This window comes from Streptomyces sp. NPDC022552, assembly GCF_055561875.1.
The window spans coordinates 1-57,671 of sequence record NZ_JBVHGJ010000018.1 but is presented as its reverse complement, the minus strand read 5'-3'; the positions used below and the strand labels follow the sequence as shown (position 1 = coordinate 57,671).

The window sequence follows — 57,671 nt, the reverse complement described above, 5'->3', positions numbered from 1 at the left end:
CCACTGGAACCGGGCGTGCGGGACCAGATGTCCACGAGCTACGGCCACGACTTCTCCCCGGTGCGGGTGCACGTGGGTCCCGAGGCGGAGCGGGCGACGGGCGAACTGGGTGCGCTCGCCTACACCGTGGGGAACGACGTCGTCTTCGCGCAGGGCGCGTACGATCCGCTGTCGCGCCGCGGCCGTTCCCTCATCGCCCACGAGCTGGCCCACGTCGCCCAGCACGGCGGCCACCCCTCGGCGCCGGGCTTTCTGCGCGCCCACCCGTCGGTGGCCCCGCCGGATGCCGACGCGCGCCTGGAACAGCAGGCGCACACGGCGTCCGCGTTCCATGCGCGTGGCGAGCCGTTGCCCGCCGCATGGCGGTGGGAGCGGCCCTCCGCGCCCTTCCTCGGCCGAGCCGACATGAGCTGGACCCCGCTGGAGGCCAAGGACCAGTACACCGTCGACTACGCGGACGGGCAGCGCACCGTCCGGGAGGAGCAGCGCTCTCCGGGGGACCCGGCCGGCATGATCCGCGTCAACCTGGGCACCTTCGTCGTCCCGGAGTCCAAGGGCCCGTGGAAGGAGGCGTACGACGCCGTCGCCAAGGCCCAGGGGCTCCAGGCCGTCGTCAAGATGTCCGGGAGCCGCCCGAGTTCGGGCCTCTGGGAGAAGCGGGCATCCACGAAGGAACTGCGCAGGCTGTGGCTGCTGCGGATGCAGTGGCCCAAGGACCAGGCCCCCGCATGGTGGCGGGAGGCCGGTGGAGACGCCCACGCGAAGGGCGCGGAGTTCGATCCGTACGTCAACTCCGTGCAGTCGCAGATCGACCACGTCGTCGAGCTCCAGCTCGGTGGCACCAACGTGCCCGAGAACCTGGCCCCGCACGACGGACCCGACAACGAGGACAGCGGCCGGACCATCGCCCGCCACGTGCAGCAGGCCGCCGGCTCCGTCTCGGACGCGCTGAGCGCCAAGGGACGCAAGCGGCCCGACTACGTCGTCCTGTGGTTCGGCAGCGCCGACCAGCCCAACAGGTACTCCAAGGCGGTACGGCCGCTCGATCCGCCCTTCGCGTCCCGCAAGGCCCTGTCGGCGCTCCAGGTGCACTTCACCGCCGAGGCCGACCTGAAGGCCGGGAGACGGCCCGACGCGGAGGACCTGAAGAAGTCCGCCGACGCCTGGGCGGCGTACAAGCGCTATCCCCTCGTCAGCGGACCGAGCCGGCAGGACCTGCGGGTACCGGACAAGCCGGCCGGCGACGGCCACGACGAGATCGAGACCAGTGCCGTCCCGGAGAACCGCGCCGCACGAGAACTGATCGCGGGCGTCACGCTGGAGAGACTCACGCGGCCGTCGTCGGGCAAGGGCGCGCACACCGTCACCGCGTGGATCGACTCCGACGCGCACCCGGTGCGAGGGGGCAGCCGACTGCCCATCCGCATCCCCAAGGCCGAGGACAAGCAACTCGCGCTGGACGTGAAGGACCCCTTCACGACCGGCACCCTGGCACTGCGCGGCGGGAAGCAGGAGATCCGCTTCCTCTACCCGTACCTGTCCACCGGCAGGCTCACCCTGTCCTCGACGGAGCAGGGCCTCGAAGGCCACGGGAACCTCACCCCGAGCGTTCCGCTGCTCTCCCGGGTCCCGATCACCGTGGACTGGGACCGCAGCGGCTTCCGCGGCTCGGCGCAGGCGCCCGCGGACAAGCTGTCCCTGCCGCCGTTCAAGGTCACCGAGGCCGCCCTCGCACTGAGCATCGCCCCGCAGCTCCAGGCGACCGGACATGTGGCGTTCGCCCTCGGCTCCTGGGTCACCGGACGGCTGGAGGCGGGCGTGGACCCGCAGGGGCTGTTCGCCAAGGGCCGGCTGGCCGGGCGCGTCCCCGGGCTCGACGAGGCGACCGGCGACGTGGAGTACCGCCCCGCGACCGGGCTCACCGGCTTCTTCGTCGCGCGGGCGTCGAAACCCTCCGGGCTCGTGCGCGGCGGTGAGGTGCGGCTCGACGTCGGCGGCGGCGCGTGGCGGGTCGGCGGCTGGGTCGACGTGATGCTCCCCGGCGAGAGCAACGCCCGGCTCACCGTCCGCAGGTCGGGGGACCGGATCCTCTACGGCGGAGAGGCCCTCCTGAAGGTCCCGGGCCTGCGCCCGGTGAACGTCGCGGTGACCTACGACGGCGAGCGTGTCACCGGAGGGGCCCGCACCACGTTCGCCCTGCTCGGCGCCGAGGGCGAGATCGCCCTGCGCTACCGGGAGGGACACTTCAGCGGCGACGGATCCGTCGAACTCAGACGCGGCCGTTTCGCCGGGCGGCTCGACGCGCACCTGGACGAGGACGGCCGGATCAGCGGCCGCGGCACAGGCAGCCTGACGATCCGCCCCGGTCTGGTCGGCACCGTCGGTGTCGAGTACGGCAGGGACCGGAAGCTCCGCGTCTCCGGCGAGCTGCGCTTCCCGCCGTACCGCTTCCTCGAACCGCGCGGCGCCCGCCATGAGTTGTTCCGCCACAGCCTGCCCGACATCCCGATCTTCGCGATCCCCCTCGGCATCGGGGCGGTCGGCCTGGTCGCCCGCATCGGCGGCGGTCTGGCCGTCTTCTACCGCTTCGGCCCGGGCGAGATCCGGGACATGGTCATCCGTGGCGCGTTCAACCCCCTCGAAGAGGACATGAACGCCGAACTCGCTGCGGAGGCACGCCTCGTGCTGCCCGCCGAAGCGGGACTCGAGATGTTCGTGCGCGCCGGCATCGGCGCGTCCGTGGCCATCGCCAGCGCCACCGGCGGCATCACCCTGACCGGTGGCGTTCTGCTGCGCGGAGGTCTCGACGCCAGTGCCCGGCTCGCCTACGCGAAGGGGGTCCTGAGCTTCGACACTCTGGCCCGCATCAGCGTGCAGCCGGTTCTGACTCTCCGCATCGAGGCCGACATCCTCATCGAGGCGGCCGTCGGCGGCACCTGGCGCTTCCCCTACCAGCTGGCGTCCTACTCCTACGCCACCGGCCTGGAGTTCGGTCTGATCGCCCCCTTCCACTACCAGTCCGACCAGCCACTGCGCCTCCCCGAGGCGCGGGACATCCAGTGGATCGTCCCCCAGATCGACGTGGGAGCCCTCGCGAACCGCGTGGCGAGCCAGGTCCGGTCGGGCCTCGGGTTCTAGGCCCCTGTCGTCTGCGCGGGCCCGGGCGCCGGCCTGGTCCGCCACCGACCGGGGCGCCTGCGACCGTCGTGGGGCGATGGCGCGCTCGCGAGACGTTCGAGCGAACCGGGTGACTCACTAGGCCTCGGGGCGGGTGAGCCGGTCTGGTGTATCCCCGGTCTTGGCGGCCGCCGCGTGCAGCGCCCGCAGGGCGACCAGGAGTACGCCGATGTCGTCCAGGTAGACCGGATCCGGAATCAGGTCGATGGGCGAGATCGTGTACACCACCGCCGCCCAGAACAGGGCCTTGTGCTGCAACGGGACGCCGGCGTCCTGCAGCAGTTTGCGAGCCCGGAAGACACGTACGAGCAGAACGGCCGCGAAACCCGCGACCGCGAACACGAGAACCACGGCCACGATGAGCCAGAGGGCGCTGTCCATACCTGCTCTCCTACCCCCGTGACGTCCCGCCGCGCCCATCCGTCCGCCGGGAATTGCGAGGCTTCGTGTGGCTGCCGGATGCGCTGCCTGATCTTTGTGTGTTCTGCCGGTGCGGGTGCGCTGTCGTATGCGGAGAGACTGCCGGATGTCCGGGACAGGGACACCCTACGGGAGGAGCCTGCGATGAGCGCGCAGGAGACGTACGACGAGATCGGTGAGGCGTTCGAGGGGTTCAAGGCCTTGCCGTTGGCCCGGTACGTGGAGGCGCCGAGCCTTCTCGGCATGGTCGGGGACGTCACCGGCAAGAAGGTCATCGATCTGGCCTGCGGTACCGGCTTCTACAGCCGTGAGCTGAAGCGGCGCGGCGCGGTGGACGTGTTCGGGATCGACGTTTCCGGCGAGATGATCCGCGCCGCGGAGGGCATCGAGTGGGCCGCGCCCCTGGGTGTGCGCTACGAGGTCGGCGATGTGGCCGACCTGTCGCCGGCACAGGAGGCGTTCGACGTGGCCACGGCGGTGATGTTCCTCAACTGCGCCGAGACGGTGCCCCAATTCGAGCACCTGTGCCGCAAGGTGCACGAAAACCTGAGGAGTGGCGGCGAGTTCTTCATGCTCCATCAGACCCCGGACTACGACTTCTCCGGGCCGTCGCCGCGCCCGTGCGGGTTCCTCACCGAGCTGACGGGCGAGGAGGTGGCACCGGGCCGCGGGTGAGGATCACCGCGTTGCTGGAGGGGGCGCCGATCCCCTTCACCGCCGGCCTGGCGCGCCGGGAGGTGTTCGAGACGTGTCTGACCGAGGCGGGGTTCAGCGAGATCACGTGGGTGCCGACGAAGGTGTCGCCCGCCGGCGTCGCCGCGCTTGGTGACGCGTTCTGGGCGGACTACCGCGCCAACCCGGCGTTCGAGATGCTGCGCTGCCGCGCCTGACGGCCCAGCTGCACCCGGCGCAGAGGGACCGGTGGCAAGGGGTCCGGCATCCGCAGCCGCTACGCGTGCTTCAATGCGCAGAAGCGGGACAACCTGTGGATCATCGAGAATGAACGGCTTTGAGGAGCAACGCACGATGTCCTTCGTCACCCGGCGCCTGGCCCCGGCCCTCCTCCTCCTGGAGGCGGCCTACCTGGTGCTGATGGAGGTCGCGTTCAGCGTGCTGCCCCCGGACACCGGGGAGCTGGACCACACCGAGAGCGCCGCCCTCGGCGGCGCCGCGGCGCTGCTCCTCGTCGCGGCCGTGACCGTGGCCCTGGTCGGAGCCGCGGCCCTGCTGGCCCTCCACTCCGTTCGGGAGCGCGCGCCCCGCTCCCTCGTGGTCGGCTGGACGGCCGTCGTCGCTCTGGGGCAGCTCGCCATCGCCGGGAAGGCCCTGGCCAACGCGGTCGCCCAGGACCCGGGACCGGACACCGTGATCGGGGCGCTCATGGCCGCGGTCGCGCTCTGCGTCGCCGCCGCTTGCGGCGCGGCGGCACGAACGGCGTTCCGCCCGGCGCCCCGGACGGCCGGAGCGGCCTGACCGACCCGCTGCCCCTGATACAAGGCCCCCGCTCCGCGACCGCGGAGCGGGGGCCTTGTGCCGTCGGCGCGGAGCTCGCCGAGCCGTCGAGCGTGGGCGTTCGGCGTGGTGTCGGGCGCGGAGACCGAGCTGGAGAGCTCGGTCGGCACAGCTCGGCGTGGGCCGATCCCAGAGGGGGGCGTGTGTCGTGGGTGAGAATCGGACAGAGCCACGAGCGGCGCCGTGTCCGGGGTGACCTACTGGCCAGTACTTTCGGCGTGGTCGAGCATCTGGGTGTGCTATGAATTCGCGCCCTTCATTGCCCGCGGTGTGTGGGACGCGGAGCCTTGCTTTTCGAATTGGCCGTCCTGTGGCAGCACTTCGGCCGGCGTGGAGCACGCTCCGGATCAGGGCAGCGGCGTTGACCCTTCAGTAACTTGCCGCTAGTTTCGCTGCGTCCACCGAACGGCCCGACTTCCCGTTGCGGGCCCGCGCGACCCCATGCCTTCGTTCGGCTCTTTTGTTTGACCGAAATTCATTCCCGGGCAATGCATCGCACATTCGGAGAATTATGACGTCGGCAGAGCACGTCCTGGACCTGGTCATCGGATTGACTCCTTTCGGTGAGCCCGACGCGCGGCTCGCGGCCGCCGTCACGCGCGGCGGGGGGCTCGGCGTGCTGGACCTGGGGACCGGGGACCGCGCGGCGCGGGAGGCGTGGGGCGACCTGCGCAGGTGGCTTCCCGCACGGCACGGGGTCCGCGTCGGGCCGTGGTGCCGATTACCCGTCGACAGCCTGGTGCGCGGCGGCGTGTTGCCGCACACCGTGGTCCTCGGCGCCGGAGCCGCCTGGAGGCCCGGCCATGTGCCCGACGGTGTGCGCGTACTGGCCGAGGTGACCGGTGCGGACGAGGCCCGGGCCGCCCTGGACGTGGGCGTCCACGGTCTGATCGCCCGCGGCAGCGAGTGCGGCGGGCGGATCGGCGAACTCGGCACCTTCGTCCTGCTCCAGCAGCTCCTCGACCTGGTCGGCCCCGACGGTCCGCCGGTGTGGGCCTGGGGCGGCATGGCGCCCGGCACGGCCGCCGCCGCCGTGGTGGGCGGGGCCGCAGGGGTGGTGCTCGACACCCAGCTCGCGCTCCTCGCCGAGTCGGCGGTTCCCCCGAACGTCGCGTCCGTGCTGCGCGGGACGGACGGCTCCGAGACCACCGTCCTGGCCGGCCACCGATTCCTGCGCCGCCGCGTTCCCGGGGGCCTGTCCGCGGATGACGTGTCCGGCGATCCGAAGCGAGTGGCGGCCCTCCTCGGCGGCCGGGACCCGGAGCGGCAACTGCTGCCGGTGGGCCAGGACGCTTTCCTCGCGGCCCGATTCGCCGACCGCTTCCGCGACGCCGCGGGCGCCGTCCGCGCCGTCACCGAGGCGGTGTCGGCCGCCGTCGAAGGGGACGGCGTCGCGGACCTCCTGCGTTCCGGGTCGCCCATGAGCCGCGCCCTGGGCACCCGCCTGCCGATCGCCCAGGGCCCCATGACCCGTGTCAGCGACGGCACCGACTTCGCCCGGGCGGTGTCCGACGGCGGGGGCCTGCCCTTCCTGGCCCTGGCCCTCGCCGGCCGTGACCGGTCCCACGCCCTGCTGGCCGAGGCGGGAGCCTCTCTGGCCGGCCGCCCCTGGGGCGTCGGCGTGCTCGGCTTCGCCCCCGAGGAGACCCGTACCGCCCAGCTGGAGGCCGTACGCGCCCACCGGCCCACACACGTGATCATCGCCGGAGGCCGGCCCTCGCAGGCGCGGGACCTGGAGGCCGACGGCATCAAGGCCTTCCTGCACGTACCCTCGCCCGGACTGCTGCGCCAATATCTGGAGCAGGGCGCCCGGCGGTTCGTCTTCGAGGGCGCCGAATGCGGTGGCCACGTCGGCCCCCGTAACAGCTTCCCGCTCTGGGAAGCCCAACTGGCCGTGATCGGCGACTGGATGGACCGAGCCGAAGGCGGGGCTCCGGACGGTGCCGGCGTCGAGGTGCTGTTCGCCGGCGGCGTCCACGACGCGCGCTCCGCGGCCATGGTCGCCGCCCTTGCCGCCCCTCTCTCCGCACGTGGCTGCGCGGTGGGCGTCCTGATGGGTACCGCCTATCTGTTCACCGAGGAAGCCGTCGCGTGCGGCGCCGTGCAGCCGCTCTTCCAACGGCAGGTCCTCGCCGCCGAGCGGACCGCGCTGCTGCGCACCGCCCCCGGGCACGCGACCCGCTGCGTGCCCAGCCCGTTCAGCGACGGTTTCCGCGACGCGGAGGCCGCCCTGCGCGCCGAGGGCCTCCCCGGCCGCGAGGTGTGGGAGCGGCTGGAACGCCTCAACGTCGGGAGGCTGCGCATCGCCAGCAAGGGCGTCGAACGCACCACGGCCGGAGTCCTGGCGCCCGTGGACGAGTCCCGCCAGTACGCCGAGGGGATGTTCATGGCGGGCGAGGTGGCGGTACTGCGCACCGCGACCACCACGATCGCCGCCCTGCACGCGTCCGTCACCGACGGCGCCGCCGACCTCGTCCGCCGGCGCTCGGCCCAGCTACGAGGCTGCCTCGCACCCGGTGCGGACACCGCCACGGCTCCGACGCCCGCACCCGCACCGCTCGACGTGGCGATCGTGGGCATGGCCTGCATGTTCCCGCAGGCACCGGACCTGGCCGCCTACTGGGCGCTCGTCCTCGACGGGCACGACGCCGTCACCGAAGTGCCGCCGGAGCGCTGGGACCCCGCCGTGCACCACTCCCCGGAGCCAGAGGCCGCGAGCGCCTCCAAGTGGGGCGGATTCCTGCCCCGTATCCCCTTCGACCCGCTGCGGTACGGGATCCCCCCGGCCTCGCTGGGCAGCATCGAGCCCGTACAGCTCCTCGCCCTCGAAACCGCCCGGCGCGCCCTGGAGGACGCCGGGTACGGGGAGGAGGGGCGGGCCTTCGACCGCACGCGGACCGGTGTCGTCTTCGGTGCCGAAGCGGGCAGCGACCTCGCCAACGCCGCCACCCTGCGGGCGGTGCTCCCCTCCTACTACGGTCACGTCCCCGCCGAGCTGGACGAGCAGTTGCCGCGGCTCACCGAGGACTCCTTCCCCGGCATGCTCGCCAACGTCATCTCCGGCCGGGTGGCCAACCGCCTCGACCTGCGCGGAGCCAACTACACCGTCGACGCCGCCTGCGCCTCCTCCCTGGCCGCCGTCGACGCCGCCTGCAAGGAACTGGTGGTCGGCACCAGTGACCTGATGCTGTGCGGCGGCGCCGACCTGCACAACGGCATCAACGACTACGCCCTGTTCACCTCCGTGCACGCGCTCTCGCCCACCGGCCGCTCCCGGCCCTTCGACGAGAAAGCCGACGGGATCGCCCTCGGCGAGGGCGTCGCCTGCGTCGTGCTGAAGCGCCTCGCGGACGCCGAACGCGACGGCGACCGCGTCTACGGCGTCATCAAAGGGGTCGGCAGCTCCAGCGACGGGCGCTCCCTCGGGCTGACCGCCCCGCGCCCCGAGGGCCAGCGCGCCGCTCTGGAACGCGCCTACCGCAACGCCGGAGTCTCGCCCTCGCAGGTCACCCTGGTGGAGGCGCACGGCACCGGCACCGTCGTGGGCGACCGTACGGAACTGGGCGTACTCACCGAGGTGTTCGACGAGGCGGGTGCCGAGCGCGGCGCGTGCGTCCTGGGGTCGGTGAAGTCGCAGATCGGGCACACCAAGTGCGCCGCGGGCCTGGCCGGGCTCATCAAGACCGCGCTCGCCCTGCACACCGGCGTACGACCTCCCACGCTGCATCTGGAGCGGCCGCTCTACGTAGGGAAGGAGGGCGAGTCTCCGTTCGTCTTCCACCGGGAGGCGCTGCCCTGGCCCGCCGCGCCGGAGCGGCGGTTCGCGGGCCTGAGCGCCTTCGGCTTCGGCGGGACCAACTTCCACGTCGTCCTCGCCGCGCACGGAGGCGAAGGGCCTCCGCCGGTCCACGGCAGGGATGTCTGGCCGGCGGAGCTGTTCACCTTCCGGGGCGCCACGCGCGCGGCCGCCCGCCGTGCGGTCGCCGAACTGCTCGACCTCGCCACCGCGGCCGAGGCCGGAACCGCTCCGTGGCGGCTGCGCGACCTGGCCGCCACCGCCTCGCACCGCGCGGGGCGGGCCAACGGACCCGTGCGCGCCGCGTTCGTCGCCCATGACGTGGCCGGCCTGTGCCTGCGGCTCGGGCACACGCTCGATGCCTTCGACGCCAAGGATGCCGGATCGTCCACGGCGACCGGGGCGTCCGACGGGGCCGGGGCGTCCGACGGGGCCGGGGCGGGAGATGCCCGCCTCTCCGCACGGAGTGGTGTCGCCGCGGGGGGCCGGTCGTCGACCACGCCGGGTGGCCCGCCTCTTGGCGTCCACCTCGCGGCGGAGGAGGCGGTCGACCCCGGCCTCACGGCGTTCCTGTTCCCGGGGCAGGGCAGCCAGCGCCCGGGGATGTCCGCGCATCTGTTCACGGCCTTCCCCGAGTTCGGACGCCTGCTCGACGCCGGCGGCCCCCGCGTCCCCCAGGCCCTCTATCCGCCCGCCGCCTTCGACGACGCGGCGCGGGAGCGCGCCCGGCAGGACCTGACCGACACCCGGGCGGCCCAACCTGCCCTGGGCATCGTCGAACTCGCCGCGTACGAGCTCCTGACCCGCGCCGGTGTCCACCCGGACCTGGCCGCCGGCCACAGCTACGGCGAGCTGGTCGCCCTGTGTGCGGCAGGTGTCCTCGACCCCGACGCCCTGCCCGGTCTCAGCGCCGCGCGCGCCGCGGCCGTCCTCGGTGCGGCCGGCGACGATCCCGGTGCCATGGCCGCCGTCGCCGCCACCCCCGTGGAGATCCAGGCCGCTCTCGGCAAGTCGCTGCCGGACGGCCTTGTCGTCGCCAACCACAACGCTCCCCGGCAGAGCGTCCTGTCCGGCCCGACGGCCGCCGTCGAGGCGGCGCTGGGGCGGCTGCGCGACGCCGGTCACGGCGCGAAGCGGCTGCCGGTCGCGTGCGCCTTCCACAGCCCGCTGCTCGCCGCCGCCGGTCCGGCCTTCCGCCGGGTCCTGGAGCAACAGCCGCTGAGATCACCGGAGTTCCCCGTTTGGGCGAACCGCACCGCCCGCCCCTACGGGCTCGATCCCGACGCCGTACGCGACGAACTCGCCGCCCAGATCGGCGCACCCGTTCGCTTCGTGCAGCAGATCGAGGCGATGTACGAGGCCGGCGCGCGCACCTTCGTCGAGGTGGGGCCCGGCAGCGTCCTGACCCGGCTCGTCGCCGACATCCTCGGCGGGCGCCCGCACCGTGTCGTGGCCTGCGAGCCACGAGCCGACAGCGGCCTTCCCGGCCTCCTGGAAGCTCTCGCCCGGCTCGCCGCCGCCGGGCTGCCGGTGGTGACGGACTGGATGTTCCGAGGCCGGGACGCAGTCGACATCGACATCGACCGGACATCCGCACCGCGCCGCGCAGGCTGGACGGTGGACGGACATCTCGTCCGCACCGCGTCCGGCGATCCGCTCCCCGGCGCCCTCGCGCCGGCCAGACGAGTCGTGGAGACCCCCGTGACAACGAACCCCGGTCAGCCGCCGGCCGGTGAGGCGGACGCCCTTGTCGCCGAGTTCCTCCGGACCAGCAGGGACATGATCTCGGCACAACGCGACGTCCTGCTCGCCTACTTCGGCACCGCCCCGCGGGAGAGACCCCTCGGGGGAGAGCCGACGGAACCTCACACGCCGGAAGGCCTCCCGTACGCCACGCTCGCGCCGCCCACCCCCGACTCACCACAGGCACTCACGCCTCCGGCAGCGGCCGAAAGCGCCACGGCCGAGGCTCTCACCGAGGAGGGGGTGCTGCGCACGGTCCTGGAACTGATCAGCGAGCGCACCGGCTACCCCCTGGACATGGTGGAACCCGACCTCGACCTGGAGGCCGACCTGAGCGTCGACTCCATCAAGCGCGCCGAGATCGCCGGTGAGCTGGCCAGACGGCTGGGCGGCTCCGGGGCTTCCGTCCCGGCCGCCCTGGACGACGCGGAGCTGGAGGAGCTGACCCGTGCCCGGACCGCCTCGGCGATCGCGCACTGGATGTTCGCCCGCGCCGCCGGTCTCTCCGGCGATGAAGCGACCCGCGCCGCCGATCTCTCCGGCGGAGGAACGGCCGACGCCGTCGCCGTTGCCGGTCCGGCCACCGGCCCTGCGCCGGGCGAGGCCCCGGCGCCCGACGGTGGTCCGGGAGACCGGCCCCGCATCGCCGCTCCCCGCCGCTTACGGATGCTGACGGTGCCCGCACCGGAGCCCGAGGCCGGGCCGGGGGCGGCCGGGCTCACCGGGTCGCGGTACGCGCTGCTGGGCGACGGCACCGGCGGCTTCCGCGGCATCGCGGCGGAACTGTCCGGCCGCCTGACCCGGCTCGGCGCCGAGGCGGTCGTCCTCGGGGCCGAGCAGGCTCCGGTCGAGGCGGACGGGCCCATGGACGGCGTCGTCGTCCTCTCGGCTCTCGGGGAGGACGGTGCTCCGTTCCTGCCGACCGGGTTCCCGCTCGTACGGGACGTCCTACGGCGCGGACCGAGGCGGCTGCTCCTCGCCCGCGCTGCGGCCGGGGTCAGGGCCGCCGGGGTGGACGGGCTCCTGCGGACCGCCGCTCGCGAGTACCCGGCCGTGGGTGTGCGCTGCGTCGTCCTGGACCCGGGGGCGCACGCGGCTGCCGCCGACGCGGCGGACGCCCTCCTGGCCGAACTCCTCGCGGACGATGCCCTCCCCGTCGTCCTGCGCACACAGGCCGGGCGGTTCGCTCCCGAACTGACCGCCGCGCCGCTCGGCGCGCTCGGTGCCACGGGCGCTGGTCCCTCCGGGGAGGGCGCCGCCGAGGCCCTGGCGCTGGGCCTGGACCGGGACAGCGTCGTGGTCGTCGTCGGAGGGGCCCGTGGCATCACCGCGCGGTGCGTGGGCGTCCTCGCGACCGCCTCCCGGTGCCGGATCGAGATCCTGGGGCGCACTCCGGCACCGAAGGGACCGGAGGACCCGGAGACCGCGGGGGCCCCCGACCGGGCCGCCCTGCGGGCCGTGCTCGCGGGGACCGGCCGTTACGACACCGCCGCAGCGATCGACCGCGCCGCCGACCTGATCCTCGCCCAGCGCGAGGTGACCGCGACGCTGGACGCGCTGGTCGCCGCGGGCAGCCGGGCCCGCTACCGCAGCGTGGACTGCCGGGACGCGGCCGCAGTGCTCCAGGCGGTCAAGGAGATCCATGTCGAGCACGGCCGCGTCGACGGCGTGATCCACGCCGCCGGGATCCTTGAGGACCGGCTGATGGAGGAGAAGACCCCCGAGTCGTTCGGGCGGGTCTACGGCACGAAGACCGAGAGCGCGACGGCGCTGCTCGCCGCCGTGGAACAGCTGCCCCGACCGCCGTCCTTCGCCGTGCTGTTCGGCAGCATCGCCGCCGTACTCGGCAACCGCGGCCAGGCCGACTACGCGGCCGCCAACGACGCTCTGGAAACACTCGGCGCGGCCTGGGCCGCGCGGACGGGGCAGCGTGCGCTGACGGTCCACTGGGGCCCGTGGGCGCCGTCCGAGGACCACGCGGGCATGGTCGGTCCCGAGCTGGTCCGCCACTACGCGCAGCGCGGGATCACGCTCATCGATCCGGAGGAGGGCGCCCTGGCCCTGCTGCGGGAACTCGCCTGGGGTGAGGAGACGTTCCGCTCGGTCGTCCACACCGCCGCGGAGTGGTGAGATGGGCCTCCCCGCTCACCGAGGGGCCGCGCACGCGGGCGCCGGCCACCAACCCCGCTCCCGCGAACCCTATGCGGGCGCCGCCCACGCGCCCGTCGCCATCACCGGCATGGCGGTGATGCTGCCGGGCGCCCCCGACCTGGCGACGTACTGGCACAACCTCACCGCCGGCGTCGACACGATCGGCGACGTGCCCCCAGGACGCTGGGACCGCGACTACTACCACCCGGGCAGCGCCTCCGAACCGGCCGCGGCCGACCGGGTGTACTGCCGGCGCGGCGGCTTCGTCGACGCCGTCGCGGAAGTCGACGTCACCCGGTTCGGCATCATGCCGCACTCGGTGCCCGGCACCGAGCCGGACCAGCTGATCGCCCTGCACGTCGCCGCGAACGCCCTCGCGGACGCGGGCGGCGCGGAACGGCTGCCCGACCGCGACCGGGTCGGCATCGTCCTCGGCCGAGGCGGCTACCTCACGCCCGGCCTGGTCCGCCTCGACCAGCGGGTCCGTACGGCACAGCAGCTCGTTCGCACACTCGGCGATCTCGTGCCCGGCCTGGGCGCGGATCAACTGGAGCGCGTACGGGAGGCGTTCACCGATCGCCTCGGTCCCGGCCGGCCGGAGGACGCCATCGGTCTGGTGCCCAACCTCGCCGCGTCCCGGGTCGCCAACCGTCTCGACCTGCGCGGCCCGGCGTACACGATCGACGCCGCGTGCGCCTCGTCGCTGCTCGCCGTGGACCAGGCGGTCGCCGCGCTCGTCTCCGGACGCTGTGACGTGATGCTGGCCGGGGGAGTGCACCACTGCCACGACATCACCTTGTGGAGCGTCTTCTCGCAGCTGCGCGCGCTCTCGCCCAGCGAGCGCATCCGGCCCTTCCACCGGAGCGCCGACGGCATCCTCATCGGCGAGGGCACCGGCGTGGTGGTCCTCAAGCGCCTCGCCGACGCCGAGCGCGACGGCGACCGCGTCTACGCCGTGATCCGGGGCACCGGCGTCAGCAGCGACGGCCGCACCTCGGGGCTGGTCAATCCCGACCCCGCCGGGCAGACCCGGGCGGTCCGCGCGGCGTGGCGGGCCGCCGGCCTCGATCCCGCCGAGCCGGGCTCCCTCGGCCTGCTGGAGGCCCACGGCACCGGCACGCCTGCCGGAGACGCCGCCGAACTGGCCACGCTCCGGGAGGTGTTCGGGACGCCCCCGCAGCCTTCCGGAACGGACCCGGCCGATCCTGCGGCCCCGGCGGAACCCGGGGACCGGGCGGTGATCGGCTCGGTGAAGTCCATGATCGGGCACGCGATGCCGGCGGCCGGCGTCGCGGGACTGGTCAAGGCCGCCCTCGCCGTCCACCACGGCACACTGCTGCCCACCCTGCATTGCGAGGAACCCCACCCGGCACTGGCCGCGACCCGCTTCCTCCCGCTCGCCCAGGCGGCCCCCTGGGTGAGTCCGCCCGGGCGCCCGCGCAGGGCCGCGGTGAACGCCTTCGGCTTCGGCGGCATCAACGCGCACGTCGTCCTCGAACAGGCACCCGCCGGCTCCGGCGGCCCTTCCGCCACGGCGGTACCCCACGTTGCCGCGGCCGGCCGTCCGGCCGTGGTCAGGGAGCGGGAACCCGTGCTGCTCCTGAGTGCGGCGACGCCCGAGGCGCTCGGTGCCCTGCTCGACGCCCCCGACCGGCAGACCCGGCCCGGCGACGGTGCCGCCGGTGTCGCGAGTACGGCCGGACCCGTACGGCTGGGCATCGTCGGTCCCACGCCCAAGCGGCTCGCTCTGGCCCGCCGCGTCATCGCCAAGGGCGAGGCGTGGCACGGTCGCAACGACGTCTGGTTCCGTCCCCGCCCGCTCCTCGGCGACGCCTTCCCGGGCAGGACCGCGTTCCTCTTCCCCGGCCTGGAAGGGGAGTTCGTGCCCCGCGTCGACGACATCGCCGACCACTTCGGGCTGCCCCGGCCACCGCTCGCCGCCCCGCTGCCGCACTCCGACGACCACGTCCGCGAGCCCGTCGGCGGCCTCGGCAGGCACGGGCTCGGTGTCGTCGCCGTCGGACGGCTGCTCGCCACCGCCCTGCGCCGCATCGGCGTCGTGCCCGACGCCGTCGCAGGACACAGCGTCGGCGAATGGACCGCCATGGCTGTCGGCGGACTGTACGAGGAGGCGGCCGTCGATGCCTTCATGGCCGCCCTCGACCCCGAGACGGTACGCGCCGCCGACCTCGCGTACGCCGCCGTCGGCGCCCACGCGGACCGGGTGACCCGAGTCCTGGCCGGCGGCGGGCACCCGTCCGTCGTCCTCTCCCACGACAACTCCCCGAACCAGTCGATGGTGTGCGGGCCGCCGGAGGCCGTGGAGACGTTCGCGGCCGGGTTACGCGCCGAGGGAGTCCTCGTGCGCGTCCTGCCGTTCCGCTCCGGGTTCCACACGCCGATGCTCGAACCGTGCCTGGGGCCCTTCAAGGAGGCCGCCGACGGGATGCGACTGCGGGCCCCGCACGTACCGGTCTGGTCGGGGACGACAGCGGCGCCCTTCCCCACGGAAGAGGCCGCCGTCCGCGCCCTGTTCGTCCGCCACCTCCTCGAACCGGTCCGCTTCCGCGCCCTGACCGAGGCCCTGTACGAGGAAGGCTTCCGCGTCTTCGTACAAGCAGGGCCGGGCCAGCTGGGCTCCCTCGTCGGTGACACCCTGGCCGCGCGCGACCACCTGGTCGTCGCCGCCAACTCCCCGCACCGCTCCGGGCTGGAGCAGCTCCGACGGGTGGCCACCGCGTTGTGGACGGCCGGCGCCGAGACCGACCCCCACGTTCTGGACGCACCCGGGCCCCCCGCCGTTGGCGCCCCGTCTACCGTGCGCTCCCGCGAGCCCGCTCGGGAGCGCATCCGCCTCGACCTCGGCGGCGCGCTGGTGAACCTGCCACCGGACCCCGCACTCTCGGCCGCGCTGACCCGCGATCCGGCCGCCGCCCTCGCGCCGGCCGCGTCGGTGTCACCGATGGCGGCCGAACTGACGGCCCTGCTGCGCGAGACCGCGCAGACGGCCGCGACCCTGATCTCCGCAGCGCGCGCGGCTCAGCCGTCCCCGGATTCGGTACGTCGCCCGCCACCGCAGGCCGCCGGGCCCATGGGGCCCGTGACCGCATCGCCCACCCCGTCCGTGAGGCCCGTGACCACAGCGCCCGCGCCCGCGTCGACCCCCGCGGACGCTTCCGGCGCCGTCCGGCACGAGCAGGTACGGGTCGACGTGGACCGGATGCCGTATCTGCTGGACCACTGCTTCTTCCCCCAGCGTGCCGACTGGCCCGACGTCGCCGACCGTTGGCCCGTGGCGCCCGCCACGACGATCGTGGCGCACGTGATGGAGGCGGCCGAGCGCTCCGTACCGGGCAGTGTGGCCGTGGCGGTGCACGACGCGTGTTTCGACCGGTGGCTCACGGCCGCCGACCCCGTGGACGTGCCCGTCACCGTGACGCCACGGGGGCCGGACCGGGTCGCGGTGTCGTTCGGCCCCCACGCCCGCGCGGTGGTGGAGCTGGCCGCCCGCCACCCCCAGGCGCCCCCCGCGCCGCAGGGTCCCGCCCCCGCCTCGGAGCGTGTGCCCCTGCACACCGCCGAGCAGGTCTACGACGAGCGGTGGATGTTCCACGGCCCGTCGTACCGGGGCATGACCCGGCTCTCCGCGATCGGCGACCGGCACGTCCGCGCCACGCTGACCACCCCGCCCGCACCGGGCGCCCTGCTGGACAACGTGGGGCAGGTGCTCGGCTACTGGATCATGGCGACGCACACCGAACGCACCGTGGTCTTCCCCGTGCGGATGCGGCACATGCGCTTCTTCGGCCCGCACCCGGCCCCCGGCACACCGGTGGAGTGCGTGATCCGGATCGTGTCGCTCACGGACACGGTGCTCGAAGCCGACGCGGTGCTCACCGTCTCCGGGCGGGTGTGGGCGCAGCTGACCGGCTGGCAGGACCGGCGCTTCGACAACGACCCCCACACCCGGCCCGTGGAGCGGTTCCCGGACCGCAACACCCTTTCCACGGCCCGCCCCGGCGGGTGGTCGCTGGTCTTCGAGCGCTGGCCGGACCTCGCCTCACGGGAGCTGATCATGCGCAACGCGCTGGGCGGCCCCGAACGTTCGGCGTACGCCGAGAGGCCGCCGCGGCGCCGCCGGCAGTGGCTGCTCGGCCGGATCGCGGCCAAGGACTCCGTACGCCGCCTGCTCTGGGCGGGCGGCGAGGGTCCCGTCTACCCCGCCGAACTCCTCGTCGGCAACGAGGAGTCGGGACGGCCGTACGTCACCGGACGCCACGGCCGGGAGCTCCCGCCGCTGGACGTGTCGATCGCCCACTGCGCCGAGGCCGGTGTCGCCATCGCCCGGCAGCGGCCACCGGACGCCAACGAGGGCCCGGGCGCCGCGCGGCGCGGCCTGGGCATCGACATCGAGGAGGTCGCCGACCCCGCCCTCGCGACCGTCGCCACCGTGCTCTCGCCGGCCGAACAGGAGCTGCTGGCGGCCCGGCAGACTGTCGACGGGGAAGCGGCGGCGCTGTGGTTCACCCGCTTCTGGGCGGCGAAGGAGGCCGTCGCCAAGGCCGAGGGCACCGGATTGGGCGGGCGGCCCCGCGACTTCGAGGTGACCCGCGCGGGAGCGTTCCGGCTGACCGTGACCGTGCGCACGCCGGACGCGCCGGCCCGTACGTACCGGGTGAGGTGCGAACGGGTCGCCAATCCCCCCGGGTTGCCGCCGCGCGCGTACGTCGTGGCCTGGACCACCGGCCCGGACCCGGAGCAGCCGGGGACGGGCACCATCCGTGACGAGAGGGACCAGACGTGACCACCACCCAGCCCTCCGGCTCAGAGCCCTCCCCGGCTACCGACGAGGCAGCGGTCCTCGCCGAACTGACGGGCATGATCGAACAGGTCCTGGAGGAGTACGAACTCGGCGACACCGAGGTCACGATGGAGACCAGGTTCGGCCGCGACCTCGAACTGGAGAGCATCGACCTCGTGACGCTCGCCGGACTGCTCCAGGAGCGCTACGGCAGTGCGGTCAACTTCGCCGAGTTCGTGGCCTCCATGGAGCTGGACGAGATCATCGAGCTCAGCGTGGGCCGGCTCGTCGAACACGTCTGCCTGTGCCTGAAGGCCGAGGGGCGTGACTGAGCCATGGCGATCGTCGACACCGGCGACGTCCGGCTGCACGTCCAGCGCCTGGCCGCCGCCCGCCTCTCCGCCTCCGACCAGCGCCTGGTCCGCCCCACCGCCTCCATCTTCGGAGCGGCCGCAGTCCCGGACACCACCGTCGTCCTGCTCCACGGGCTTCTCACCGACAGCCTCGCCAGCTACTACTTCACCGTCGCGCCGGCCTTCGCGGCGGCCGGCCTGGACGTGATCATGTACGACCACCGGGGCCACGGCCGCAGCGGGCGCCCGGAGCGGGGCTACACGCTCGGGGCGTTCGTCGACGACCTGGATACGCTCCTGGACCGGCTCCACGTCCGCACCCCCGTGCACCTGGTGGGCAACTCCTACGGCGGTACGGTCGCGTTCGGGTACGCGCTGCGCCGGCCCGAGCGGGTGGCCGGCATGGTGGTGATCGAGTCGGAGCCCGCCACACCGTCCTGGGCGGCCAAGCTCGCCGGGCTGCTGGAGAGGGTCCGCCACGAGATGAGCGTGAACGAAAGCGCCGCCCTCGACTGGATCGCCACCCACCACGGCGGCCACACCGCCCGGTTGGCGAAGTCGGCGGGACGGCTCGTCCGCGACACCACCCTCGCCCAGGACATCCCGGCGAGCGCGGTCCTCGACGACGACGACCTCCGCGCGATCCGCTGCCCGGTCCTCGCCCTCTACGGCGCCGACTCCGACCTCGCCGCGCAGGCACCCCGGATGCGATCACTGCTGCCGCACTGTGAGACGGAGTCGCTCCCCGGCCACCAGCACTCGGTTCTGGTGGAGGCGCCCGGCCGGGTACGCGATCTCGTCCTGGACTGGGTCGGCCGGCGCTCCCGGCCGGTCGCGGCCCGGACGGTGCGTGCCCGGTGAGCCGCTTCCTGTTCGTCGTACCGCCGCTGGTCGGACACATCAACCCGGCAGTGGGGGTCGCGGCCGCACTCACCTCCAGGGGCCACCAGGTGGCATGGGCGGGCGAGCCCGCCCTCGTGCGCCGCCTCGCGGGCCGGGACGCGGCCGTCCACCCGTGCCCGCCGGCCGGCGCCGCAGGCCCGGGATCGGAACCGGACACCGCCCGGCCGGCGGAGATACGCGGCCCGGAGGCGCTGCGCTTCCTGTGGGAGCGTTTCCTCGTCCCGCTCGCCGAGGCGATGGCCCCCGGCGTACGGCAGGCGGTCGACGACTTCCGGCCGGACGTGGTCGTCGCCGACCAACAGGCGCTTGCGGGGGCCCTCGTCGCCGAGGACCTCGGGCTGCCGTGGGCCACTTCGGCGACGACCTCGGCCGAGTTCACCGACGCGCTGGCGTCCATGCCCCATGTCGCCGCCTGGAACGCGGCCCTGCTGCGTGAGCTGCGCGCCCGGATCGGCGATCCGACGGGAAGCGGTGACCCGCGCTTCTCCCCGCACCTCGTGCTCGCCTTCAGCACACCGGAGCTGGCCGGACCCCCCGCACGGGGCGGCGGGCGGGTGCGCTGGGTCGGCCCGTCCCTGACCGCCCGGCCCTCCTCCGCCTTCCCCTGGGAGAGGCTCGATCCGGAGCGGTCGCTGGTCCTGGTCACCCTGGGCACCGCCAACCCCGACGCGGGGGCGCGTTTCCTGGACCGGGCGGCACAGGCGCTGCGGGCCCGCTCGGACCGGGTGCAGGCCGTCGTGGTCGACCCGGAAGGCACGCTCGCCACCGGACCCGAGGATCCCGAGGATGGGGGAGGGGATGTCATCGCCCTGCCCGTGGTCCCCCAGCTGGAGTTGCTCGCTCGCGCCGACGCCGTCGTCTGCCACGCGGGGCACAACACCGTGTGCGAGGCGCTGTGGCACGGCGTCCCCCTGGTGGTCGCGCCCATCCGCGACGACCAGCCGGTGGTCGCCGCGCAGGTGGCCGACGCCGGGGCAGGCGTACGGATCCGCTTCGGCCGGGCCTCCGCGGACACGATCGGCGCGGCCGTCGACACCGTCCTGCACGACCCACGCCCCAGGGCCGCGGCCCGCACGATCGCGCGGGCCTTCCGCGAAGCAGGCGGCGCCCCGGCAGCCGCCCGTCACCTGGAACGACTGGCCGACGGCCGCAAGGAGGACGCATGAGCTCCGCGTCACGCAAGGCCCGTACGCTCCAGGTGGCCGCGCTGCGCGCCGCGTACGAGAAGGAACTGGCCGACGGCACGGCCGCCTTCTTCGCACCGCGCGCCGACCTGTGCCCCTGGTGCGGCTCGACCCGGCTCGGCGAGCGCCTGCGCACCACGGACCTGCTCCAGCACAAGCCCGGCGTCTTCGTCCTCGACCGCTGCCACGACTGCGGGCACGTTTTCCAGAATCCCCGGCTGAACGAACGCGGACTCGCCTTCTACTACCGGGACTTCTACGACGGCCTCGGCGAGGAGCGCCTCGGCGGCCTGTTCGGCGGGCGCACGGCGGCCTACCACTCCCGGGCTGCCTCGGTACGGCCCTACCTCGCGGGAGCCGCCGAGTGGCTGGACGTCGGCACCGGGCACGGCCACTTCTGCGCAACCGCCCAAGTCGAGCTCCCGGCGGTGACATTCGACGGACTGGACCACTCCGAGGGTGCGGAGCTCGCCGAACGCGCAGGCCGTGTACGCGCGGGCTACCGGGGGGCGTTCCCCGCACTGGCCGGAGGCATGGCCGGCTCGTACGACGTGGTGAGCATGTTCCACTACCTGGAGCACTCCACAGACCCCCAGCGCGAGCTGGAAGCCGCACACACCGTGCTGCGGCCGGGGGGACTGCTGGTGATCGACGTACCTGATCCCGAGAGCCGGTTCGCGAGGCTGCTGGGCCGCTGGTGGCTGCCCTGGCTCCAGCCGCAGCACCTGCATCTCGCACCGGCGGCCAACCTGCGCCGCCGGCTGACCGAGACGGGCTTCACGGTCCTGGCGGAGGAACACACCGAGGCGCACGACGCGGTCGACCTGGTGGCCGCCACATGGGTCGCCCTGGACGCGTCGGCCCCTCGGGAGGACCTGCCGTGGCTGCCCAAACCGCCCAAAGCCTGGCGCCGGGCGGCGAGGACGGCCGTACTGCTCGCCGGGGTACCCCTGCTCCTGACGGCCACCACCCTGGACCGAACAGCGGCGCGCCCGCTCGCCGCCCGACTACGACTGACGAACGCCTACCGCCTGATCGCCATCCGCCAAGACGACTCGTCCGGCTGAAGACCAACCGGCGATGAGCCAGAGCCGGTCTCGCCCCGGGATCCGGCTTCACGGAGGCTCCGGAAGACGCGTAGGCGCGGGTGGGGCTACGACCGCGTCGCGGTTCCGCATCCCCCGGCCGGATCGGTGCGGTCGGCCATCGACGTGCTGCGATCGTAGGGGTCCACGACCGATCCGTTCGTCTCCGCGTCCGTGCTCGACCGGTCGAAGTCGGGGGAGAGGAAGCCGGTGACCGGGCCGCAGCCGCCGTTGGTCATGTCGACCTTGTACGAGACGAGGGAGAACGTCCCCGGCTCGGTGACGATCTTCGCGGGATCGTCCCAGCTGACGACCACCTCGCGCCGCACGATCGTCCGTACGACCTTCTCGCTGCCGGCCTCCGCACGGACGACGGGGTAGACGTACGTGACGTCCCCCGTGACCCGCACCGAGCCCCGAGGTCCTTCTTCGAAGGAGAGCCGGCCGCGGGTCTTCACCGTGTCACCGACGAGACGGGTGGTGGACGGGTCGAACCGGCTGAAGAGCAGGACGGGGTCGCTCTCCCGGTCGGGCTTGCGGAACGCGGAGCCCAGGAAGGTCCGGACGTCCTGCTGGTGAGGGTTGATCAGGGCGATCGCCCTCGCGGGATGCTTACCTTCGAGCACCTGCCGGTCCAGGTTCGACCAGGAGAGGAAGTCCCGCGTCCGCTCCAGCGCGCGCCCGACCTGGTCGCTGCTCATCCAGCCCGTCGCCTTGGGGCGCGGAATGCCGACACCCGCCGCGCCGTCCGCCCATCGCGCCGCCGGCGAGCCGAGGAACGGCTCGTCGAGCGTCGGACGGCGCGGGGTCTCCGGTGGGGGTGCCTGGTCGGGGTGCTCCGATTCCACGGCCAGCGGCTTGATGTCGCCCGCGCCGAACCAGTCGGTGAGGAGTCCGGGCGTCAGCGAGGCGGCCAGCACCGCCACCGCGGCGACCATACCGGCGACGTACCATCCCTTCCCCTTTCGGCGGGGCCGGGCCGGTGCGGACGCGCGCCACGCCGGTGGTCCGCCGACGGGCCGCCCGGGTGACTCCCGGGCACTGCTACGTTCCCGAGCCGACGGTTCCCTGGGCGCGTCCGCCGTTCCGGCCACGGAGTCCCGGAGGAACCGCTCCCACTCCTCATCGGGCACGGCAGAACCGCCCCGCCCCCCGCCCGCGCTCACTCCGCACTCCTCGCTCTTCGAGATCCGGATTCCCCATGATCGTGCACTAGATGATCGCACAGCCGTTCCCGTCGAGTGGCGTGCGACGGGGGCGGAGCGCACCCGCCGCTGTCGGTGCGGCGGGTGGTTCCCTCGTCAGCGACCGCGGTGGTGATGAACCGTCAGGTCGCCTGCACAGGAAGAGCGACGCCCCGCCCCACCCCGCTCCGAACCGGGCCTTCCTCCGCGTGCGGAGCGGTGACGCCTCGCCCGGTCCCCGCTGTTCGACAAGGTCACCGGGACTCCGCATCCAGCCAGGGCCTGCGCCCGGGGCCGGTCGGATGGGTGCCCGTGACGCCCATGACCACCGAGTAGAGGCTGGTCTCCGCAGCGATGAAGAGGCGGTTGCGTTTGGCGCCGCCCCAGGCGATGTTGGCGACTGTCTCCGGGACGATGAGCCGCCCGATCAGAGTGCCGTCGGGGTCGTAGCAGTGGACTCCGTCGTCCATGGCGGCCACCCAGAGCCGGCCGCCGTCGTCGAAGCGGAGGTTGTCGAAGCGGGCGGTCCCGCGGGCTCCGGCCTCGGCGAAGATCTCGCCGTGGGACAGTGTGCCGTCGTCGGCTACGTCGAAGACCCGTATGAAGCCCGCCCGTGTGTCGGAGACGAAGAGCTGCCGCTCGTCCGGCGAGAAGACGAGCCCGTTCGGGGCGCCGAAGCAGTCGGCGACCAGTCGTACTTCACCGGTGGCCGGGTCGATGCGGTAGACGTTGTTGGAGCCGATCTCGCTCTGCGCGCGATGGCCCTCGTAGTCGCTGGTGATGCCGAAGTCGGGGTCGGAGAACCAGATGGAGCCGTCGGACTTGACCGCAGCGTCGTTCGGGCTGTTCAGACGCTTGCCCTGCCAGCGGTCGGCCAGGACCGTGAGCGTGCCGTCGTGCTCGGTCCTTGTCACCCTGCGGTTGCCCTGCTCGCAGGTGACGAGTCGGCCCTGGCGGTCCAGGGTGTTGCCATTGGTGTGACCGGCGGAGCGACGGAAGACGCCGACTGCCCCGGTCTCCTCGTCCCAACGCAGCATCCGGTCGTTGGGGATGTCGCTCCAGACCAACTGCCGCCAGGCGGGCAGGTAGAGGGGTCCTTCGGCCCAGCGGCAGCCGGTGTACAGGACCTCCAGGCCTTCATCGCCGTTCATGCACCGGCCGGTGCGAAACCGGTCGTCGAACATTTCGTACAGCGCGGGACGCTCACTGGACATGCTGGTCCTCCCCATCCAGGCATACGCCGAACAGTCTTCGGCACATCAGGAAGAATGCGAGATGGGATATGGTCAGGGCAAGGTCGGTTCGAATGGAGAGTTGTGGATCACATCGATCGCTCCCTGCTGGCACACCTGCAGCAGGACGCCACCCGGTCCTACGCCGCGCTCGGCCAGGCCGTAGGCCTCTCGGCCGGTGCCGCCCATGAACGCGTACGGAAGCTGCGAGAGCGCGGCGTGATCCGACGCACCGCGGCCGAAGTGGATCCGGCGGCGGTCGGTGGCGCCGTCCTGGCCTACGTGACGGTCGACTCGACGTCCTGGATGGGAGATTCCGCCGAGAGTTTCGCTGCGCTCCCCGAGATCCTGGAGGCACACGTCATTGCGGGCAGCGCATCGGTCCTGGTGAAGGTCAGGACCGCGACCACCGAGCAGCTGCAGGACGTACTGCGCAGGATCTACGCGATCGATGGAGTCAGCGGGACTCGGGCCACGGTGGTGCTGGAGACCTTCTTCGAGCGCCCGGTCTCCCCCTTGACCGCCGATCAGGACTGATCTCGCGCACCGCGGCCTCGGCGCGAGCCGTCAAAGGCGCACGGCGATCAGCGCGATGTCGTCTCGCGCGCCGCCGGCCACGCCGAGTTGGGCCAGCGTGGCGTCGGCGAGGCGATCGGGGCTCATACGGGCGTGACGGGCGAGGGTGTCGGTGAGGCGGAGGAGGCTGACGTCGATGTCCTCGTCGCGGCGTTCGATGAGGCCGTCCGTGTACAGGACGAGGATGTCACCGGACGCGTAGGGCTGGGTGGCCTGGGGGCGGGGGACGTGTTCGGGGCGGGCGCCCAGCGGGGGATCGGTGGCCTGGTCCAGCAGGTCGCAGGTGCCGTCGCGGTGCACCAGGACGGGTGGCGGGTGTCCGGCGCTGCTGTAGGAGATCCACTGGCGGCGGGTGTCGATCACGGCCTGGACAGCGGTGGTCGCCAGCGCGCCGTCGACCGATCGGGCGTACAGACCGAGGACCTCAAGCGACTTGGCCGGCTCGGCAAGGGCCCGGACGGCGGCACTCAGCGCGCTGCGAAGCATGCCCATGACGGCGGCGGCTTCCAGCCCGTGGCCGACGACGTCACCGACCGCGACACCGAAGGAGCCGTCGGGCAGATCCACGACGTCGTACCAGTCGCCGCACACGTTCAGCGACCCGACCGCAGGCAAGTAGCGCACCGCGACGTTCTCGTGCCCCTCCAGGTCGGGTGAGTGCAGCATCGCCTCCTGCAAGGCGACGGCGACCTGCCGCTCCCGAGCATGCGCCTGCCGCAGCTCCTCGTTCAACCTCTGCAGCACCCGCGCCCGCGCGTACAACTCGGCCTCCATCACCTCCCGTCTGCCCAGCGGTCCGCCTGCGGGGCGGGCCGGTCGTGAGCGGACGAACTCGGTCACGTCCTCCACCCGGTGGATGATCCACGCCACCTGCCCGTCCGGGCCCAACACGGGGGTGTTGATCGGCGACCACCACCGCTCCTCGAACGTCCCGGGCCGGGACACGACAGGGATGTCGTACTTCTGCACCGCCATCGTGTCCGGCTCCTTCGACTGCAGGGCACGGTGCAGCGAGGCGCCCAGGTTCCGCACCCCGTCCGCGGTAGCGTCCGCCGGGTTGTCCGGGAAGGCGTCGAAGATGTACTGACCCACCAGGTCCGACCTGCTCCGACCGGTGGCGCGCAGGTACGCGTCATTCACGTCGACGATCACCAGGTCAGGACCCACCACGAGGTAGGGACTGGGCGTGGCCGCGAACAACGCCCTGTAGTCAATGCTCGGTCCCATGGGCTTCACACCAGTCCTTTCCGCTGCTCAAGGGGGTTCCCCGCGGGGAGTCGCCGTGACGAACAGGACGACGGCTCGACGGCAGTCACTGGAAGCAGAACGCGCACTGTGGTGTGCCTGATCATGACATCCAGTTGGGCCACAGTCATAGAATGTGCGCATTTGCGCCATGTGTGTTGCTGGTCCGCTTCGTCAGCCCGCGATGCGGGCACCGTCGCCTCGCGCGACGCGATCCCAACCGGATCCCGGCCGGCCAGTGAGCGGGGGCACGTCCAGCAAACCTGATCCGGGGTGTGGTGTCCGGCCGCATCACGAGCCGATGGCGGCGCCCTGACCGCTGACGCGGTCGCGCTGGAGGCCCGAAGGGCCGCCAAGGGCGACTGCCCAGCGCCACCCGCTCCGGCACCCGCGCCACCTGCCCCGGCGGTCGAGGAACACGCGATGGTGACCTTCCTCGCCGACCACCGGCTGACCCACCTACCGCCCGACACCCGGCCTCTGCCCTCGGTGGCCGCCTACGACCAACTGCTCCACCGCTGCCGGACCGGTGGCCAAGGCGCCAGCCAGGTAGAAGCGTCACGACCCTCCCGCGCCAGCGCGAAATCACCGAAGAAGCCGCCACCACCGCCATCGACCAGGCATGCTGCGGCTGCCCACCATCCGAAGCCAGTTCCCCGACCTCGCGGCCGCGGCTTCCCGCGAGCAGATGTCCTACCGAGGCTTCTTGGCCGAGCTGCTGATGTCCGAGTGCGACGACCGGGCCCGACGCCGGTCCGAGCGCCGGATCAAAGCCGCCGCCTGCCCCCGCGACAAGTTCCTGCGGGCCTTCGACCTCGACGCCAACCCGAACGTCGACCCGGCGGCCATCCACACGCTGGCCACGTGCGAGTGGGTCCGCAAAGGCCAGCCGCTCTGCCTGATCGGCGACTCCCGGACCGGAAAGTCCCACCTGCTGATCGCCCTGGGCACCGAGGCCGCGATGAAGGGCCACCGGGTCCGCTACACCCTCGCGACGAAGCTCGTGAACGAGCTCGTCGAGGCCGCCGATGAGAAGCAGCTGACCAAGACCATCGCCCGCTACGGCCGCGTCGACCTCCTCTGCATCGACGAACTCGGATCCATGGAACTCGACCGCCGTGGCGCCGAGCTCCTCTTCCAGGTTCTGACGGAGCGGGAGGAAAGAACAGTGTTGCGATCGCCCGAACGAATCGTTCGGAGGCGGGACCAAGACGTTCACCGACCCCGGCTCTGCGGGGCCATTGTCGACCGCCTCACCTTCGGCGGGAACATCATCCAGACCGGAACCGAGTCCTACCGCCTCGTCCACACCAAAGCCCAGGCTGATCGGGCCGAGGTTGGCTGACCAGCAGTTCTTCCCCAAAACGCTGGGCCATTCGAGGAGAGCGCCCGTATGTTGGCGGTCATGGTGGATGAGGGAGAGCAGCAGCTTTTCGTGAACCGGTGGGGCGAATCGTCCGGCGCAGATCCGGCTGGACGCGAGTCCTGCCAGGAGACCTGCCGCTGCTTCGACCAGCGCAAGCCGCACCCGCGCGCTCGCGTCGGGTTCCACACCGAGCTTCAGGACACCTCGGCTCCGGGCTGGCAGCACCTACTTGAGCTCATCGATGAGGCGGCCGCCGACGGCCGGGAAGAGTTCCGTCCCCTTGTTGAGCTCAGCCCCGAGGAACGGCGGCAGGTCGTCACTCTGCCGCCGGCCATCGGCAAGCTGACGGCGGTCAAGCACCTCGTGCTCTACGGCAGCAACCTCGTCCGACTCCCACCGGAAATCGGGTCGATGAGCAGCCTGGAGGAGTTCACCCCTTACACCTCCTACCGGCTGCACTGGTTCCCCTACGAAATCACCAGATGCACCCGGCTCATGAGGAGCACGGTCAGCACGCGTTCTCTGTTCGGAAACTACAAGCTGCGGGCACCGTTCCCCCGGCTTGCGCCCGCCCGCAGCTCGGTCGCAGACCTCGACACAACAGACTTGGACGCACGCCGCTGGGGCACGACAGCCGTCTCATCATGCAGCGTCTGCGACCGACCAATAGAGCAAGGCGGGCTCCACCCGGCCTGGATCTCCTTGCGCGTGGCCACGGACGTCCTGCCCCTCCTGGTCAACGCATGCTCTCCGCAATGCGTGGCCTGTCTTCCCCAGGCGCCCGAGGACTACGTCCAATCCGCGCATAGGGGCGGCTGGGTCAGCCAACCCGCAGCTGACTGGGACTGAACAACAAGCACCTCATCGCACACGCAGGCGACATCACATCTCATTGCCTTGGATCTTCGATCTGCCGCCGCAGTGCCATCCGTCGCCATCGACAAACGCCGCCCGAGAAGGAGGACATAGCCAGATGCCGGCCTGCGGACGCGAGCTGTCAGGTGGACAGGGGCATCAAGAGCAGTGGTGGTGTCGTGGGTTGCGCCGATCCCCCGGAGGGTTCGAGGGTGAGGCCGACCGCGGCGGCGTCCGCGGTGTCGCCGTCGATGAGGACGGTGCCGTCCTGGTGGATGAACCCGGCAGGGCGCATGGTGCCCCGGTGGTCCAGCCACAGTTGGTAGGTCTTCCCGGCCGCCGGTGCAGGCAGTCCGGTGGCGGTGAACACCGCCTTGTTCTGCCGATCGGATGCGACGACGGTGGTGAGGGCTCCGTTCCCGGCCCGTCCGTGGACCGTGCGGGCGTCGGGGGCCGCCAGAACGCCGCTGATGTCGTCGATGCGCTGTTCGACCTGCCGGGCCTGCTCCTGGAGTCGCTCGCTCTCCTGGTGCTGCCACGCGGCCAGACCGGCGAACGATGCGGCGGCGGCAAGGCAGGCGGCCAGCGCCAGGGGCACGACCCTGAGTCGCAGAGCGCCGCCGAAGACGGCGGCCGGCGCCGTTCCGGCGATGCGCGGGGGCAACTGGCGGACGCCGTCGACCGCGGTCAGAGTCCGCTGCTTCATCGCCGTCGGCGGCACCTGGGCCGTGGCCGCCGCCAGGCGGGCCGCGGTGGCCTCGAACTCGGCCGCCTCCTGCCGACATGCCTCGCACTCCGGGAGATGCGCGGTGAACATCGCCCGCTCTTCGGGGTCCAGGGCGCTCAGGGCGTAGGCGGCGACGAGGCTGTGGACGTCTTCGCGGTGATGTTTCATGTGGTCACCCCCATGCAGTCGCGGAGCCGGATGAGTCCGTCGCGCATGCGTGTCTTGATCGTGGGAAGCGGTGTGCGCAGGGCTTCGGCGACCTCACGGTAGGTCAGGCCCCGGTAGTAGGCCAGGGTCACTGCCTGGCGCTGGAGTTCGGTCAGGCCACGCATGCATCGGCGTACCTGCTCGCTCTCCATTCGGGTCTCGACCTGTTCCGAGACCTCGTCGAAAGCCGTGTGGTGGTCGCGGGCGGCCTGCGCCTGTTCGCGGTCTGCGGCCGCCTGGGCGGAACGGACCCGGTCCACGGCTCTCCGGTGGGCGATCGTCGCGGCCCAGGTGGTGACGCTGCCCGCTTCGGGCCGGTAGCGGGCAGCCTGCCGCCACAGGTCGATCATCACCTCCTGGGCCACCTCCTCCGACTGGGCTCGGTCACGTACGACTTTGATCACGATCCCGAAGACCGTGGAGGCGACCGCGTCGTAGAGGACGGAGAACGCCTGCTTGTCACCGCGGGCGACCTTCTGCATCACCTCAGCCAGGTCGCTGCGGCTGGTGCCGCCGACGGCACCGAACGGGAGTGGTCGGTTCACCGGCCGGGCTCCGGCTGTGGCGTCCGGGCGAAGCGGCGTCCCGGGGAGGCCGGCTGGGGGCGGGGTGTCCCTCGCATGATGGTCCTTGTCGGTCGAGCGGGTGTGGGCCGCCTTCCAGGGCGGTCCGGTCACAGAGCCTTGTGGTGTGTCTGAAACGTTCTTCGTAGCGGACGCGCGTGCGGATGGGAGCGCTTTCCCGGTCACCACGGGAACTCATGGTTCGCCCTTTCGAGGGAAACAGGCTGCTGTGACCCAGCCGGCGCGCAGGGGGCTGCGAAGGGCAGGGCGAGGGGACGGCGAGAGTTCACCGGTCCCTCACCGTCCGCGCGGGCCTTCCACGCGGCGGTGGAGTTCTCCCTTGGAGGTAGTCGCAATGGTTCGTGTACGTGTGCGCAAGAGCGTGGCGGTAGTCGTGGCGGCCGGCGCCGTGGTGGTCGGCGGTGCGTCGATGGCCGCTGCCGATGCGGGCGCGCATGGCGTGGCCGCGTACTCGCCCGGTGTCGGGTCGGGCAACCTGATCCAGGTGCCGGTCCATGTGCCGGTCAACGCCTGCGGGAACACCGTGAGTGTCGTCGGCCTGCTGAACCCGTCCTTCGGCAACACCTGCGTCAACGCCTGACGCACCGCCGACGGTCACCGGTCCGTTGCCCGCACAGGGCGGCGCGGACCGGTGACCCTTGCTCAGCCCGGACGGGCCGCGTACCTGAGCGCCCCCGAGGACCAATCGTCACTCGTTCGGATGAGGCGCCAATCCACCGGACGGCCGCCACCGAATCAGACGTGTGACTCGCCTCCGCAACATCATCCTCCGGGCCGGGCCGGGCGCGCTCGCCGGCCTGCTGGCCGCGTTCACGGCGCTGGCCGTGGCCGAGCTGGTCGCCGGTGCGGTGCGACCGCCGGCCGGCCCGGTGACGGTCGTCGGGGGCGCGGTGATCGACCGGACACCGGTCTCGGTGAAGGACTTCGCGATCCGTACGTTCGGGGAGAGGGACAAGTTCGTCCTCCAGCTCGGCATCTTCGTCCTGCTGGCGCTCTTCGCGCTCCTCCTGGGCATCCTGGCCGTGCGCCACCGCCGTGCGGGTGCGGCGGGGGTCCTGGTGTTCGGGATCGTCGGCGCGGTCGCTGCCCTGGGGCGACCCGACTCCCAGGGCACCACTGACGCACTGCCCTCGGTGGCCGGGGCGTTGGCCGGTGCCTGCGTGCTGTACGTCCTGGTGGGCCGGGCTACCGCTGCGGGCTCGCCGTCGGAGCCAGTGGGTCCCGGGGGCGGCGGGAGCCGACGGGGGTTCCTCACCGCCGTGGCCCTGACCGCCACGGCCGCCACCGGAGCGGGCGCGCTGGGACGCTTCCTGTCCGGACAGCGCGGCCGGTCGGCCGTGGCCTCCCGCGACAGCCTCGACCTGCCCACCCCCGCCTCGCCCGCGCGTCCCGTTCCGGCCGGAGCGCGGCTCAAGGTGCCGGGGATCAGCGCCTTCACCACGTCCAACCGTGACTTCTACCGTGTCGACACCGCCCTCGTCGTCCCCAAGGTGGACGCCGCCACCTGGAGGCTGCGCATCCACGGCAAGGACGTCGCCCGCCCTCGTACCTACACCCTCGACCAGCTCCTCGCCCGCCCCCTCGTCGAACGCGACATCACCCTGACCTGCGTCTCCAACGAGGTCGGCGGCCCCTATGTGGGCAACGCCCGCTGGCTGGGCGTCCAGCTGGCCGCCCTGCTCGCCGAATGCGGTGTGCAGCCCCCGTCGAAGGGTGGCCGCTCCGATCAGCTGGTGGCCCGTTCCGTGGACGGCATGACGCTGGGGTCACCGGTCGAGGACCTCATGGACGGTCGCGACGCCCTGCTCGCCGTCGGCATGAACGGCGAGCCCCTGCCCTTCGATCACGGCTTTCCCGTACGCATGATCGTCCCCGGCCTGTACGGGTACGTCTCGGCCTGCAAGTGGATCGAGGACATCGAACTCACCACCTTCGACGCCTACGACCCCTACTGGGTCAAGCGCATGTGGGCACGTCGGGCCCCGATCAAGACCCAGTCGCGTATCGACACCCCCAAGCCCTTCGCCCGCCCGGCCGCCGGCAGGGTCGTGGTCGCCGGGGTCGCGTGGGCCCAGCGCCGAGGCATCGACCGGGTCGAGGTCCGCATCGACGACGGCCCGTGGCGGGAAGCCGACCTCGCGGCCCAGGACACCGTCGACACCTGGCGCCAGTGGTCCTTCCCCTGGAACGCCACTCCCGGCGGACGCACCGTCACCGTCCGCGCCACCGACGGTACGGGAGCCGTACAGACCGAGCGGCGGACCCGGACCGTCCCCGACGGAGCGAGCGGCCTGCACAGCGTCTTCGTCACCGTCCTCTGAGACCACCGGACCGGCCCACTTCTGGACGGGCGTCCGGCACAACCACCCACCCTCTCGGACCCGAGAAGCGACCCTCAAGGAGAACCTGATCATGAACAGCATGCGCATCCGCCGCACCGCCGTCGCCGTCACCGCCGCAGCGCTGCTGCCCCTCTCGCTGGCAGCCTGCTCCGACTCCGGCAGCGACACCAAGGCCGCCTCCAGCGAGGCGGCCGGTGACCCGGGCAAGTCGAGCGCGACGCCGACGGGCGACGCGGCGACGACGGACCAGCCCTTCGGTCCTGCCTGTGCCGGTGTCCCCAAGGAGGGCGCGGGCTCCTTCGACGGCATGGCCAAGGACCCGGTCGCCACGGCCGCGTCGAACAACCCGGCCCTGTCCACCCTGGTCGCCGCGGTCACGCAGGCCGGCCTCGTCGACACCCTGAACAACGCCGAGAACATCACCGTGTTCGCCCCGACCGACGAAGCCTTCGCGAAGATCCCGAAGGCCGATCTCGACAAGGTCCTCGCCGACAAGGCCATGCTCACCGACATCCTCACCTACCACGTGGTCGGCCAGAAGCTGACCCCCGAGCAGCTGGAGAACGGCTCCTTCGAGACGCTGCAGAAGGGCATGATCACGACCACCGGCTCCGGTGAGTCCTACAAGGTCAACGACACCGCCTCGGTGGTGTGCGGCAACGTCAGGACCGCGAACGCCAACGTGTACATCATCGACACCGTCCTGATGCCCAAGTAAGAGGCGTGGCGCCCGCACCACATGGGCCGACGGCCCGGCATCCCTCTGGCCGAGGGATGCCGGGCCAGGGCCTACGGGTTGTTCGTCACCGCCGCCACACGGACGTGCTTCCCCACGGATGCCACGCGCGTGGCTCGAGGACGATGCCCGGCGGGCCTGCCTGGACAGGCCGGATCGCCGACCGGAGGCGCCGATCGATGTGTCACGCGAGCGGACGGTCCGTGGCCCGGATGGGAGCTGGAAGCTCGGTGACGCCGCGCAGGTAGCGGTCCGTCGCGGCCGCGGCCGCCCTGCCCTCCGCGATCGCCCAGACGACGAGGGACGGACCGCGCCCGGCGTCACCGGCGACGAACACGCCTGCCGTTTCCTCCGCTTCCGGCGGTGCCGTCGCTGATGACGAGAGCGCGGCGAAGCCGGGGGTGCGCGCGAAGGTTCCCCCGGCGTCGGGCGCGAGGCCCAGGGGGCCGATCAGGCCCGGATCATGGCGAGGGCCGCGGAATCCGAGCGCGAGCAGCACCAGTTGGGCCGGAAGGACGCGGGCCGTGCCGGGGCGAGGGCGTCTGTCCGCGGGTTCGACCTCGTTCAGCACCACGGACACGACCTCTCCCGACACGTCACCGTCGAAGCGAACGGTGACGGAGGAGAAGGCCCGGGGGTCGCTGCCGTCGCGGGCGCACGCCTCCTCGTGGGCGTGGGACATCCGGTAGACCTTCGGATGGACGAGCGGCCATGGCTCGTCGGCTGTACGGTCGTTGCCCGGCAGCGGGTTGATGTCCATCTGGACGACGGATGACGCGCCCTGCCGCAGGGCGGTGCCGAGGCAGTCGGAGCCCGTGTCGCCTCCACCGACGATGACGACGTCCTTGCCTCGTGCGGAGAGCGCCGGGGGTACGGGTACGGGGCAGGGTCCGGCGGAGCGGTTGGCGGCCGTGAGGTACTCCATGGCGTGGTGGATGCCTCCCAACTCACGCCCTGGGCAGCAGATTTCACGCGGCTCCGTCGCTCCGGTGGCGACGACCACAGCGTCGTACGCGGCCTTCATACGGGCCGTGTCCAGGTCATGGCCGACGTCGACACCGGGGCGGAATCGCGTGCCTTCCTCCTCCATCTGCCTGATCCTGGAGTCCAGTCGGTCCTTCGACATCTTGAAGTCGGGGATGCCGTAGCGGAGGAGCCCGCCGACACGGTCGGCCCGTTCGTAGACCGTGACCGCGTGCCCCGCACGGGTGAGCTGTTGAGCCGCCGCGAGTCCCGCCGGCCCGGATCCCACGACGGCGACCGAGCGGCCTGAGAGCCGAGCCGGCCGCAAGGGACGCACGTACGCGTGAGCCCACGCCTGGTCGGCGATCGCCTGCTCGATGTTCTTGATCGTCACCGGTTCGCCGGTCAGAGCGAGCACACAGGCGTCCTCGCAGGGAGCAGGACAGAGCCGGCCTGTGAAGTCGGGGAAGTTGTTGGTGGCGTGGAGCCGTTCGGAGGCCGTGGCCCAGTCGCCGTGGGCGGCGTACACGTTCCACTCCGGTATGAGGTTGCCGAGCGGGCAGCCGCCGTGGCAGAAGGGCACTCCGCAGTCCATACAGCGACGGGCCTGGTCGGACACCACGGGCAACAGCGGCTGGCCCGCGTGCACCTCGTTCCAGTCTCCGACGCGTTCGTCGGCGGGCCTGGAGGGCGGCGGTCGCCGAGGTATGTGGAGGAAGCCGAAGGGGTCGGTCATGGTGCCCTCGACATGGCTGTTCGGGAGGTTGGTGTCCGTGCCCTCATCGTACGTCCGGGGGAGGGACGGCCCCTCCTCGCCGGGACGGGACGCGAGAAGTCCCTGAGGCGGTACATACCTCCCGGCGTCGGCAACGAATCATCTGTATGGGCGTCCCGCCTCGGCCCCCGGACAGCACGAAGGGCCTGAGTCCAGCAGGCGGGACGGCAGACACCGGACACCGTCCAGGGAGACCTCATGAGAGGCAAGCCGCTCGACATGACGGCGACACCCCCCGTCGCCGTGGCCCCGGCGCGCACCGATCAGGTGGACCCCGCCGCCGTGGAGGAGCTCCTCACCCGCCTTCTCTCGGAGGTCGCACGGCTGGAATCCGTACCTCCGGACCGTGCCTTCTTCCACGATCGCGTGAGTTCGGAAGCAGCCTGGGCTGCCGCCGGTGTCCACGAAGGAGGTGTACCAGCATCCGACGATCCGCGGACTCAGGTCCGCCTTGGCACCATCGGCTGTCCCCCGCCCGGGGCGCCGAGAGGCGCCCACCGACGTGCCCATCGTGTCCACCACCGGGCTCGGCCGACCGCGACCGGTCCTCTGCGGCCTATTGAGCTACCTCGGGTACGCCCTCCTCCCTGACCGTCGCCGTCGCCGTCACGCACGGTTACGCACGGATTGCGGCGGGCCACGTACTCGCCGCGAACAGACATCCGGCAGGGCGCGTTCCGTCCCGGCTCCAGCAGGCGGGCGGTGATCACCACCCGACCCCGAGTGCGCGGAGAGGACCTCGATCCGCCGCACGGGCGGCGTCCAGGACGCGGTCGGGCAATGGACACGGGCCCGTACTGCCCGACGACGCGGTCCTCTGTGTCACGGTCGCGCGATCGCCCTCCCGGACGGCATGACGACCGCCTTGCGAGGCGTGTCCGGGATCTGGGCGTGCGGCCTTCGGCGATACACCGGGCGGCTACCGGATCGAACACGGCCTCAGGGCGGCCGAGCAGGCCCGTGTCGGTGGCAGCGGGGAGCCGGCGACGCCTTCTTCTCGTCCGCCTGGAACGCCGGGCCCGGGACGGCGCGGGCGACGTCGACGGAGGATGCGACGGCGGCCAGTGGCAGGGCCGTGATCCGGGAGCCGTCGTGGCCCTGCCGGATCAGGCCCGTGACGTCGAAGAGCTTCCTCGCCGACGCGGCCCGCGGCGAGCGGCACGGCGCCCCCGCCGGGGTAGACGTACACGTCCTGGCCGGCATGGCGGGTTTCCCAGCAGGACCGCCGTCGTCGCGATGAAGCGTCGTCGCAGCGGTGCGACCTGAGCGGTCCGTGGTCACGAGAAGCCGGTCGCCGGTGACGAGGGTGACCGTGCCGACCGAAGCCGGGTGGCGATGAGTCCGTGGACGGCGGAGCTGAACACGCGCGCGACGGCGGCGACCACGCCGGGCGGGGTGAGAGCCACGTTGCCCAGGCCTAGGCCAGGGGCCGTGCCGGCCTCGGGGCCGTCTCCGGCGAGGACGTGGAGAGCGCACTGCCTCTTCGAGAGGGTCCTCATAGCGCACTGACAATGGCGCTATGACGGAGGGTAAGGCTCCACGAGGGCTGGCCCGAGCGTGCAGTACGCCCACCGCGGAAGCAGTTCCCAGAGCAAGGCAGCTGGACCCGGCAGGTGCGGCCGGGTCGCCCTCGGGCCCGGATCCGATGATTCCCGCGACCACGAGCTGAGCGTCGGGCACACCTGCCCGAGCCGCACCGCTCCATCGGTAGGAGAGCCCAGACCCGTGCCCGCCCGCCCAAGGAGGCATCTTCATGAGCCCAGCGGACAGAAGGCCGATGGACCTTGCCGCGTACGACGAACGGGTTCGGCGCGGCCCCTGCTTTGTATGCGCCATTCTCGACGGCCACCCGGACTACGCACACGAGCTGGTCTACGAAGACGCCGACCACGTCGCGTTCCTGGACCGGTGGCCCACCTTGCCGGGCAAGGTGCTGGTCGCCCCCAGACAGCATGTCGAGGACGTCGTCAGCGGCTTCACGGCAGACGCCTACACCGGCATGATGCTCGTCGTGCGCAAGGTCGCCCTGGCCGTGGAAACCGTCCTCGCCCCGGAACGCGTCTACCTGCTGTCCCTCGGCGCGAAGGAGGGAAACGCCCACGTGCACTGGCACATCGCAGGCCTTCCGCCCGGAGTCCCCTACGAGCAACAGCAGTTCCACAGCCTCATGTCCGAGAACGGTGTACTGAGCCTCCCGCCCGCACAGTGCGCGCAGATCGCGTCCCGGCTCCGTGAAGCCCTCACCTGACCCAAGGCAGCTGCGGTGAGGGCTCTTCGCGAGCCTGGGCTCGACTCCCTCTGCGGCGACCGACCGACCGGCATGGCCCGATAGCGGCCCCCTCGCATGAGGAGGGGAGGCGCGGCGCATGGGGGCTCCGTCGGAAGGGCATCACGGCTGGGTGAAAACAACGGGGTACGGGCGGAGTCGGTATGACGGGCGGCTGCCCGGCTGGTTACGAGGACTGGTCGTCCTCGCGGCCGGATGGGGAGTCCTCTTCTGCGGTCAGCAGGTCGCCGAAGGGTACGGGGAGACGATGGTGTACCGCGACGCGCCGGTCTGCGAGGTCGGGAGCCAGCAGGGGAGCGGGAGCGACGGTGAGGAGTGCGTGCGGCGCGAAGCGGGCACGGTGCTCGACCGCCGGACGGGCGAGCACTGCACCTCCAACGGCTCGAGCGGCGGCACGAGCGGGGGCATCACGACGATCGGCGGAGGCGGCGGGATGGCCACCGCCGGCGGCAGCATGGGCGGGGTGGCGACCGGTGGGGTATCCACCGGGGGCGGCGGAGGCGGTACGACGTGCACGAGGTACTACGACGTCGAGGTGGAGTGGCCCGACCGCACCGCCTGGTTGGCGGTGGGGTCGGAGACGTACGACGAGGTCAAGAAGGGGGATCGCGCCGAAGTCCGGTTATGGCGGGGTGAGGTCGTGGGGCTGGAGGTGCGCGGCCGTAACCATGCCTACGCACCCTCCTCCCAGAGCGGGGTCTGGTGGTGGCTCGCGCTGGGCTGCCTGATCCTGGCGGGGGGCGCGTGGGGAGTGGTGAGCGGACGGCTCTCGGCCCTCCTCGCCTTCCCCAACTTCGGCTGGCCTTTCGTGGCCGCGGGGGTCGCCTGGCTCGGTGCGATGGCGCTGTTCGGCGGACACCTTGTGATCTGGGGCTTCGCGATCGTGTGGACGGGGTTCGCGGTCTTCTGGATCGTGAGCGCCTGGCGGTTCGGGTGACGGCCCCGACCACTACCTTGCTTGAACCACCGCTCTACCCAACAGTCGCGACGTGCTGTGGAGTTGGGATGCGTGCGTCCCCACGCCGAGGCGATGGAGCAGGATCGGGACTCGCGTGCGGTCATCGACCAGTGCCTGGAGGGGGAGGTGACGCCGGGACCAGGCTGCCCACAACTTCCGCTTCGCAACCCGCTTCCATGCCCCGGCGTCCCTTCATGAAGGACGGCTGCCGATCAAGCGGGAGGGCACATGGCGAAGAAGGACCAGGCGACGGACGGGGCGAAGGAGAAGGACCGTGAGAAGTGGATGGCGCGTTTCCAGGTTCGGCTGGCCATGCAGCCGGGCGTGACCCGGGACGTCGTGCTCCAGGCCGTCAAGGACGTCACGGCGCACTGCGCGGAGACGGGGGAGCACCCGCGTACTGCCTTCGGCGACCCGGACGCCTGCGCCGTGCGCGCCGCCGCGCGGCTGGTGCCGGTGGAGCGGGCGGAGCGCGCGAGGCAGCGCAACGCTGGGGTCGACGCGCTCGACTCCGTGCTGAAGAAGGCCAGGGAGATCGCCGGTCTGTGACCGGCGCCGGCAAACCGCCGGCTCACACGATGCGGCAGACGAGCACAAGGCCCCGCCATCGGCGGGGCCTTGCCGCTGTCGCCCGGGCGCACGCATCTGCTTGCCACAGGTGACTGGTCACGGCCCGCAGAATCGCCAGAACAGGACCGGGGGCCGTGGCGGGATCTTCCCCGGGACCGGATGAGGGAGCAGGACCCGTCGCCGGCCATGCGTTCACCGACGAACCGCCCTCCCACTTCGCACCTGCAGGGGAGCGGTCCTGCCAACTCGGGCGAGGGTGAACGAGCAAGCACAGCACACCGGCTGACACAACGTGTGAAAAGCAGAGCACTTCAGATCGACTGGTCTGACCACTAGACCACCAGTCCACCGGGCTCGTAAGGTCTCCGCATGCCTCTGCAACCAGTCAACCGGCGCTCGGTTCCCGACGAAGTGTTCGACCAGCTCTTCGGGGAGCTCCTGAGCGGCAGCCTCGCCCCCGGCGAAAGCCTCCCCAGCGAGCGTCGCCTGGCGGAAGTCCTCGGCGTCTCACGTCCCGCCGTACGAGAAGCGCTGCAACGACTCGCGCATGCCGGTCTGGTGGAAGTCCGTCAGGGCGACGCCACCACCGTGCGGGACATCCGAAGAGCGGGCGGCCTGGATCTGCTCCCTCGCCTCCTGTTCGCCGGGGGCGAGATCGACCTGAAAGTCGCCCGCAGCATCCTGGAGGCGCGGCTTCACGTGGGCCCGAAGATCGCCGAACTGGCTGCACAACGCAGAGGACCGGCCCTCGCCGCCCCGCTGCAGGAAGCCGTCCGGGCGCTCGATGCCGACGCCGATCCCGTGAACAGGCAGCGGCACGCCCTGACCTTCTGGGAACACGTCACGGACGCGGCCGAGTCCGTCACCTTCCGCCTGATGTTCAACAGCCTCCGCGCCGCCTACGAGCCCGCCCTGGAGGCCTTGGCCCACGTCATGGCCGCGGAGGTGGACCGGACCGACGCCTACACCGCCCTGACCGACGCGATCGTCCAGGGCGACGCTGCCGCCGCCCGCACCCGTGCCGAGCAGCTGCTGCGCCCGGCGACCGAGGGCCTGATCGACGTCATCGACCAACTCGAGGAGAGCCATGAACCTGCGTAGAACGCTCATGCGGATACGGCCGTCCACCGACGAGGCCTCGGACCGGGCCGCCCAAGCCCGCGTTCGAGCGGACGAGAGGGCGCAGTCGGCGCCACGCCGGACCGACGTCACGCTGGGAAGCGTGTTCCGGGCGTTCTGGAACTACCCCTCACCCTGGATGATCAGCGCCACATTGGTGACCGTGCTTGCCTGCCGGATCGTCCTGGGGGACTGGCGCGCCGACGACGCCTACGCCCCGCTCGTCCTGATCCTGCTGTTCCCGCTCCTCGAATGGCTGATACACGTCTTCATACTGCACTGGCGTCCGCGCAAGGTCGCCGGCGTCGTCCTGGACACCCTCCTGGCGAGGAAACACCGCGAACACCATGTCGACCCACGCGACGTCCCTCTGGTCTTCATCCCCTGGAGAGCGCTCGTCTGGGTCATCGCCGGCTACAACACCGTGGCCCTCATCGCCTTCCCGCGCCTGGGCCAGGCCCTGACCTTCATGGTCACCGTGGCGGTGACCGGGCTCGTCTACGAGTGGACGCACTACCTGATCCACAGTGACTACCGGCCCCGGAGCAGGGCCTACAAAGCCATCTGGCGCAACCATCGGCTGCATCACTACAAGAACGAGCACTACTGGTTCACGGTCACCACGACGGCCAGCGCCGACCGGCTCCTGGGGACCTACCCCGACCCGGCCACGGTGAAGACGTCACCGACCGCCAAGAACCTCCACGGCTCGGTCTGACGCCCGCCCCTGTCGCCGCGCGCCTCTGGTCGCGCCGACGAGACTGAGGCAGCGGTGATCTGCACGTCCGCGGCCTCCGGCCCGGCCTTTCCGGCCGTGACTCACCGCGGTGGCTTCCGGTTACGACAGCCATGACGCCCACCCCGAGTGATGGCCGCCTAGGGACGCCTCGTCACGACGGCCTGGATCGCCATCTGGTCGACAGGACGCATCCAGGATTTCGTCGACGTAGGAGCGACGGCAGCGCGGAATCTCCAGGGCCCCCTTCGCAGCACTGCTGCGAAGTGACGGTGTGACGAGGCTTCGCGCGGAAGACGGGTGGTCGAAGTTGTCAGCCGTGGGTACAGATGGGAAGCCCTTGCGCCTCATGGCTCGTTGCAACAGAGGAAGGTTTCATGAGCTCATCCCCACAGCGCCATTCGGCGGATGTCATCGTTGTCGGCGCGGGTCCGGCCGGCTGTACCGCCGCTCACTACCTGGCGCTGGCAGGCCACGATGTCCTGCTGCTGGAGAAGGCCGTCTTCCCGCGGGACAAGATCTGTGGAGACGGCCTCACCCCGCGCGCCGTGAAGGAGCTCGTCGACCTGGGCCTCGGCATCGGCGGAGATGGCTGGATCAGAACGCGGGGCCTGCGGGTTCACGGCTCCGGCACGACTGTGGAGATGCCCTGGCCCGGTGAAGGGCCCTTCCCTGACTTCGGGCTCGTACGCAGCCGCATGGATCTCGATCACCTGCTCGCAACGAAGGCCGTGGCGAGCGGCGCGCTCCTGCTTGAAGGAACCAAGGTCACCGAGCCCCTCGTCGACCCCACGACCGGCCGTATCGGCGGCGTGATCGCTCAGCAGGACGGCACCACTCGCACCTACCGGGCGCCGTTGGTGGTCGCTGCCGACGGTGCGTCGAGCCGCTTGGCCGTTGCGCTCGGTCTCCAGCAACGCAAGGACCGACCCATGGGTGTGGCCGTGCGCCGCTACTACACGGCGCCGCACCATGACGAGGACCTGTTGGAGGCCTGGCTCGACCTGGAGACGCGCGACTCCCGTAATCGAACGTACATGCCGTTCGGATACGGGTGGGTCTTTCCCGTCGGCAGCGGCGCCTTCAACGTGGGCCTGGGCACCTTCCACATCGGACTCAAACCCAAGGTCGACCACCGACAGCTCTTCAGAGAGTGGACCGTGCGCCTTGCCTCCACCGGGCACTTCGACGAAGCCCACGCTCTCAGTCCACTGCGCGGAGCGCCTCTTCCCGCCGGCCTCAACCGCCGTCCGCTCTACACACGCGGTCTGCTTCTCACCGGTGATGCCGGCGGAATGATCAATCCCCTGAGCGGCGAAGGTATCGACTACGCGATGGAGTCCGGACGCCTGGCAGCCGAAGCGGTCACCCGGGCGTTCGCGCAACCCACCGCGCATGCACGCGAGGAAGCTCTGCTCGCATACCCCGAGATCATCCGCGATGCCTATGGCCGGTACTTCACCATCGGACGCCTCGTCGTCCACGCCCTCAGCCACCCGGCTGTCATGAAGCTCGTCGCCACCAAGGCCCTTCGCCGTCCCACCCTGCGACGCTTCATGTTCAAACTGTGGGTCAACCTCGCGGACCCGTACAGCAAGGACGCTCTCGATCGCGTCATCACTGTCCTTCAACGCGCCGTCCCCGCGGCCTGACGACCATGAACGACCCTGGCCGGTGCGCGCGTCACAGGGTGGGAGGTCGTAGGCGGCCGACGGCTGATGGTCGTCCGCATGCAGTGAGATGACGGGCCGCGGGCGGGTTCCCGTCGCTGTCGGCGACGCATCCTGTGGATCAGCACGGGAGCATGTCCATCATGACAGGTCAGCGGCGTTTTTCGTAGGACGGAACGCACAGTTCGCGAGCCTTGTCCGGTCCGCTCCCCGACTCCCAGAATCTCCTTCGTGAATCACCCGGAGAACAGGGGGAGCATGGGGAAGATCGATCACGACGCGGTGCTGCGGGCACGGGTGCTGCTGCTGGGTTCCGGCCGGCTGCGCCTGCTCGAAGAGGTCCACGCGTACCGGGTTCTTGCGGAGGTGAGCCCGAAGGCGTATCTGCCGAAGCTGGTAGACGCGCTCCTCTCGATGAGCTACCGCAGCCGGGACCCGGAGGTGGATCTGACGCTGGCTGCCGAAGCGGTCGAAGCCGCGAGGAGGATCGAGGCCGGGGCGCCGGCCCGGGCAGAACGGCTGTGCAGGGCCCTGGACGCCTACCAGAGGGCCTTGTTCGCTCTCGGACGCCGAGCCGAGGGGCACGCGGCCTGCGAGGAAATGGCCGAGGCCGGACAGAGTGGGCGGCTGGCGAACATCCTGGCCGAGGAGGGACGGTTCCGGGAGGCCGCGGAGCTCAACGAGAAGGCGGCCCGGAACGGCACACCGGAGCACTCCTTCTGGAGAATGGTCGAGTGGGCGGCGAACCTGGAGGGCGCAGGCCTGCACGACGCGGCATCGGCCGTCTTCGTCGAGCTCCTTGACGAGACCCGGCGCGAGGCCGTCGGGCAGCGCACGGCGCTGGCCATCCTCACCTGGGAGCTGGTGCACCTCGCCCGGATGCGCGAGGCCGCCGGGCACGGGGCGGACGCCGCGGCCGCTCGGCGGGAGGCCCTGACCGTCCTGGAGGAGCTGGCGACGACGGGCGAGCCGAAGAACTGGAGCTGCATCCTCGGGTGGTGGGTCACCCTGTTCGTCCTGTCGGGGCGGGTCGACGAACCGGCTGCGAGCGCCGAGTCCCCGATGCCGCCGTTCGGCACCGACCTCGGATGGTCGAGCGACACGCGGAAGGCGTTTCTCGGCAGCCTGCCGGCGCTCGAAACGGAGGCGGTGCGACTGAGGGGGGCCGGCCGACAGCCCGAACTGGTGGACGTCCAGCGCAGAATCAGCATCCGCGCGGCCCTCCGCGAAGGCAACCGCCCCTATCGGTTCGGGGAGCGGTTCAGGCCGTACTTCGACGAAGGCGTGGCGCTCGCCCGCCGCCTGCCCGACGACCCTGCGCGCCTCGCCCGAGCCTTGACGGACCGATCGATGTTCCTCGTCGCCGCCCGTACCTTCGAGCCCGCGTACGCCGACTTCGCCGAGGCCGTCGCCCTCCTCGACGCGCGGTAGTCCCGTTACGTGCCGGGTGCCGTCGCAGTCCGTGGCCTGGCCAAGGGGTGTTCCGTAACTGCCAGGAGTCGTGAGAGTCGGGCTCGGACTCCCCGTGCCCTGCTGCTGCGCCCCAGCTACGGATGCGCAGGTCGGGACGGGCACGGGCGGATGGGAGTGTGCTTTCAGTAGTTTCGCTCAGCCCGGCGAAAACGGAGGCCCGGGGTCCCGGGCAGCGGTGCCCGGTCCAGGCCAGCCATGCCTGGACCGGGTCACGCCCTCTCCTCGGGGAAGGCGTAGGAACCACTGGGGGTGCGTGGCCGGGCTTCGCCGCGCCCGTTCGCTCCGTCTCCATCGGACCGCCCTCACGGGCGGCGCCGGATCTCCCACTAGGGCCTCTACCGGTCAGGCCTGCGGAAGATGGCGAGCGTCTTCGTGAAGGCTTTCAGCGGTGACGTGTCCTGCTCGGCCGTAGCCGGTGCGGGTGTCACGGGTGTGTGGTTGCCGCCGGTGGCTTCGGCGAGCGCGGCGAGTGCCGACTCGGCCGCCTCACGGTAAAGGTCGGAGGATGCCGTCATGGCCTTGAGTGCATCGGCGTACCAGGTGACCATGGCCCGCGCGTGGACGAGTTCCTCATCGGGCGTGAGCAGATGCCAGCCCCGGCGCAGTCGTGTCAGGACTTGTTCGGCATCGGCCGGCAGCGGTTGTGGCAGTGACGCGAACTCCACGATCTTTTGCAGGAGTTCGGTCGGCTCGGTGCCGTCGAGGAAGACGTCGCCCACGGTGAAGCGCTCCGCGTCGTAGCCGAGGGGCTGCGGTGTGGGGGGCAGGACGACGGCCCCGCCGCGCGGCAGCCCCACGCCCAGCTCACGCTTCATCGCGAAGTCGGCGATCAGCGCCTGCTCCGGCGTGGCCCGGTGCTCGACCACCCGGTGCTTGAGGCTCGGTGGCAAGAAAGCCGTGACCGGCCGCCGCCCCAGCGCGTCCGGCGTCATCGCTTCGTGCACCACGACATGGATGAACCAGCTCTGCCGGGTGCAGTCTCGCAGCAGGCGCCGCAACTCGCCGTCGTCTTTGGGCAGGTAGTTGGCCGTCCGCAGTCGCCCGCCCGGCACCGGGTCGTGATCCCAGGCGACCTGGTCGCTGTCGGGCCAGAACACGGTAGCGGGTGAGGGCCAGCTCGCTACCCACTCCCGCTCCGCCTCGGCGGCCAGCACCCAGGCGACCTCGCTCTCGTTGTCGCTGCGGCGGGACTCAGGCTCGTAGGTGGTCAGTTGAGCACGCACCGTGACGTTGCCGGGTACGCGCCAGCGCGCTTCGAACAGGCGGCGGGCCGAGGGGCCGGGGTCGGCGGACTCGTCCCGGGGGAACAGATCCGTCGAGCGGGCCGCCTCGACGGGGTCGAGGTCGAGGAAGTCGTCGATCACTCTGGCCGCCTTGAGGGCGAGCAGGTTGCGTCGGACGTCACGCTCGGCCTCGGGCCCGAGGTGACGCCCACGTCCGAGCCATGCGGTACGGGGGACAGTGGTCGATGAAGAGCTGCTCTTGGCCATGGAACCGTCCAGTGGGTGATCGGGGCTCGACCAGTATGGTCCGCGGCCTGAGCGGCTGAGTCCACCAGTCCGTACCGCCGGCGACGCGCGCTGTCCTCTCCGCGCGAGAGGGGATGATCCGAACTTCGAGCCCTCGGTCTTCACGCGGCCGAAGTCCTCTCCGCGCGAGCGGAGGTCAGGAGCGTGGCTGGGGCCGGCGGGCGCGGGGTCTCCGCACCAGGACCACTCACCACCGGCGGTACCCGCTCGGCGCGGTCAGTTCCTGCCGTCCTCGTCGCCGTGGCGGGGCCAGATCGCCACGGCGACGAGGACGGCCGCCCACACCCCCAGCGGGGTGACCGGCCAGTAGTAAGTCAGCTCCCCCTTCTGCAGGGAGCGCACGCCCCAGATCGCGGACATGAGCACCAGACCGCCGAGCCAGTACCGCCACTCCGCGAGCCACTCCGCCATGTCCTTGCGGTCCCGTTCGGCCCGGGTCGGTGTGGGGGCCGGCAGATCGGCGGTGAGGGTGCCGAGGTCGTCGGCGGTGCGTGCCCGCAGGGCTGCCTGGACCCGGCTCGCGTGCTCCTGCGCGTCGAGCCGGCCTTCGGTCAGCGCCTCGGCCAGGATGCCGAGGGCCCGATCGCGGTCGGCGTCCGAGACCCGCACCGCGGGCGCGGAGGGTTTGCTGTGGTTGTCGTCCATCGTCTTCCCCCTTTGTCGTTAGAATACGACTGTATCTCAAAGAGGAAAGGTGGCCCATGCCGAAGACCGTCGACCGGCCCGAGCAACGCCGGCAGATCGGCGCCGCGCTGCTGCGGCTCGCCTCCGAGCGCGGTCTGGACCAGATCAGCGTGCGCACCGTGGCCGCGGCCAGCGGCCGGTCCGCCGGAGCGGTGCAGAAGTACTTCCGTTCCAAGGAGGAGATGCTGGTCTTCGCCGCCGAACTCGCCGGTGAGCGCATCGAGGAGCGCATGGCGCTCGTTGACACCGGCCTCCCGCTGCGCCAGGCGTTGCGCGAGCTGGTCCTCACCACGCTCCCGCTGGACGAGGAACGCCGCGCCGAAGCGGCCGCACAGCTCGCCTTCGCCGTGCAGGCGGCCCACCACCCCCGCCTCGCCTCGATCCGGCGCCAGGTCGACCACGACGTCAGGGATGTCCTCGCGACATGGCTCGACGGCGTCGGCTGCCCCGGCGCCGGAGCCACCGCCGACGCCGTCATCGCGCTCAGCGACGGGCTCGCGCTGCGGATGCTCTACACGCCCGCCGAACACGCTTCACTCCTCGACGCCCTCGACCGCGCACTCGACGTGCTGACACCGGACGTGCCGCCGTCGACGTGAACGGGACACGGGTGGCACGCCACGCCGACAAGCCACGGATGTTCCCTGGCCGGTGCGTCGGCGACCGCGCGGGGCATCCGAAACCCTGGTCGGCGACGAGCTCGCTGAATTCGGTCTCGCTCAGGCTGTCGCCGTTGTCGCTCGAGATCGCCACGGGCTCGTGCGCGGGTAGGGCCGGGAGCCAGTCCGGGAGCCCCCGGTACGGGTGGCTTTGTCCACGAGTTGTGGTTCTGGCTCAACTTCTGTGGACCTGTTGCGGAGCGTTACTCGTGGACGCCCCCGGTGGCGTCCACGAGTGAGCGATCGTGCAGGGTGTTTGCATGGCCCGTCGCGTAGAGAAGTACCTCGCCCATCTTGATCGGCTTTCCGGAGGAAGGGAGCCCCGGTTCTTCCCTGTCGAGTCGACCAAAGAGGGGCTGCGAGGCGTGACGGAGATCGTGTACGACGACCTGCCGGACGGGCTTCTCACGACGCTCACCTACGGCTTGTCGCTGGCCGAGCATCCGGACTGGCAGCACGGCTCGCCGGAACTCTGTCTCAGCGTGAACTCGTCTACCGACAGCACCGAGAGGTCTCGCGTACAGAGCCAACCGGGCGGCGCCACTCGCCGGAACACGAGTTCCGCGCCGCCCCTCGACACGTGGACTCGCCTGGCTCTACCACCCCCCAGTGGCGGGGCCTACGCACGCATCTTGTGTACCGGCCCTGAGTCAGCCGGAGCCATGGAACGTCCGTCTTGATTGGGTCCTACTCGTCTGACCTCGGGAGTTCCGCTCGGTCTAGGCTTCGGTACATGAAGATCATCGTGCGTTCAGCTGCCGAGACGGACCTGTCATCACTGCTCGCTCTCTACGGCGAGTTGAACCCTGACGACGCACCGCTGTCCCAGGAGTCAGCTGGTGCCATCTGGGCGGGTATCTTCGGGCAGCAAGGACGTACTGTGCTGGTGGCGGAGATTGACGGTGCCATTGTCGGCACCGCGGACTGCATGATCCTGCCGAACCTCACCCGCGGCGGTCGAGCCGTTCTCTTCGTGGAGAACGTCGTGGTTGCCGGCTCCTTCCAGCGGCGAGGCGTCGGGAAGCGGCTGATGGAGGCTGCTGTGCACCTGGGCGAATCGGCTGGTTGCTACAAGGTTCAGTTGCTGGCAGCCGACGACGAGTACGTCCACACGTTCTACGAATCCTGCGGCTTCAAGCCCTTGGCGCAAGGCTTCCGCCGCTACATCGAACAGGAACGGCTCAGCAGCACAGTGGCCTGACGGCCGGTCTTGCGTTGAGGTGATGGTCGTCGGCGGGCCGGCGACCGTGCAGTCCTGGCCGCGATTCTGTTCGTGGCAGCCTCGGGCTGCGCCTGGCGGCAGCTCCCGCCGCATCACGTTCCTTGGCTGAGGTTCGTGCTGTTGACCGGTCAGGTGGGAGTCAGTGTGGTGTGGGAGCCTCCGGGGCATGAGCTACGACCTGGCTGTCTGGGAAGGCGAGAGGTCGGCGGATGACAAGACCGCCGGCCGGGTCTTCAACGACCTGTACGACCGATGCATCGACGGTGAGGTGAAGGAACCTCCGTCCGAACGCATAGCGGCTTACGTGGCCGCGCTGCTTGAGCGGTGGTGCGATCTCACTCGGCTCCACTGGGCGAGCCGTCGGTGGACCGTGGGCCAGGCGGGGCCGAACACCGGCGGCAGTTGCCGCCAGGTGCATCGACGAGATCCGTCATGCACGACTCATCGAACGATCACGCCACGAGAAACCACGTCCAAGGAGCCTGGCCCGTGCTGCTGTCTCCCTCAGGAGGAGTAGGGCGGCTGCCGGCGCCGCGGGGCTGGAGGTCCGCGTGGCCAAGGACGGGCCTGTGCGGCGTACCGCGTCGAGGCGGAGGCGCTGGACGCCGACGAGGGCACGGATGAAGGGCCGGTACGACGGGTCCACCACACCCGCGAGGGGGCCAGTTGCCGCGAGGTCGGTGGCGGCCTTGTCCGTCTGCTCCTCGACGAGCCGGCCCAGCGCCGCGTCGGGCTGGGTGAGTTCCGCGCCGTGGCGTGCCACCGCGTCGGCGGGGACGCCCGGCCGGCCCGCGCGCACGTCCTCGGACAGGTCCTCCAGGAAGTCGATGCGCTGCATGGCGCGGATGAGCCGGTGGCAGCCGTCCGTGAACGCCGCCCGCGCCGACGCTTCCGCGGGTGTGAGGAGACAGGCCGTGAGCATCAGAGCGGGCAGGGAGTACTCCCGTACGTACTGCTCCAGTTCCTCGTCGTCCGCGATGGTCCGCCACGCGACCTCGCGTTCGCAGCCCCTCAGGAACTCGTCCACGTATGCGTGCACGTTCGGGTGACGTTCGGCGGTGCGCACCAGACATCGGAGCACGGCCAGTTCGGAGTCACCTTCGGCGAAGGCCTTCCGCACGAGACCGTCCCACTCCTCGAGCGCGGCTGACCGTTCGGTCGGCGCCCCGCGATCGATCCGGTCGTCGGTGTCGTGCATGAACGCGACGGCGGCCACGACGTGCGGCAGCAGCGCGGCGGGGAGCAGCAGCCGCGCGGCCGCGTACTCGGCCGTCGCGAACCTCCGCACGGCCCGGCGCTGCTCCGTGTAGTCCCGCCGTAGCCGCGGCTCCCTGATTCCGGCCCGGTCGAGGGACTGCTTCCACATGCCGATCTCCTGTCGTCGTCAGATGCGAGCCTACGGGCGCCGGGCCAGTATTCGGATGAGCCCCCGACATCCCGACTGTCTGACTCGATGCCCCGTCGCGGCCCCGAGCGGGCCGTCGCGCTGACTGGTGCAGGGGTGTGGTCCCCACGGCGACGAGCCGCTACGCGAGCTCCTGCGGCCGCTGTGGACAGTCTCGGTGTCTGCCGCACGCGACGCGGTCGCTGCCGATCGGGCCGTGCACGTCTCGGTCAGCCTCCGGCTACGGCCACGGAAGCGATGACGTCGTTCCGTGGGGCGCGTCACCGGGCGGGGGCGTGGTGCTGGGCCTCAGCGTGGCCCTGGCCGAAAGGCACGCTCTTGCCGCCGGCGTCGTCTTTCTTCGGCCAGCGCCCCACCGAGACCCAGCACCACGCCCCCGCCCTCCCCACCGTGGCTCCTTCGGAAGGCACGAGGTTCAGGAGCGCCGGGCTGAGATGCGACTTGGGTAGGGCGGAGAGCATGGCAGTGGGCATGGGCCCCGGGGGAGCCGTACGGGTGCGTTGGGGCGTGGGTGGGTGTCTTTCTGGGGGGCTGGGGCCAGTGGTGTCCCCCGGGGGGCGTGCCCGGTCCGCTGCGCTCCCCGGGCCGCGCGCTGCGCGCGCTCACGCCGCTGAGGGCTGATGCGGTCGTGTCCGGTCGCGGCCCTCCGCTGCGCTGCGGGCCGCTCTTGTTGGTCGTCCGGACCGGGCAGTCGCTCCGCGCCGGCCCTCGGCGCTGCGCGCCGCCGGACTTCGTGGCCGGGCGCTTCGCGCCCTCGCGTCTGCCGTCCGGTCCGGTGCCGTCGCTCCGCGACGTCCCCTCGTCGCTCCGCGACGCCGGACGGCGGTCCCCTGACGCTGCGCGTCTGGGGGCGGGGGACACCACTGGCCCCAGCCCCCCAGGGGGTACGGGTTGAATCTGTGGGGCCTCGACTCCATGTCCGTGCAGGGCTAGCAGGGTTGCGTCAACGGCACCGGTCGCCTGCGGACCGTCAGCCACTACGAGATCGAAGTGATCTCCGCCGGGCCACGTAGCGACCGGGGCTGCACCCACCACTCCCCGGAGTTCGCCAAGGCATTCGGCGTCATGTGAGTGCCAACTGTCCGGCCTGGCACAGCGACTGACCGGTCGTCGGCCGCTGAACCCTGGTGTGGGGAAAACCGCAGGTCAGAGCGGTAGATCAGGAGGTTCAGCGACCGAAGCGACTGAAGGTTCCTATCTGTGACGCACAGGCGCACGCAGGATGGTTTCTCATATTTCCACTCCGGGTCGCTTCGGTCGCTGTCCCGTCAGGTTGTCGCCCCTGACCTGGTCTTTTGTGCTGTTGAGGCGGAGCTACCGAGTGGGTTCCGGTCGCCGGTCCGGTACGTGCGTGGGTCGTTCACGTGCCGGCAGCTACCGAAGCGACGCACACTCGGAACCTGGCGAACGGTCCACGATGCGAACGCGGCACCTGGTTCGGGCGACGGCCAGGACCGGCCGTCTGAAGATTCTGACGGACCGGACGGTTTTTTTTCGTAGGGATCTACGCGGGGTGATCGAGTTTCGCTAGTGTGTACGCATCGGTACGGTCGCTTCGGTCGCTGATGGGGGATTCGCATGGCCGATGGGCTGCAGTTCTGGCGCGCCGATTCACGAGAGTCCGGGTGTGGTCCATTGGTCCTGCTCCGGGCACGACCGCATCCCCCGTTAGTGCCGCAGCGCCGAGCGACGCTGTACTTCAGGGGGTATGTGTGAGCATCGAACCCGGCGGCGGGCTGTTCGACGCTCGTGCCGTGGCCGCCCGGATCGTGGCGTACGCCGACCCCGTACCCACGCAATTCACGCCCCCCGTCCCGGACATGCGGTCCGCGACGGGCGAAGTCCCGCGGCAGGGCTCAGCTCCGGGCCCCGAGTACGCGACCGCGCCCGGCCTGCTGCCCGACACGCTCAGCGATCGCGGCAACGCCAAACTGTTCGTCAAGCTCTATGCCAACGACTACCGGCACGTGCCAGGCCTCGGCTGGTACCGGTGGGACTGCACCCGCTGGCAGGTCGACCAGGACGACACGGTGCTGTGGGCGGCCGGCGACCTCGCCGAGAACATCGCCACCACCGACCCGCGGGGCGTCTACACCGTCCAGGCCCTCCACCAGCACCGCCGCCGCGCGTTGAGCACTTCCGGCATGAACTCCATGCTCGTGCAGGCCAGATCGGCCCCAGGAATGGTCCTCAACGCGGCGCTGCTGGACGCCGATCCGTACGCCCTGTGCACCCCTGGCGGCATCGTCGATCTGCGGACGGGCGGGATCCGGCCCGGCTCGCCCGAGCGGGACTTCCACTCCCGCTCCACCACCGTCAGCCCCCGGCAGATGCCCACGCCCCGCTGGCTGCGCTTCCTCACCGACACGTTCGGCGAGTGCGACGAGGGCGCGGAGATGATCGACTTCCTCCACGTGCTGCTGGGCTACTCGATCACGGGAGACGTCGGTGGTCAGGTCATGCCGTTCCTGTTCGGTTCCGGCAGGAACGGCAAGTCGGTCCTGCTGGACGTCCTGCTCAAACTTCTCGGCGACTACGCCGACGCCGCCCCGCCGGGGTTCCTGATGGCCCGGCCCTACGAAGGGCATCCCACGGACCTCGCCGAGCTGCACGGCCGCCGTGTCATCGTCTGTTCCGAGGTGAAGCCGGGTGACCGCTTCGACGAGGCCCGGGTCAAACTGCTGACCGGCGGGGACCGGATCAAGGCGAGACGGATGCGCCAGGACTTCTTCAGCTTCGAGCCGACGCACAAGCTGTGGCTGCTGGGCAACCACCGGCCCGAGGTCGGCACGGGCGGCTTCGCCTTCTGGCGCCGGATACGCATGATCCCCTTCGCGCGGGTCGTCCCCGACGACCGCAAGATCGACAACCTGGCCGACCTTCTCGTCACCGAGGAGGGACCGGGCATCCTGAACTGGCTCATCGACGGCTCCCGCCGCTACCTCGCGGGCGGCAAGGACCTCACCGGGCCCGAGCGCGTCCGGGTGGCGACCACCGCCTACGCGGAGACCGAGGACCACACCGGACGCTTCCTCGCCGAGTCCTGTCGGCTCGAACCGGAGTTGCGGGCCGAACAGGCGCAGCTCTACCAGGAGTACAAGGTGTGGTGCCAGAATGAGGGCGCCTCCCCCTTGTCGTCCCGGTCGTTCGCCGCGCGGGTCCGGGAGGCGGTGGGCCTGGCGTCCCCGAAGGGGATGATTCTGTCCAACCAGCGGAAGTACTACCCGGGCATCGGGCTGCTCGCCCGTGAGGAGGACGCATGAGTGCCCTCATCGCAGAGGACGAGATCAGCTACGAGGTCGCCCTCGTGTGGCTCGAGAGCGTCGACGAACTCGACTACGTGCGGCAGAGCCTGGACCGGCTGCCGACCCGCAGGGGCAAGCCCGCCTACCATCGCGACGGCCGGATGATCGGCTATGCCCAGCTGGGCCCCGGGGCCAGGCCGTCCCACTCGTCGGGGACCTTCCGCCGCCGGGTCTTCTGGCTGCTGCCCCACGACCGCGACACCGACCCCGACGGCCTGTACGCGACCGGGGTGCCGGCCGAGGCCATCGATCCGCGCACCCTCGCTCCCGGCGTCAAGGGGAGCAAGACCGAGCGGTCCAAGGGGGGATACGCGGCAGGGTGACGTGCGCGGGCAGGATCTGCGTCAGGGGTCGCGCAGCGGCTTCTTCGGCGGGTGACCGGCTTGTTCCTCCCTTCCTCGCCTGCGGCCACGGCCGCGTTCAGAGGCCCGCTTGCCCGCTTCCCCGACGGGGAGGCGGGCCCTTTTCGTCGCTCCGCGGGTGACCGGAGCGGATGGTCAAGGACTTGCAAAGAACCGTCTGCCCGGTATATTTTCGTTCTGCGTAGATGAGCGAGCTGGACGGTGCCACGCCCAAGGGCGGGGGCCCTCCGAGGGGGGAATCGCCATGCATCCGCAGGCACATGTCCAGGTGCGGGCTCAAGTGGTGGTCGTCGGGGGCGGCCCGGTGGGGATGTTCCTCGCCTGTGAGCTGGCGGGGTACGGGGTGCGCACTCTGGTCGTCGAGACCGGGACCGCCGTGTCCGAGCGGCCCAGGGCGACCACCCTGCACGCCCGGGCGGTGCAGTGTCTGGCCCGGCGCGGTCATCTCGACGGGCTCGTGCGGGTCGACGGTTCCGGGGCGGGCGCGGCCGTCACGCACAGCCCCTTCCACTTCGCGGGCATCCCCGGTCTCGTCGTGTCGGCCCCGGCCGGCGAGCCCGAGCCCCTCCTCAAGTGCCCGCAGGAGCAGCTGGAACGGCGCTTCGAGCAGCGGGCCAGGGCCGTCGGCGCCCGGATCCTGCGCGGTCACCGGGCGACCGAGGTGCGGCGGGAGTCGGACGGTGTGCGCGTCACGGTGGAGGGGCCGGGCGGGCGTGTCGTGGAATGCGTGGCCGACTACGTCGTGGGGGCGGACGGCGCGCGGGGCATGGTCCGCGAGCAGGCCGGCATCGGCGCCCGTACGTATCCGGCGACCGTGTCCGCCATGGCGGGCGACGTCCGGCTGGCCGAGGCCGGCGCACTGCGGCCGGGGTGGCACCGGACGCCGCGCGGCTGGATCGTCGTCAAGGACGTTCCCGACGGCTCGGTGCGTCTGCGGACGCTCAACTGCACGGGTGCGCACCGCACGCGGCATCAGCCGCTCACGCTGGAGGAGTTGCGCCGCGAGGTCGGCTGGATCGCCGGCCGGGACATCGCGATGACCTCGCCCCGGTGGCTGGGGCGGTTCAGCGACTTCTCCCGGCTCGCGGACTCCTATCGGTCGGGGCGGATCCTGCTGGCCGGGGACGCGGCGCACGTGCACTTCCCGATCGGCGGTCAGGGGCTCAGTACAGGGCTGCTGGACGCCGTGGGGCTGGGGTGGAAGCTCGCGTACACGGTGCTCGGCAGCGCGGGGGAGGGGCTGCTCGACACGTACGACCAGGAGCGCAGGCCCGAGGCGCAACGGGTCATCGACCACACGCGGGCGCAGCTCGCCCTGATGCGGCCGGATCCGGAACTCGATCCGCTGCGGGCGCTGTTCGTCGAGCTGTTGGCCGAAGCAGGTGCCGGGGGAGCGGAGAGCACCTACCTCGGTTCGATGGTCAGTGCGCAGGGAACGGCTCTTCCGGCGCGCACGGCGGACGCCTCGCCCTGGGAAGGGAGGTTCCTGCGCAACGTGGGCCTGACGACGTCCGAGGGCCGGACCGATGTGATCGGGCTGCTGCGTGCCGGGCGTCCTCTGCTGTTGCGGCTCGGCGAGCGGGGCCGGGAGTACGGCGGACAGGGGGTGGGGCGGCGGTACGGGGTGGTGCGCGTGGTGGACGCCGAGCCCACGCCCGAACTGCCCTGTGACGCATTGCTCGTACGCCCCGACGGTTACATCGCCTGGGCGCCGGGCGGCGAAGGTCTCGTCCCTGCTCTGTCGGCCTACTTCGGCGAGGGCACCACCGCGCCCGGCGGCGGACATGCGGGGGCCGGGTGTGTTCGGCTCGCCGGCTGATCCGGCTGATCCGGCTGATCCGGCTGATCCGGCTGATCCGGCGGGTCAGATGGGTGCGACAGGTCCGGTGGGATCGTCGTGTCCGGCATGCCCGGCGGGAGCGTCAGCCGGCCGCTGCCTCGTGATCCTCGGCCATCAGCTCCCGCAGCTCGTCGGAGATCGCCTCGCCCCGACCCTCGGAGAAGTCCACGGACGCGAGCACGGAGGAGACCGCGATGCTGGGCAGCATGTGCCGCAGCAGGTGGGAGACCCGGCGCAACAGGTCCTGGTACTCGCACACGGCCTGGGACATGGCCTGGACGCCGGCGAAGGCGCCCACCATGGCGTCGGCGGTCTCTGCCGGAACGACGTTCGGGAGCAACTCGCCCTGGGCCTGAGCCTCTTCGAGCAGGTCTCGGACTATCCCGGCCCAGCGCGTGAACGGCCCGCTCCGGTCGAGACCGTGGGCCTGCTGGTCGAGCGAGAGCCGTACGCCCGCCCGGACCATCGGGTCGGTCTGCAGGCGGTAGGCGTGCAGCATGACCGTGTCGACGAGCTCCTGGATCTTGCAGGCGCGCGCGGGGATGGGCAGCGACTGGTCCTGCTCGTGCAGGACGCCTTGGGCCAGGTGCTCCTTGGACGGGAAGTGGAAGTACAGCGCTCCCTTGGTCACCCCGGCTGCGGTGAGGATCTCGCTGATCGTCGCCGCCTGGTAGCCGCGGCCCTCGAAGACCCTGGCAGCAGCCGAGAGGATCGTCTTCCGGGTCTGGATCGCCCGCTCCTGCTTCACCACGCCGGCCTCCTTCAGTCAGTGAGCCCGGAGACCCAACAAAAAAACCGCCCAGTTCGTATCTTACAAGGTGCTGCCGACCGCAGCCCGGGCCCTGCCGAATCGGGGGGCCGGCACAAGACACTCACCGTGAGAAGGGGGACGACCGATGATCCTAGTGACCGGTGCGACGGGAACCGTGGGGCGGGAGGTCGTTCGGCTTCTTTCCGCAGGCCCGGGGCCTCTGCCGGGCGTTCGGGTCATGACGCGCGATCCCGCGCGTCTGGCGGGTGCCTGCCGCACGGCGGAGCCGGTGGCCGCGGACTACCGCGATCCGGCGTCGCTGGCGCGTGCGTCGGCGGGGGTGCGGACGGCGTTCCTCGTCACGACCGGTGTCGGCGGTGACGACGACGCCGTGTTCCTCCGCGCGGCGCGCGCGGCAGGTGTGCGGCGGGTGGTGAAGCTCTCCGCGGCGGCCGTCCTCGACCCGGGCGCCGACGACGCCATCACCCGGTGGCAACGCGCCTCCGAGGAGCTGCTGCGCGGATCCGGCATGGAGTGGACGCTGCTCCGGCCGCGCTCGTTCATGTCCAACGCCCTGTCCTGGGCGGCCTCCGTCCGCTCCGAGCGCGTCGTACGCACGCTGTACGGGACGTCGTCCAACGCCTGCGTGGATCCCCGGGACATCGCCGAGGTCGCCGTACGAGTCCTGACCGATGACGAGCACGCGGGGCAGGCGTACACCTTGACCGGGCCGTCGGCGATCAGCGCGGTCGAGCAGACCGAGCAGCTCGGGCGGACGCTGGGGGTTCCGCTCCGGCTGGAGGAGCTGACCCGGGATCAGGCCCGCGCTCTCTGGGGCCGGCGCTATCCGGCCGCGGTCGTCGAGGCGCTCCTGGCGAGTGCGGACCGGCAGCGGGCGGGGGCCAAGGCCGAGGTCGACGCAACGGTCGGCACGCTGACGGGGAGGGCGGCGGGGTCCTTCGAGTCGTGGGCCCGGGACCACCGGGAGGCTTTCGGGGCGGCCCCCGCCCAGGAGTCGGGTGCGGGCCCCGCTGCGGATGCCGGTCCGGCTGCCGGCTCGGCTGCGGGCTCGGGTGCGCAGGTGGGCTCGCGTGCCGATGCGGGATCGTCGCTGGGGGCCCGGGGCTGACACGGTGGCGGCCTCCTGGGCGGCGGTGGCCGTCCAGGAGGCCGATGCGTGGTGGGGTGGTGGGACGGGGGTATGGGGCCTGCCGGGAGGGTCACATGGTGCGCGGGGCGGCCGCGGTGACGGTGGCGCGGAAGACGAGTTCGCCCTCCTGATGCGCGGTCACCAGGACGGACTCCTCGCGGTCCGTGCCGCTGCCGGGAAGGCGGCGAGCCTCGATCACGCAGGAGGCGTCCAGTTCCGCGTAGCGTGCGAAGGTGCTGGTGACACGGAGGGGGAGGGCGGGGGATCCGAGGGTCGCGGCCGTGGCCTGGCGGGCTGCTTCGAGCAGCATCATGCCCGGCACGTGGTCGACGGGGTGCTCGAAGAGCACGGGGTGTCGGGTGTCCACTCTGAGCTGCCACCGGCCCTGCTCGCCGGTGGGAGAGAGGACGACATCCATGGGGGAGACCCGGCCGACGGTCTGCGGCGCCGTCGGGGCGGTGAGCGGGGGTTGGGGGCGGCCCCTGCCCAGCCGCTCGGCGCGCAGGCGCTGGTAGACCCGGGGCGAGGTACACGTGAAGGCGGCGCCCCCGGTCGCGGCGATGTGGCCGTCTCTGCGGATCACCGCCTCGTATCTCAATCCCGACAGGTTGGCGCCCCGCCGTTTGATGTCGCTGCAGGCGATCTCGATGTCGAGCGTGGCGGGAGTGGACTCGACGCGGAGGTGCTCCGGGTGTACCGCGAAATCGAGTTCCCACATGAGGAAGTTGTAGCCGAGGGGGACGCCGAACTCGGCGTGCGAGATGAGGCTGCCTGCCTGGCGGATCGTCTCGGCCGCTATGAGGGGGTCGTGGCATCCCTCGACGGTGGTGAAGAAGCTGTGCCCGCGCGGCCATTGGGCGGCGACGGTGAAGTGGCTGTCGTCCGTGCGTGCCCAGTCGGTGAGCATGACCTCCGCGACGCTGGCGCGGTGGACGAACTCCTTGGGGACGGTGGTCGTCAGGGTCGGGTGGCGGAGGACACCGTGCCATGTCGGCGGCGCTGTCGTGTCCTTCGTCGTTGCGGACGTGTCAGCCGTGTCAGCCGTGTCGGCGGTCGCGTGATGGCTTCGGAACGTGCTCGTAGACATGGGGTCCCCCTGAGCCGCGTTGTGTTGAACGTGATTGACGTTCCCTCGGCTAAATAAGCTACATACCATCCGGTTTAGTTTCTAGCGGAACAAGGCACTCCGCCCGCAAAGATGTGCGAGTACCTCGCCGTGTCCCTCACCCTCCTCCGACCTGCGGCTCTGTCCCCGGCGCGATGGTCGCGGGAGCCGGAAACAGTCGCCTTCTCGGGAGAATCCGGGTCCGACCGTGCGGTGACCGGCGCATGGTGCGCCGAAACTCCAGCGGTTCCGGAGTGATTCTCGAGCAGCCTGACCGATCATTTCCCAAAGCCCAGGGAAAAAGGGGGAATCGGCTGGATGGAAAGTCGGGAGGCGGTGTTCCGGGTGGAGCGCGGCCGGGCTGACGACGAGGAGCTCGCGGCGATCGCCGCGGTGCTGCTCGCCCTGCACCGAGACCGTGAACCGGTGGAGTGCGAGGGGCCGGCGGAGGCCGGTTCCGACTGGTGGAGGCGGCGGGATGCCTACAGGGCACCCGCCAGCTGGCGCTGAGCAGGGGTGTGGAGACACCCCTCTCTACAAACCGCGCGTGCGGTTTGCTAATGTGTGCTGTATGGACCCGGGGCGGACCCCCTCGGCCTTGTCCCCTCGTCCCTAGTCCCAAGAAGGGCTGACATGGCGATGACGACTGCCGCGGCACTCACCGAGCCGGGGCCGACCGACCTGCGCGGACGCGTGGCGGAACTGCACGGGATCCGCGCCCAGGCGCTGGCCGGCCCCAGCGAGAAGGCGACGCGGGCGCAGCACGGGAAGGGCAAGCTGACGGCGCGTGAGCGCATCGAACTGCTCGTCGATCCCGGGTCGTTCCGTGAGGTGGAGCAGCTGCGCCGGCACCGGGCCACCGGCTTCGGCCTGGAGGCCAAGAAGCCGTACACCGACGGTGTCATCACCGGCTGGGGCACGGTCGAGGG

Annotated in this window: 43 protein-coding genes and 1 pseudogene (1 of these 44 running past the window's edge); 32 read left to right on the top strand and 12 right to left on the bottom strand. The window is 71.5% G+C overall.

Translation table 11 applies throughout. The features are described 5' to 3' along the window. Positions 1 to 3,138: the 3' portion of an eCIS core domain-containing protein gene (locus ACZ3OF_RS32635; protein ID WP_467308405.1), read on the top strand. It extends 54 nt beyond the left edge of the window; the window shows 3,138 of its 3,192 coding nt (coding positions 55-3,192); its start codon lies off the left edge, out of view; the stop codon is at positions 3,136 to 3,138. Between the two features lie 117 nt (positions 3,139 to 3,255). Here the strand turns inward: ACZ3OF_RS32635 and ACZ3OF_RS32630 are convergent, their stop codons facing one another. Further along, on the bottom strand, positions 3,256 to 3,558 hold the full coding sequence (locus tag ACZ3OF_RS32630; RefSeq protein ID WP_361679248.1) for a YkvA family protein: 303 nt from the start codon (positions 3,556 to 3,558) through the stop codon (positions 3,256 to 3,258). Between the two features lie 183 nt (positions 3,559 to 3,741). Here ACZ3OF_RS32630 and ACZ3OF_RS32625 point away from each other — a divergent pair, with 183 nt between their 5' ends. The 9 genes from ACZ3OF_RS32625 (at position 3,742) to ACZ3OF_RS32585 (ending at position 21,107) form a co-directional block, all read left to right on the top strand. Continuing rightward, positions 3,742 to 4,272 carry a class I SAM-dependent methyltransferase gene (locus ACZ3OF_RS32625; RefSeq protein ID WP_467308402.1) on the top strand — a complete coding sequence of 177 codons (531 nt, stop codon included), beginning with the start codon at positions 3,742 to 3,744 and terminating at the stop codon, positions 4,270 to 4,272. Beyond that, positions 4,269 to 4,487 carry a hypothetical protein gene (locus tag ACZ3OF_RS32620; protein WP_361679254.1) on the top strand — a complete coding sequence of 73 codons (219 nt, stop codon included), beginning with the start codon at positions 4,269 to 4,271 and terminating at the stop codon, positions 4,485 to 4,487. Before ACZ3OF_RS32625 ends, ACZ3OF_RS32620 begins: the two co-directional genes overlap by 4 nt. A gap of 136 nt (positions 4,488 to 4,623) precedes the next feature. After that, the gene (locus ACZ3OF_RS32615) at positions 4,624 to 5,070 is read left to right on the top strand and encodes a hypothetical protein (RefSeq protein WP_467308400.1); all 447 of its coding nucleotides are present in this window, start codon (positions 4,624 to 4,626) and stop codon (positions 5,068 to 5,070) included. Positions 5,071 to 5,620: 550 nt separating this feature from the next. Next, positions 5,621 to 12,778 (top strand): SDR family oxidoreductase, encoded by a 7,158-nt coding sequence (locus ACZ3OF_RS32610; RefSeq protein ID WP_467308398.1) that lies wholly within the window; start codon positions 5,621 to 5,623, stop codon positions 12,776 to 12,778. 1 nt (position 12,779) lies between these two features. Next, the gene (locus tag ACZ3OF_RS32605; protein ID WP_467308396.1) at positions 12,780 to 17,603 is read left to right on the top strand and encodes a beta-ketoacyl synthase N-terminal-like domain-containing protein; all 4,824 of its coding nucleotides are present in this window, start codon (positions 12,780 to 12,782) and stop codon (positions 17,601 to 17,603) included. Further along, a complete protein-coding gene (locus tag ACZ3OF_RS32600) occupies positions 17,600 to 17,932 on the top strand; it encodes an acyl carrier protein (RefSeq protein WP_361679265.1) in 333 nt (110 codons plus the stop codon). Before ACZ3OF_RS32605 ends, ACZ3OF_RS32600 begins: the two co-directional genes overlap by 4 nt. A gap of 3 nt (positions 17,933 to 17,935) precedes the next feature. Then, the gene (locus ACZ3OF_RS32595; RefSeq protein WP_467308394.1) at positions 17,936 to 18,814 is read left to right on the top strand and encodes an alpha/beta fold hydrolase; all 879 of its coding nucleotides are present in this window, start codon (positions 17,936 to 17,938) and stop codon (positions 18,812 to 18,814) included. Beyond that, entirely contained in the window at positions 18,811 to 20,022 is a 1,212-nt protein-coding gene (locus ACZ3OF_RS32590; protein ID WP_361679270.1) for a glycosyltransferase, read from the top strand. The genes ACZ3OF_RS32595 and ACZ3OF_RS32590 overlap by 4 nt, the downstream gene beginning before the upstream one ends. Continuing rightward, positions 20,019 to 21,107: a class I SAM-dependent methyltransferase gene (locus ACZ3OF_RS32585; protein WP_361679272.1), complete on the top strand. Its 1,089-nt coding sequence runs from the start codon at positions 20,019 to 20,021 to the stop codon at positions 21,105 to 21,107. Before ACZ3OF_RS32590 ends, ACZ3OF_RS32585 begins: the two co-directional genes overlap by 4 nt. Positions 21,108 to 21,193: 86 nt before the next feature. Here the strand turns inward: ACZ3OF_RS32585 and ACZ3OF_RS32580 are convergent, their stop codons facing one another. Beyond that, a complete protein-coding gene (locus ACZ3OF_RS32580; RefSeq protein ID WP_467308391.1) occupies positions 21,194 to 22,291 on the bottom strand; it encodes a hypothetical protein in 1,098 nt (365 codons plus the stop codon). Positions 22,292 to 22,563: 272 nt separating this feature from the next. Further along, entirely contained in the window at positions 22,564 to 23,523 is a 960-nt protein-coding gene (locus ACZ3OF_RS32575) for an SMP-30/gluconolactonase/LRE family protein (RefSeq protein ID WP_467308389.1), read from the bottom strand. Between the two features lie 102 nt (positions 23,524 to 23,625). Here ACZ3OF_RS32575 and ACZ3OF_RS32570 point away from each other — a divergent pair, with 102 nt between their 5' ends. Continuing rightward, the gene (locus tag ACZ3OF_RS32570; protein WP_467308388.1) at positions 23,626 to 24,078 is read left to right on the top strand and encodes an Lrp/AsnC family transcriptional regulator; all 453 of its coding nucleotides are present in this window, start codon (positions 23,626 to 23,628) and stop codon (positions 24,076 to 24,078) included. A gap of 30 nt (positions 24,079 to 24,108) precedes the next feature. On the opposite strand, the gene ACZ3OF_RS32565 is transcribed toward ACZ3OF_RS32570, so the two are convergent. Further along, positions 24,109 to 25,344, bottom strand: coding sequence for a PP2C family protein-serine/threonine phosphatase (locus tag ACZ3OF_RS32565; protein ID WP_361679285.1), 1,236 nt, complete (start codon positions 25,342 to 25,344; stop codon positions 24,109 to 24,111). A gap of 640 nt (positions 25,345 to 25,984) precedes the next feature. On the opposite strand from ACZ3OF_RS32565, the gene ACZ3OF_RS32560 reads away from it, so the two are divergent. Both ACZ3OF_RS32560 and ACZ3OF_RS32555 read left to right on the top strand, forming a co-directional pair. Continuing rightward, the gene (locus ACZ3OF_RS32560) at positions 25,985 to 26,707 is read left to right on the top strand and encodes an ATP-binding protein (RefSeq protein ID WP_467308385.1); all 723 of its coding nucleotides are present in this window, start codon (positions 25,985 to 25,987) and stop codon (positions 26,705 to 26,707) included. A gap of 48 nt (positions 26,708 to 26,755) precedes the next feature. After that, positions 26,756 to 27,577 (top strand): leucine-rich repeat domain-containing protein, encoded by an 822-nt coding sequence (locus ACZ3OF_RS32555; RefSeq protein WP_467308383.1) that lies wholly within the window; start codon positions 26,756 to 26,758, stop codon positions 27,575 to 27,577. Between the two features lie 148 nt (positions 27,578 to 27,725). On the opposite strand, the gene ACZ3OF_RS32550 is transcribed toward ACZ3OF_RS32555, so the two are convergent. Together ACZ3OF_RS32550 and sigK are read right to left on the bottom strand one after the other, a co-directional pair. Beyond that, positions 27,726 to 28,478 carry an anti-sigma factor gene (locus tag ACZ3OF_RS32550; RefSeq protein WP_467308382.1) on the bottom strand — a complete coding sequence of 251 codons (753 nt, stop codon included), beginning with the start codon at positions 28,476 to 28,478 and terminating at the stop codon, positions 27,726 to 27,728. Then, complete coding sequence (gene sigK, locus ACZ3OF_RS32545; RefSeq protein WP_361679297.1) at positions 28,475 to 29,062, bottom strand: ECF RNA polymerase sigma factor SigK; 588 nt, start codon at positions 29,060 to 29,062, stop codon at positions 28,475 to 28,477. Before sigK ends, ACZ3OF_RS32550 begins: the two co-directional genes overlap by 4 nt. Positions 29,063 to 29,435: 373 nt before the next feature. Here sigK and ACZ3OF_RS32540 point away from each other — a divergent pair, with 373 nt between their 5' ends. The 3 genes from ACZ3OF_RS32540 to ACZ3OF_RS32530 all read left to right on the top strand — a co-directional run bounded on the left by ACZ3OF_RS32540 (position 29,436) and on the right by ACZ3OF_RS32530 (position 32,161). Next, positions 29,436 to 29,681 (top strand): chaplin, encoded by a 246-nt coding sequence (locus tag ACZ3OF_RS32540; RefSeq protein WP_361679300.1) that lies wholly within the window; start codon positions 29,436 to 29,438, stop codon positions 29,679 to 29,681. A gap of 163 nt (positions 29,682 to 29,844) precedes the next feature. Beyond that, the gene (locus ACZ3OF_RS32535) at positions 29,845 to 31,422 is read left to right on the top strand and encodes a molybdopterin-dependent oxidoreductase (protein ID WP_467308379.1); all 1,578 of its coding nucleotides are present in this window, start codon (positions 29,845 to 29,847) and stop codon (positions 31,420 to 31,422) included. A gap of 91 nt (positions 31,423 to 31,513) precedes the next feature. After that, the gene (locus ACZ3OF_RS32530; protein WP_361679306.1) at positions 31,514 to 32,161 is read left to right on the top strand and encodes a fasciclin domain-containing protein; all 648 of its coding nucleotides are present in this window, start codon (positions 31,514 to 31,516) and stop codon (positions 32,159 to 32,161) included. A 202-nt stretch (positions 32,162 to 32,363) separates the two neighbouring features. On the opposite strand, the gene ACZ3OF_RS32525 is transcribed toward ACZ3OF_RS32530, so the two are convergent. Next, positions 32,364 to 33,878, bottom strand: a complete 1,515-nt coding sequence (locus tag ACZ3OF_RS32525; protein ID WP_361679309.1) for a glutamate synthase subunit beta — start codon at positions 33,876 to 33,878, stop codon at positions 32,364 to 32,366. A 1,792-nt stretch (positions 33,879 to 35,670) separates the two neighbouring features. On the opposite strand from ACZ3OF_RS32525, the gene ACZ3OF_RS32520 reads away from it, so the two are divergent. The 7 genes from ACZ3OF_RS32520 to ACZ3OF_RS32490 all read left to right on the top strand — a co-directional run bounded on the left by ACZ3OF_RS32520 (position 35,671) and on the right by ACZ3OF_RS32490 (position 42,688). Beyond that, positions 35,671 to 36,165, top strand: a complete 495-nt coding sequence (locus tag ACZ3OF_RS32520; RefSeq protein ID WP_361679312.1) for an HIT family protein — start codon at positions 35,671 to 35,673, stop codon at positions 36,163 to 36,165. A gap of 286 nt (positions 36,166 to 36,451) precedes the next feature. Next, positions 36,452 to 37,141: a hypothetical protein gene (locus ACZ3OF_RS32515; protein WP_467308376.1), complete on the top strand. Its 690-nt coding sequence runs from the start codon at positions 36,452 to 36,454 to the stop codon at positions 37,139 to 37,141. A gap of 249 nt (positions 37,142 to 37,390) precedes the next feature. Continuing rightward, a complete protein-coding gene (locus tag ACZ3OF_RS32510; RefSeq protein WP_361679317.1) occupies positions 37,391 to 37,711 on the top strand; it encodes a hypothetical protein in 321 nt (106 codons plus the stop codon). A 390-nt stretch (positions 37,712 to 38,101) separates the two neighbouring features. Continuing rightward, on the top strand, positions 38,102 to 38,833 hold the full coding sequence (locus tag ACZ3OF_RS32505) for a FadR/GntR family transcriptional regulator (protein ID WP_361679320.1): 732 nt from the start codon (positions 38,102 to 38,104) through the stop codon (positions 38,831 to 38,833). Next, positions 38,820 to 39,569 (top strand): sterol desaturase family protein, encoded by a 750-nt coding sequence (locus ACZ3OF_RS32500; protein WP_361679323.1) that lies wholly within the window; start codon positions 38,820 to 38,822, stop codon positions 39,567 to 39,569. The genes ACZ3OF_RS32505 and ACZ3OF_RS32500 overlap by 14 nt, the downstream gene beginning before the upstream one ends. 395 nt (positions 39,570 to 39,964) lie before the next feature. Continuing rightward, positions 39,965 to 41,239 (top strand): geranylgeranyl reductase family protein, encoded by a 1,275-nt coding sequence (locus ACZ3OF_RS32495; protein ID WP_467308372.1) that lies wholly within the window; start codon positions 39,965 to 39,967, stop codon positions 41,237 to 41,239. 276 nt (positions 41,240 to 41,515) lie between these two features. Next, entirely contained in the window at positions 41,516 to 42,688 is a 1,173-nt protein-coding gene (locus tag ACZ3OF_RS32490; RefSeq protein ID WP_467308370.1) for a hypothetical protein, read from the top strand. A gap of 377 nt (positions 42,689 to 43,065) precedes the next feature. Here the strand turns inward: ACZ3OF_RS32490 and ACZ3OF_RS32485 are convergent, their stop codons facing one another. Together ACZ3OF_RS32485 and ACZ3OF_RS32480 are read right to left on the bottom strand one after the other, a co-directional pair. Next, positions 43,066 to 44,094, bottom strand: a complete 1,029-nt coding sequence (locus tag ACZ3OF_RS32485) for a hypothetical protein (RefSeq protein WP_467308368.1) — start codon at positions 44,092 to 44,094, stop codon at positions 43,066 to 43,068. Between the two features lie 381 nt (positions 44,095 to 44,475). Then, positions 44,476 to 44,904, bottom strand: coding sequence for a DUF1707 SHOCT-like domain-containing protein (locus ACZ3OF_RS32480; protein ID WP_361679334.1), 429 nt, complete (start codon positions 44,902 to 44,904; stop codon positions 44,476 to 44,478). Between the two features lie 56 nt (positions 44,905 to 44,960). Between ACZ3OF_RS32480 and ACZ3OF_RS32475 the strand changes: the two genes are divergently transcribed. The 3 genes and pseudogenes from ACZ3OF_RS32475 to ACZ3OF_RS32465 form a co-directional block, all read left to right on the top strand. Then, positions 44,961 to 45,542, top strand: a complete 582-nt coding sequence (locus tag ACZ3OF_RS32475) for a TetR/AcrR family transcriptional regulator (protein ID WP_467308365.1) — start codon at positions 44,961 to 44,963, stop codon at positions 45,540 to 45,542. A gap of 793 nt (positions 45,543 to 46,335) precedes the next feature. Then, the gene (locus ACZ3OF_RS32470; RefSeq protein WP_467308363.1) at positions 46,336 to 46,803 is read left to right on the top strand and encodes a GNAT family N-acetyltransferase; all 468 of its coding nucleotides are present in this window, start codon (positions 46,336 to 46,338) and stop codon (positions 46,801 to 46,803) included. 36 nt (positions 46,804 to 46,839) lie between these two features. Beyond that, positions 46,840 to 47,037, top strand: a pseudogene (locus ACZ3OF_RS32465) (hypothetical protein); the annotation flags it as partial. A gap of 217 nt (positions 47,038 to 47,254) precedes the next feature. Here ACZ3OF_RS32465 and ACZ3OF_RS32460 read toward each other — a convergent pair. Continuing rightward, positions 47,255 to 48,190 (bottom strand): squalene/phytoene synthase family protein, encoded by a 936-nt coding sequence (locus tag ACZ3OF_RS32460; RefSeq protein ID WP_467308362.1) that lies wholly within the window; start codon positions 48,188 to 48,190, stop codon positions 47,255 to 47,257. A gap of 1,859 nt (positions 48,191 to 50,049) precedes the next feature. Between ACZ3OF_RS32460 and ACZ3OF_RS32455 the strand changes: the two genes are divergently transcribed. From ACZ3OF_RS32455 to ACZ3OF_RS32445, 3 genes are all read left to right on the top strand, one after another. Further along, a complete protein-coding gene (locus ACZ3OF_RS32455) occupies positions 50,050 to 51,492 on the top strand; it encodes a DNA primase family protein (RefSeq protein WP_361679382.1) in 1,443 nt (480 codons plus the stop codon). Then, positions 51,489 to 51,857 (top strand): DUF6009 family protein, encoded by a 369-nt coding sequence (locus ACZ3OF_RS32450; protein WP_361679352.1) that lies wholly within the window; start codon positions 51,489 to 51,491, stop codon positions 51,855 to 51,857. Before ACZ3OF_RS32455 ends, ACZ3OF_RS32450 begins: the two co-directional genes overlap by 4 nt. A 283-nt stretch (positions 51,858 to 52,140) precedes the next feature. Continuing rightward, positions 52,141 to 53,715: an FAD-dependent monooxygenase gene (locus ACZ3OF_RS32445; protein WP_467308359.1), complete on the top strand. Its 1,575-nt coding sequence runs from the start codon at positions 52,141 to 52,143 to the stop codon at positions 53,713 to 53,715. Between the two features lie 103 nt (positions 53,716 to 53,818). On the opposite strand, the gene ACZ3OF_RS32440 is transcribed toward ACZ3OF_RS32445, so the two are convergent. Continuing rightward, positions 53,819 to 54,487 (bottom strand): ScbR family autoregulator-binding transcription factor, encoded by a 669-nt coding sequence (locus ACZ3OF_RS32440; protein ID WP_361679357.1) that lies wholly within the window; start codon positions 54,485 to 54,487, stop codon positions 53,819 to 53,821. Positions 54,488 to 54,632: 145 nt separating this feature from the next. Here ACZ3OF_RS32440 and ACZ3OF_RS32435 point away from each other — a divergent pair, with 145 nt between their 5' ends. Further along, complete coding sequence (locus tag ACZ3OF_RS32435; protein ID WP_467308357.1) at positions 54,633 to 55,616, top strand: NAD(P)H-binding protein; 984 nt, start codon at positions 54,633 to 54,635, stop codon at positions 55,614 to 55,616. A 91-nt stretch (positions 55,617 to 55,707) separates the two neighbouring features. Here ACZ3OF_RS32435 and ACZ3OF_RS32430 read toward each other — a convergent pair whose 3' ends face one another. After that, positions 55,708 to 56,724: a ScbA/BarX family gamma-butyrolactone biosynthesis protein gene (locus ACZ3OF_RS32430; RefSeq protein WP_361679364.1), complete on the bottom strand. Its 1,017-nt coding sequence runs from the start codon at positions 56,722 to 56,724 to the stop codon at positions 55,708 to 55,710. A gap of 336 nt (positions 56,725 to 57,060) precedes the next feature. On the opposite strand from ACZ3OF_RS32430, the gene ACZ3OF_RS32425 reads away from it, so the two are divergent. Beyond that, on the top strand, positions 57,061 to 57,252 hold the full coding sequence (locus ACZ3OF_RS32425; protein WP_361679367.1) for an acyl-CoA carboxylase epsilon subunit: 192 nt from the start codon (positions 57,061 to 57,063) through the stop codon (positions 57,250 to 57,252). Between the two features lie 123 nt (positions 57,253 to 57,375). Continuing rightward, positions 57,376 to 57,671 (top strand): carboxyl transferase domain-containing protein (locus ACZ3OF_RS32420; RefSeq protein ID WP_467308354.1); only part of this gene is annotated, 296 nt, incomplete at its 3' end.

Coding starts and splice junctions, on each gene's coding strand:
- ACZ3OF_RS32630 (WP_361679248.1), bottom strand. CDS start 3,558: ATGGACAGCGCCCTCTGGCTCATCGTGGCCGTGGTTCTCGTGTTCGCG.
- ACZ3OF_RS32625 (WP_467308402.1), top strand. CDS start 3,742: ATGAGCGCGCAGGAGACGTACGACGAGATCGGTGAGGCGTTCGAGGGG.
- ACZ3OF_RS32615 (WP_467308400.1), top strand. CDS start 4,624: ATGTCCTTCGTCACCCGGCGCCTGGCCCCGGCCCTCCTCCTCCTGGAG.
- ACZ3OF_RS32610 (WP_467308398.1), top strand. CDS start 5,621: ATGACGTCGGCAGAGCACGTCCTGGACCTGGTCATCGGATTGACTCCT.
- ACZ3OF_RS32605 (WP_467308396.1), top strand. CDS start 12,780: ATGGGCCTCCCCGCTCACCGAGGGGCCGCGCACGCGGGCGCCGGCCAC.
- ACZ3OF_RS32595 (WP_467308394.1), top strand. CDS start 17,936: ATGGCGATCGTCGACACCGGCGACGTCCGGCTGCACGTCCAGCGCCTG.
- ACZ3OF_RS32585 (WP_361679272.1), top strand. CDS start 20,019: ATGAGCTCCGCGTCACGCAAGGCCCGTACGCTCCAGGTGGCCGCGCTG.
- ACZ3OF_RS32575 (WP_467308389.1), bottom strand. CDS start 23,523: ATGTCCAGTGAGCGTCCCGCGCTGTACGAAATGTTCGACGACCGGTTT.
- ACZ3OF_RS32565 (WP_361679285.1), bottom strand. CDS start 25,344: ATGGGACCGAGCATTGACTACAGGGCGTTGTTCGCGGCCACGCCCAGT.
- ACZ3OF_RS32560 (WP_467308385.1), top strand. CDS start 25,985: ATGCTGCGGCTGCCCACCATCCGAAGCCAGTTCCCCGACCTCGCGGCC.
- ACZ3OF_RS32555 (WP_467308383.1), top strand. CDS start 26,756: ATGTTGGCGGTCATGGTGGATGAGGGAGAGCAGCAGCTTTTCGTGAAC.
- ACZ3OF_RS32550 (WP_467308382.1), bottom strand. CDS start 28,478: ATGAAACATCACCGCGAAGACGTCCACAGCCTCGTCGCCGCCTACGCC.
- ACZ3OF_RS32540 (WP_361679300.1), top strand. CDS start 29,436: ATGGTTCGTGTACGTGTGCGCAAGAGCGTGGCGGTAGTCGTGGCGGCC.
- ACZ3OF_RS32530 (WP_361679306.1), top strand. CDS start 31,514: ATGAACAGCATGCGCATCCGCCGCACCGCCGTCGCCGTCACCGCCGCA.
- ACZ3OF_RS32525 (WP_361679309.1), bottom strand. CDS start 33,878: ATGACCGACCCCTTCGGCTTCCTCCACATACCTCGGCGACCGCCGCCC.
- ACZ3OF_RS32520 (WP_361679312.1), top strand. CDS start 35,671: ATGAGCCCAGCGGACAGAAGGCCGATGGACCTTGCCGCGTACGACGAA.
- ACZ3OF_RS32515 (WP_467308376.1), top strand. CDS start 36,452: ATGGTGTACCGCGACGCGCCGGTCTGCGAGGTCGGGAGCCAGCAGGGG.
- ACZ3OF_RS32510 (WP_361679317.1), top strand. CDS start 37,391: ATGGCGAAGAAGGACCAGGCGACGGACGGGGCGAAGGAGAAGGACCGT.
- ACZ3OF_RS32505 (WP_361679320.1), top strand. CDS start 38,102: ATGCCTCTGCAACCAGTCAACCGGCGCTCGGTTCCCGACGAAGTGTTC.
- ACZ3OF_RS32500 (WP_361679323.1), top strand. CDS start 38,820: ATGAACCTGCGTAGAACGCTCATGCGGATACGGCCGTCCACCGACGAG.
- ACZ3OF_RS32495 (WP_467308372.1), top strand. CDS start 39,965: ATGAGCTCATCCCCACAGCGCCATTCGGCGGATGTCATCGTTGTCGGC.
- ACZ3OF_RS32490 (WP_467308370.1), top strand. CDS start 41,516: ATGGGGAAGATCGATCACGACGCGGTGCTGCGGGCACGGGTGCTGCTG.
- ACZ3OF_RS32480 (WP_361679334.1), bottom strand. CDS start 44,904: ATGGACGACAACCACAGCAAACCCTCCGCGCCCGCGGTGCGGGTCTCG.
- ACZ3OF_RS32475 (WP_467308365.1), top strand. CDS start 44,961: ATGCCGAAGACCGTCGACCGGCCCGAGCAACGCCGGCAGATCGGCGCC.
- ACZ3OF_RS32470 (WP_467308363.1), top strand. CDS start 46,336: ATGAAGATCATCGTGCGTTCAGCTGCCGAGACGGACCTGTCATCACTG.
- ACZ3OF_RS32460 (WP_467308362.1), bottom strand. CDS start 48,190: ATGTGGAAGCAGTCCCTCGACCGGGCCGGAATCAGGGAGCCGCGGCTA.
- ACZ3OF_RS32455 (WP_361679382.1), top strand. CDS start 50,050: ATGCGGTCCGCGACGGGCGAAGTCCCGCGGCAGGGCTCAGCTCCGGGC.
- ACZ3OF_RS32450 (WP_361679352.1), top strand. CDS start 51,489: ATGAGTGCCCTCATCGCAGAGGACGAGATCAGCTACGAGGTCGCCCTC.
- ACZ3OF_RS32445 (WP_467308359.1), top strand. CDS start 52,141: ATGCATCCGCAGGCACATGTCCAGGTGCGGGCTCAAGTGGTGGTCGTC.
- ACZ3OF_RS32435 (WP_467308357.1), top strand. CDS start 54,633: ATGATCCTAGTGACCGGTGCGACGGGAACCGTGGGGCGGGAGGTCGTT.
- ACZ3OF_RS32430 (WP_361679364.1), bottom strand. CDS start 56,724: ATGTCTACGAGCACGTTCCGAAGCCATCACGCGACCGCCGACACGGCT.
- ACZ3OF_RS32425 (WP_361679367.1), top strand. CDS start 57,061: ATGGAAAGTCGGGAGGCGGTGTTCCGGGTGGAGCGCGGCCGGGCTGAC.